The 56,322-nt window shown below is 63.4% G+C and carries 56 protein-coding genes, 1 tRNA gene and 1 riboswitch (1 of these 58 cut by a window edge); of the genes, 31 read left to right on the plus strand and 26 right to left on the minus strand.

All coding sequences use genetic code 11. The features are described 5' to 3' along the window. From ACOX7T_RS07540 to ACOX7T_RS07575, 8 genes are all read right to left on the minus strand, one after another. A protein-coding gene (locus ACOX7T_RS07540; protein ID WP_433441420.1) for a S1C family serine protease crosses the window boundary here: on the minus strand, positions 1 to 162 show its 5' end (the start). The gene continues 1,113 nt to the left of window position 1, outside the view; the window shows 162 of its 1,275 coding nt (coding positions 1-162); the start codon lies at positions 160 to 162; its stop codon lies off the left edge, out of view. A gap of 32 nt (positions 163 to 194) precedes the next feature. Next, entirely contained in the window at positions 195 to 1,706 is a 1,512-nt protein-coding gene (locus ACOX7T_RS07545) for an ATP-binding protein (protein ID WP_433441422.1), read from the minus strand. Positions 1,707 to 1,958: 252 nt separating this feature from the next. Next, a complete protein-coding gene (locus ACOX7T_RS07550) occupies positions 1,959 to 2,651 on the minus strand; it encodes a response regulator transcription factor (RefSeq protein ID WP_433441423.1) in 693 nt (230 codons plus the stop codon). Positions 2,652 to 2,733: 82 nt separating this feature from the next. Beyond that, entirely contained in the window at positions 2,734 to 3,945 is a 1,212-nt protein-coding gene (locus tag ACOX7T_RS07555; protein WP_433441425.1) for a cation diffusion facilitator family transporter, read from the minus strand. An 84-nt stretch (positions 3,946 to 4,029) separates the two neighbouring features. Continuing rightward, on the minus strand, positions 4,030 to 4,329 hold the full coding sequence (locus ACOX7T_RS07560; RefSeq protein ID WP_433441427.1) for a DUF1294 domain-containing protein: 300 nt from the start codon (positions 4,327 to 4,329) through the stop codon (positions 4,030 to 4,032). Next, positions 4,326 to 4,964, minus strand: a complete 639-nt coding sequence (locus ACOX7T_RS07565; protein ID WP_433441429.1) for a hypothetical protein — start codon at positions 4,962 to 4,964, stop codon at positions 4,326 to 4,328. The genes ACOX7T_RS07560 and ACOX7T_RS07565 overlap by 4 nt, the downstream gene beginning before the upstream one ends. A gap of 230 nt (positions 4,965 to 5,194) precedes the next feature. Next, the gene (locus ACOX7T_RS07570) at positions 5,195 to 5,383 is read right to left on the minus strand and encodes a hypothetical protein (protein ID WP_433441431.1); all 189 of its coding nucleotides are present in this window, start codon (positions 5,381 to 5,383) and stop codon (positions 5,195 to 5,197) included. Positions 5,384 to 5,751: 368 nt separating this feature from the next. Next, positions 5,752 to 7,917 carry an InlB B-repeat-containing protein gene (locus ACOX7T_RS07575; protein ID WP_433441433.1) on the minus strand — a complete coding sequence of 722 codons (2,166 nt, stop codon included), beginning with the start codon at positions 7,915 to 7,917 and terminating at the stop codon, positions 5,752 to 5,754. A 42-nt stretch (positions 7,918 to 7,959) separates the two neighbouring features. Beyond that, a riboswitch (cyclic di-GMP riboswitch) is annotated at positions 7,960 to 8,051 on the minus strand. 305 nt (positions 8,052 to 8,356) lie between these two features. Here ACOX7T_RS07575 and ACOX7T_RS07580 point away from each other — a divergent pair. From ACOX7T_RS07580 to ACOX7T_RS07665, 18 genes are all read left to right on the plus strand, one after another. Then, positions 8,357 to 9,538, plus strand: coding sequence for a BTAD domain-containing putative transcriptional regulator (locus tag ACOX7T_RS07580; protein WP_433441435.1), 1,182 nt, complete (start codon positions 8,357 to 8,359; stop codon positions 9,536 to 9,538). A gap of 46 nt (positions 9,539 to 9,584) precedes the next feature. After that, on the plus strand, positions 9,585 to 10,370 hold the full coding sequence (locus tag ACOX7T_RS07585; protein WP_433441437.1) for a sortase: 786 nt from the start codon (positions 9,585 to 9,587) through the stop codon (positions 10,368 to 10,370). Then, positions 10,345 to 11,262, plus strand: coding sequence for a transglutaminase-like domain-containing protein (locus ACOX7T_RS07590; protein WP_433441439.1), 918 nt, complete (start codon positions 10,345 to 10,347; stop codon positions 11,260 to 11,262). Before ACOX7T_RS07585 ends, ACOX7T_RS07590 begins: the two co-directional genes overlap by 26 nt. A gap of 133 nt (positions 11,263 to 11,395) precedes the next feature. Then, positions 11,396 to 12,445: a type II secretion system F family protein gene (locus ACOX7T_RS07595; RefSeq protein WP_433441441.1), complete on the plus strand. Its 1,050-nt coding sequence runs from the start codon at positions 11,396 to 11,398 to the stop codon at positions 12,443 to 12,445. Positions 12,446 to 12,474: 29 nt separating this feature from the next. Further along, positions 12,475 to 12,792, plus strand: a complete 318-nt coding sequence (locus ACOX7T_RS07600) for a hypothetical protein (RefSeq protein ID WP_433441443.1) — start codon at positions 12,475 to 12,477, stop codon at positions 12,790 to 12,792. Between the two features lie 37 nt (positions 12,793 to 12,829). Further along, on the plus strand, positions 12,830 to 13,327 hold the full coding sequence (locus tag ACOX7T_RS07605) for a DUF4860 domain-containing protein (RefSeq protein WP_433441445.1): 498 nt from the start codon (positions 12,830 to 12,832) through the stop codon (positions 13,325 to 13,327). After that, a complete protein-coding gene (locus ACOX7T_RS07610) occupies positions 13,324 to 13,680 on the plus strand; it encodes a type IV pilus modification PilV family protein (RefSeq protein ID WP_433441447.1) in 357 nt (118 codons plus the stop codon). The genes ACOX7T_RS07605 and ACOX7T_RS07610 overlap by 4 nt, the downstream gene beginning before the upstream one ends. Continuing rightward, the gene (locus tag ACOX7T_RS07615) at positions 13,677 to 14,057 is read left to right on the plus strand and encodes a hypothetical protein (RefSeq protein ID WP_433441449.1); all 381 of its coding nucleotides are present in this window, start codon (positions 13,677 to 13,679) and stop codon (positions 14,055 to 14,057) included. Before ACOX7T_RS07610 ends, ACOX7T_RS07615 begins: the two co-directional genes overlap by 4 nt. 13 nt (positions 14,058 to 14,070) lie before the next feature. Further along, positions 14,071 to 15,135 (plus strand): type IV pilus twitching motility protein PilT, encoded by a 1,065-nt coding sequence (locus ACOX7T_RS07620; protein WP_433441451.1) that lies wholly within the window; start codon positions 14,071 to 14,073, stop codon positions 15,133 to 15,135. A 21-nt stretch (positions 15,136 to 15,156) separates the two neighbouring features. Further along, the gene (locus ACOX7T_RS07625) at positions 15,157 to 15,588 is read left to right on the plus strand and encodes a hypothetical protein (protein WP_433441453.1); all 432 of its coding nucleotides are present in this window, start codon (positions 15,157 to 15,159) and stop codon (positions 15,586 to 15,588) included. 181 nt (positions 15,589 to 15,769) lie between these two features. Further along, a complete protein-coding gene (recJ, locus tag ACOX7T_RS07630; protein WP_433441455.1) occupies positions 15,770 to 17,839 on the plus strand; it encodes a single-stranded-DNA-specific exonuclease RecJ in 2,070 nt (689 codons plus the stop codon). Positions 17,840 to 17,881: 42 nt separating this feature from the next. Continuing rightward, positions 17,882 to 20,107 carry a RelA/SpoT family protein gene (locus tag ACOX7T_RS07635; RefSeq protein ID WP_433441457.1) on the plus strand — a complete coding sequence of 742 codons (2,226 nt, stop codon included), beginning with the start codon at positions 17,882 to 17,884 and terminating at the stop codon, positions 20,105 to 20,107. Positions 20,108 to 20,136: 29 nt separating this feature from the next. Then, entirely contained in the window at positions 20,137 to 20,340 is a 204-nt protein-coding gene (locus tag ACOX7T_RS07640) for a hypothetical protein (protein ID WP_433441459.1), read from the plus strand. 43 nt (positions 20,341 to 20,383) lie between these two features. Beyond that, positions 20,384 to 21,595: an ATP-grasp domain-containing protein gene (locus tag ACOX7T_RS07645; RefSeq protein ID WP_433441461.1), complete on the plus strand. Its 1,212-nt coding sequence runs from the start codon at positions 20,384 to 20,386 to the stop codon at positions 21,593 to 21,595. Between the two features lie 13 nt (positions 21,596 to 21,608). Next, positions 21,609 to 22,316 carry an aspartate/glutamate racemase family protein gene (locus tag ACOX7T_RS07650; protein ID WP_433441463.1) on the plus strand — a complete coding sequence of 236 codons (708 nt, stop codon included), beginning with the start codon at positions 21,609 to 21,611 and terminating at the stop codon, positions 22,314 to 22,316. Positions 22,317 to 22,382: 66 nt separating this feature from the next. Continuing rightward, entirely contained in the window at positions 22,383 to 23,906 is a 1,524-nt protein-coding gene (locus ACOX7T_RS07655; protein WP_433441465.1) for a Mur ligase family protein, read from the plus strand. Further along, positions 23,896 to 24,732, plus strand: coding sequence for an epoxyqueuosine reductase (locus ACOX7T_RS07660; RefSeq protein WP_433441467.1), 837 nt, complete (start codon positions 23,896 to 23,898; stop codon positions 24,730 to 24,732). The genes ACOX7T_RS07655 and ACOX7T_RS07660 overlap by 11 nt, the downstream gene beginning before the upstream one ends. A 144-nt stretch (positions 24,733 to 24,876) precedes the next feature. Continuing rightward, entirely contained in the window at positions 24,877 to 25,305 is a 429-nt protein-coding gene (locus ACOX7T_RS07665; protein WP_433441469.1) for a CBS domain-containing protein, read from the plus strand. A 40-nt stretch (positions 25,306 to 25,345) separates the two neighbouring features. Here ACOX7T_RS07665 and ACOX7T_RS07670 read toward each other — a convergent pair whose 3' ends face one another. From ACOX7T_RS07670 to ACOX7T_RS07700, 7 genes are all read right to left on the minus strand, one after another. Further along, positions 25,346 to 26,233, minus strand: coding sequence for a helix-turn-helix domain-containing protein (locus tag ACOX7T_RS07670; protein WP_433441471.1), 888 nt, complete (start codon positions 26,231 to 26,233; stop codon positions 25,346 to 25,348). Positions 26,234 to 26,298: 65 nt separating this feature from the next. Continuing rightward, the gene (locus ACOX7T_RS07675) at positions 26,299 to 27,492 is read right to left on the minus strand and encodes an MFS transporter (RefSeq protein WP_433441473.1); all 1,194 of its coding nucleotides are present in this window, start codon (positions 27,490 to 27,492) and stop codon (positions 26,299 to 26,301) included. Between the two features lie 181 nt (positions 27,493 to 27,673). Next, positions 27,674 to 29,530 carry a glycoside hydrolase family 13 protein gene (locus ACOX7T_RS07680; RefSeq protein ID WP_433441475.1) on the minus strand — a complete coding sequence of 619 codons (1,857 nt, stop codon included), beginning with the start codon at positions 29,528 to 29,530 and terminating at the stop codon, positions 27,674 to 27,676. 37 nt (positions 29,531 to 29,567) lie between these two features. Beyond that, positions 29,568 to 30,158, minus strand: a complete 591-nt coding sequence (locus ACOX7T_RS07685) for a lactate utilization protein (protein ID WP_433441477.1) — start codon at positions 30,156 to 30,158, stop codon at positions 29,568 to 29,570. A 60-nt stretch (positions 30,159 to 30,218) separates the two neighbouring features. Beyond that, positions 30,219 to 31,094: a YitT family protein gene (locus ACOX7T_RS07690; protein ID WP_433441479.1), complete on the minus strand. Its 876-nt coding sequence runs from the start codon at positions 31,092 to 31,094 to the stop codon at positions 30,219 to 30,221. A gap of 67 nt (positions 31,095 to 31,161) precedes the next feature. Then, entirely contained in the window at positions 31,162 to 33,405 is a 2,244-nt protein-coding gene (locus ACOX7T_RS07695) for a DNA gyrase subunit A (protein ID WP_433441481.1), read from the minus strand. A gap of 252 nt (positions 33,406 to 33,657) precedes the next feature. Then, positions 33,658 to 35,640 (minus strand): DNA gyrase/topoisomerase IV subunit B, encoded by a 1,983-nt coding sequence (locus tag ACOX7T_RS07700; RefSeq protein WP_433441483.1) that lies wholly within the window; start codon positions 35,638 to 35,640, stop codon positions 33,658 to 33,660. 468 nt (positions 35,641 to 36,108) lie between these two features. On the opposite strand from ACOX7T_RS07700, the gene ACOX7T_RS07705 reads away from it, so the two are divergent. The 3 genes from ACOX7T_RS07705 to ACOX7T_RS07715 all read left to right on the plus strand — a co-directional run bounded on the left by ACOX7T_RS07705 (position 36,109) and on the right by ACOX7T_RS07715 (position 37,411). Then, a complete protein-coding gene (locus ACOX7T_RS07705) occupies positions 36,109 to 36,360 on the plus strand; it encodes a YaaL family protein (RefSeq protein WP_433441485.1) in 252 nt (83 codons plus the stop codon). A 57-nt stretch (positions 36,361 to 36,417) separates the two neighbouring features. Beyond that, complete coding sequence (locus tag ACOX7T_RS07710; protein ID WP_242823623.1) at positions 36,418 to 36,684, plus strand: pro-sigmaK processing inhibitor BofA family protein; 267 nt, start codon at positions 36,418 to 36,420, stop codon at positions 36,682 to 36,684. Positions 36,685 to 36,790: 106 nt separating this feature from the next. Beyond that, on the plus strand, positions 36,791 to 37,411 hold the full coding sequence (locus ACOX7T_RS07715; protein ID WP_433441488.1) for an S-layer homology domain-containing protein: 621 nt from the start codon (positions 36,791 to 36,793) through the stop codon (positions 37,409 to 37,411). 122 nt (positions 37,412 to 37,533) lie between these two features. Here ACOX7T_RS07715 and ACOX7T_RS07720 read toward each other — a convergent pair. The 10 genes from ACOX7T_RS07720 to ACOX7T_RS07765 form a co-directional block, all read right to left on the minus strand. Then, positions 37,534 to 37,609, minus strand: a tRNA-Gly gene (locus tag ACOX7T_RS07720). A gap of 52 nt (positions 37,610 to 37,661) precedes the next feature. Further along, on the minus strand, positions 37,662 to 38,906 hold the full coding sequence (locus ACOX7T_RS07725) for a hypothetical protein (protein ID WP_433441490.1): 1,245 nt from the start codon (positions 38,904 to 38,906) through the stop codon (positions 37,662 to 37,664). 33 nt (positions 38,907 to 38,939) lie between these two features. Next, a complete protein-coding gene (locus ACOX7T_RS07730) occupies positions 38,940 to 41,033 on the minus strand; it encodes a penicillin-binding transpeptidase domain-containing protein (RefSeq protein WP_433441492.1) in 2,094 nt (697 codons plus the stop codon). A gap of 45 nt (positions 41,034 to 41,078) precedes the next feature. Beyond that, positions 41,079 to 41,588: a rod shape-determining protein MreD gene (locus ACOX7T_RS07735; RefSeq protein ID WP_433441494.1), complete on the minus strand. Its 510-nt coding sequence runs from the start codon at positions 41,586 to 41,588 to the stop codon at positions 41,079 to 41,081. Positions 41,589 to 41,600: 12 nt separating this feature from the next. Further along, on the minus strand, positions 41,601 to 42,443 hold the full coding sequence (gene mreC, locus ACOX7T_RS07740; RefSeq protein WP_433441496.1) for a rod shape-determining protein MreC: 843 nt from the start codon (positions 42,441 to 42,443) through the stop codon (positions 41,601 to 41,603). Positions 42,444 to 42,503: 60 nt separating this feature from the next. After that, positions 42,504 to 43,094 (minus strand): Maf family protein, encoded by a 591-nt coding sequence (locus ACOX7T_RS07745; RefSeq protein WP_433441498.1) that lies wholly within the window; start codon positions 43,092 to 43,094, stop codon positions 42,504 to 42,506. Positions 43,095 to 43,110: 16 nt separating this feature from the next. After that, a complete protein-coding gene (gene dut, locus ACOX7T_RS07750; protein ID WP_006571230.1) occupies positions 43,111 to 43,560 on the minus strand; it encodes a dUTP diphosphatase in 450 nt (149 codons plus the stop codon). A gap of 67 nt (positions 43,561 to 43,627) precedes the next feature. Then, positions 43,628 to 45,700 (minus strand): DUF3656 domain-containing U32 family peptidase, encoded by a 2,073-nt coding sequence (locus tag ACOX7T_RS07755; protein ID WP_433441500.1) that lies wholly within the window; start codon positions 45,698 to 45,700, stop codon positions 43,628 to 43,630. A 92-nt stretch (positions 45,701 to 45,792) separates the two neighbouring features. After that, positions 45,793 to 46,110: a cell division protein ZapA gene (locus tag ACOX7T_RS07760; protein WP_433441502.1), complete on the minus strand. Its 318-nt coding sequence runs from the start codon at positions 46,108 to 46,110 to the stop codon at positions 45,793 to 45,795. A 190-nt stretch (positions 46,111 to 46,300) separates the two neighbouring features. Further along, a complete protein-coding gene (locus ACOX7T_RS07765; protein ID WP_433441504.1) occupies positions 46,301 to 46,888 on the minus strand; it encodes a rubrerythrin in 588 nt (195 codons plus the stop codon). A gap of 315 nt (positions 46,889 to 47,203) precedes the next feature. Between ACOX7T_RS07765 and ACOX7T_RS07770 the strand changes: the two genes are divergently transcribed. Then, complete coding sequence (locus tag ACOX7T_RS07770) at positions 47,204 to 47,941, plus strand: ABC transporter ATP-binding protein (RefSeq protein WP_006571236.1); 738 nt, start codon at positions 47,204 to 47,206, stop codon at positions 47,939 to 47,941. Continuing rightward, complete coding sequence (locus ACOX7T_RS07775) at positions 47,938 to 48,855, plus strand: SufB/SufD family protein (RefSeq protein ID WP_006571237.1); 918 nt, start codon at positions 47,938 to 47,940, stop codon at positions 48,853 to 48,855. The genes ACOX7T_RS07770 and ACOX7T_RS07775 overlap by 4 nt, the downstream gene beginning before the upstream one ends. Before the next feature lie 55 nt (positions 48,856 to 48,910). Here the strand turns inward: ACOX7T_RS07775 and ACOX7T_RS07780 are convergent, their stop codons facing one another. Further along, positions 48,911 to 49,408 (minus strand): SprT-like domain-containing protein, encoded by a 498-nt coding sequence (locus ACOX7T_RS07780; protein WP_433441507.1) that lies wholly within the window; start codon positions 49,406 to 49,408, stop codon positions 48,911 to 48,913. A 216-nt stretch (positions 49,409 to 49,624) separates the two neighbouring features. On the opposite strand from ACOX7T_RS07780, the gene ACOX7T_RS07785 reads away from it, so the two are divergent. From ACOX7T_RS07785 to ACOX7T_RS07820, 8 genes are all read left to right on the plus strand, one after another. Further along, positions 49,625 to 50,194, plus strand: coding sequence for a glycerol-3-phosphate responsive antiterminator (locus ACOX7T_RS07785; RefSeq protein ID WP_433441509.1), 570 nt, complete (start codon positions 49,625 to 49,627; stop codon positions 50,192 to 50,194). Between the two features lie 119 nt (positions 50,195 to 50,313). Further along, complete coding sequence (locus tag ACOX7T_RS07790) at positions 50,314 to 51,750, plus strand: NAD(P)/FAD-dependent oxidoreductase (protein WP_433441511.1); 1,437 nt, start codon at positions 50,314 to 50,316, stop codon at positions 51,748 to 51,750. After that, on the plus strand, positions 51,743 to 52,999 hold the full coding sequence (locus tag ACOX7T_RS07795) for an NAD(P)/FAD-dependent oxidoreductase (protein ID WP_433441513.1): 1,257 nt from the start codon (positions 51,743 to 51,745) through the stop codon (positions 52,997 to 52,999). Before ACOX7T_RS07790 ends, ACOX7T_RS07795 begins: the two co-directional genes overlap by 8 nt. Next, positions 52,996 to 53,340 carry a DUF1667 domain-containing protein gene (locus ACOX7T_RS07800; RefSeq protein WP_433441515.1) on the plus strand — a complete coding sequence of 115 codons (345 nt, stop codon included), beginning with the start codon at positions 52,996 to 52,998 and terminating at the stop codon, positions 53,338 to 53,340. Before ACOX7T_RS07795 ends, ACOX7T_RS07800 begins: the two co-directional genes overlap by 4 nt. A 30-nt stretch (positions 53,341 to 53,370) precedes the next feature. Then, positions 53,371 to 54,861, plus strand: coding sequence for a glycerol kinase GlpK (glpK, locus tag ACOX7T_RS07805; protein ID WP_433441517.1), 1,491 nt, complete (start codon positions 53,371 to 53,373; stop codon positions 54,859 to 54,861). A 114-nt stretch (positions 54,862 to 54,975) separates the two neighbouring features. Then, on the plus strand, positions 54,976 to 55,413 hold the full coding sequence (locus ACOX7T_RS07810; protein WP_433441519.1) for a hypothetical protein: 438 nt from the start codon (positions 54,976 to 54,978) through the stop codon (positions 55,411 to 55,413). A gap of 195 nt (positions 55,414 to 55,608) precedes the next feature. Further along, entirely contained in the window at positions 55,609 to 55,821 is a 213-nt protein-coding gene (locus tag ACOX7T_RS07815) for a cold-shock protein (RefSeq protein ID WP_006571247.1), read from the plus strand. Positions 55,822 to 55,969: 148 nt separating this feature from the next. Further along, entirely contained in the window at positions 55,970 to 56,221 is a 252-nt protein-coding gene (locus ACOX7T_RS07820) for a hypothetical protein (RefSeq protein ID WP_433441521.1), read from the plus strand. The last annotated feature ends 101 nt before the right edge of the window (positions 56,222 to 56,322 follow it).

Here is a 56,322-nt window from a genome sequence, read left to right on the forward strand (position 1 = left end):
CACCAGAAATGTTGCAAAGATCCAGGGCGCCCTGGATCTGCCCCGGCGCTTTTTCTCCTCCGGCTGCGGGGGCTGCTCAAAGGGAATGACCGTATAGCGTGGTGTTCCGGTCCGTCCCGGTCCGCCGCCGGCGGGCACGTTGGTGTAGTAATCGGTGCGCATAGGTGACCTCCCTGAATGGTTCCAATCTCTCCTCACGCCAGCGTCAGCGTGAAGGTAAACTCCGTCACGCCGTGGTCGCTGGTGACGGTAATGTTCTCCTTGTGGTTGTTGAGGATGGTCTTGACGATGTACAGGCCCAGGCCCACCCCGTCCCGATCCTCACTGCGGGACTTGTCGCTCTTGTGGAAGCGGTCAAAGAGCAGGGGCAGCTCTTCGGCGGGAATGGTGTCTCCCACATTGCGCACCGACACATAGGCCTTGCCGCCCTTGGTGGTGATGGAGATGGTGATGACCCCCTTCTCCTGGGAGAACTTGATGGCGTTGTCCAGCAGGTTGTAGCACACCTGGGTGATGCCGTCCGGGTCGCCCCACACCATGACCGGCTCCTCGGGCAGGTTGGTATCCACGTCCAGGCCGGACTGGTTGATCTTGGTCTCCAGGCTCAGCAGCACCCGGACCATCAGCTCAGACACGTCAAACTGCTCCTGGGCGGTGACATTCTCCGCCGACTGAAGGCGGCTCAGGTCCAGCATACGCCGCACCAGACGGGAGAGACGCCGGGTCTCGGAGGAGATGGTGCGCAGGGCGTCCTGCTCCTTGGCAGGGGGAATGGTGCCGTCCAGAATACCGTCGGCAAAGCCGGCAATGGTGGTCATGGGCGTCTTCAGCTCATGGGAGATGTTGGCCACAAATTCACTGCGCTTGGCCTCCGACTGAGCCAGAGACTCTGCCATGGCATTGAAGGCCTCGGCCAGCTCTCCCACCTCATCCTGCCGGTTGCCCACCTCGACCCGGGTTTCAAACTCCCCATGGCCGAACTTTCGGGCGGCCTCCGCCATCTCCTTGAGGGGCTTGGTCTGCCGCAGGGAGGTGACCGAAGTGGTGATAAAGGCCAGGCACAGCACCACAATGGCGGTAAAGAAGAAAATCTGGGCGAAGGCCCGCCACATCTCGGTGATATTCTCCACCTCAGCCGCCACAAAGACCATGCCGGTCTGGACTCTCTGGCCCAGCAGGCCGGTTTTGTAGATGGGGCACCCGGCCACAAACCGTTTTTCCGAAAACAGCCCATTCAGTGTGGTCATGGAGCCATAGGACCCGTCCCGCATCGCCTGGGTAACCATATCGGCGGACAGGCTCTTGCCGATAAACGCCCCCTCGGTCTGGCCGTCGGAGGAGTAGACAATCTCGCCAATCCGGTCCGGCGTGGTCTCACAGAGAATCACATAGGCGTCAGCCAGCTGGGCCAGGTTGGAGGTGTACTGCCGGTAGGCAGAGTCGTAAATAGTGGTGGAGTAACGGGATTCCGAGAGATAGGAACCGGTGAATTCCGCGATGTAGGCCGCGTTTTTCTCTATGGTGCTCTGCTTTTCCCGGACCGTGTACTGGTAGGACAGAGTGATAAATGCCGCGCCCAGCAGCGCGAAGGAGATGAGGATCATCCCCGCCATCATGGCAAACTGGCGCTTATACAGGCTCTTCGTACCGTTCTCCTCCTTTCTGAGGGTATGCCGCCTCCGGACCGTCAATCGCTCCGGTCCCATGCGGGGTATTCTGCTTTTTCAGGGGCAGGGCTCAGCCGTTGACGACCTCGAACTTGTAACCCACACCCCACACCGTCTTCAGGCTCCACTGATCACTGACGCCCCACGGAACTCCGTTCCGCGGGGACCCCGTATTTTTTTATCTGCTCGGGCGGAGTGAATCCGCCCGGCATCAAGGCTTTGGCCTGCCAAAGCCTTGGCGCGCCAAAGGCGCGGGGCACTTGCGCGCCTGGAGGGCGTCAGCCGGGATACTCAGCCGTTGACGACCTCGAACTTGTAGCCCACGCCCCACACCGTCTTCAGGCTCCATTGATCACTGACGCCCTCCAGCTTCTCGCGCAGGCGCTTGATGTGGACATCCACGGTGCGGGAGTCGCCGAAGTAGTCAAAGCCCCACACCTCATCCAGCAGCTGGTTGCGGGTAAACACCCGGTTGGGGGATGCGGCCAGATGGTAGAGAAGCTCCAGCTCCTTGGGAGGTGTGTCCACCCGCTTGCCGTCCACCAGCAGCTCGTAGGAGTCCAGGTTGATGACCAGCTTGTCAAAGGCCAGCTTCTTCTCCCCGCTGCCCTCCTCCTCGGCGCCGAAGCGGCGGAGCACGGCGTGGATACGGGCCAGCACTTCCTTCATCTCAAAGGGCTTGACGATATAGTCGTCCGCGCCCCCTTCCAGGCCATGGACCTTGTCCTCGGTCTCACCCTTGGCAGTGAGCATGATGACAGGGGTCTTGTCGCTCTCCCGGATCTTCTTGAGCACGGACCAGCCGTCCATCACGGGCAGCATAATGTCCAGCAGCACCAGGTCGGGCCGGAAGGAGCGGAACAGCTCCACGCCCTTTCCCCCGTCCGGCGCCACGGCGGTCTCGTAGCCCTCTTTCTCCAGGTACAGGTGGAGCAGCTCGGCAATGTTGGCCTCGTCCTCCACGATGAGTACCTTCTGCGCCATTTCCGTACACCATCCTTCCGCGGCCGGGCGTGCTCCCCGGCCATATCATAGTACTACAATAATATTATAGACATTTTTCACCCTATGGGGTGAATTTTTTGTAAAGACTGGCCGCTTCAGCCCGGCTCCTGGGTGTAGCACGGTCAACCTGGATGACGGCAAAGCTGTTTGGGTCGGCTGCCCGGATTTTCCGCTCAATCTCCCGGCGGACCTCATCGTCGGTGCTCTTGACGCTGTACGGTACCACCACGTCAAAAATCAGGTTCCGGTGCCGGGGTCCGCTGGTCATGCGGAAGTCGTGGATGGTCATAGCCGGGTCCACCTCCCGCACCAGCTCGGACACCATCTTCCGGGCCTTGCTGATGGTCTCGTCACCGGTGACAATGGGGTCCATATGGATGCTGGCGTCAATGCGGTACTTGGCCTTCAGCTCCCGCTCGATGGCGTCAATTTCGTCATGTACCTCCATGATGTCCGAACCGGCGGGCACTTCTGCGTGGAGGGACATCATGGACCGGCCGGGTCCGTAGTCGTGGATAATCATATCGTGGATACCCACCACCTGGGGGTGGGCCAGTACAGTCCGCTCAATATCCCGCACCAGCTCCGGGTCGGGGTTCTGGCCCAGAAGGGGATTCAGGGTGTCCTTGGCCGCACCCCAGCCCGCCCGGAGGATGAAGAGGGCCACCAGAATACCGGCCCAGGCGTCGATATTCACGCCGGTGAACTTGCCGATGATGGCGCTGATAAGCACGGCGGAGGTGGCCACCGCGTCGGACAGGGAGTCCGTGGCGGTGGCGGCCATGGCGGCGGAGCCGATGCGTCTGGACAGCGTACGGTTGAAATAGCTCATCCACAGCTTGACGCAGATGGCGGCGGCTAGGATGGCCGCGGACAGCCAGGAGAACTCCACCGGCTCCGGATGGATGATCTTCTCCACCGAGCTCTTGGCCAGCTCCAGGCCCACCAGCAGAATGACCACCGACACCGCCAGGCCGGACAGGTACTCAATGCGCCCGTGGCCGAAGGGGTGGTCGTCGTCAGCCTGCTTGCCCGCCATACGGAAGCCCACCAGGGTCACCACCGACGAACCCGCGTCGGTCAGGTTGTTGAAGGCGTCCGCCGTGATGGCGATGGAGCCGGTGAGCACGCCGGCAATCATCTTGCCCACAGACAGCAGCAGATTGAGGAAAATGCCCACGCCGCCGGACAGAGTGCCGTACCGCTGCCGCACCTGGGGGTCCTGCACATTGCCGCTGTCCTTTACAAAGGTCTTTACCAACAGATTGATCATACTCCCGCACCTCGGAACTGCAATCAGAAATCGCCCGTGTCTCCGGGCAAACCTGGCATATTATCCCACGCCCTGCCCCGCCCGTCAAGAGGCCGCGCCGGACAGCAGCACCCATACCGTCAGCCCCAGCTGGAGGAGCAGAATGGCGGGCAGGCCATACCGGAAGTACCAGTGTCTGGTCTTGTGGTGGAAGAAGTGCATGCCCAGCACTCCGCCCAGGGCGCCGCCCAGCAGGGCTACAATGAAGAAGGTACGCTCCCGTACCCGCCAGCCGTCCCGGCGGGCCCGGCGCTTGTCGAAGCCCATCAGGCAGAAGTTCACCAAACTCATCACACCGGCCCAGCCCACAATCCAGGGCCAGAACCGCAGCAGAAATTCTCTCACTTTATTTCCTCCAGCCATACAAAGCCGCCCAGGTCCCGGGCGGTGTCATACCACAGCTTCAAATCGATGGGGAAGATCTTTCCGCTGTCCACCACGGTGACCAGAGTCCCCCTGTCCCCCTCCTCCAGAGCGGAGAGGAGCACCCAGTGCCACTTGTCCAGAGCCTCCACGGCCCCGTTGTCCAGGTTGAGGAAGGCCACCGGACAGTCGGACGCCAATCCCGCCCGGATAAAGGATACGCAGCGCTCAAAGCCGGGCCGTTCCCCGCCCACAGGCACCTCCAGGGCACGGGGAACCAGCCCCACGCCGCAGGCGCTGCAGAACCGGGCCACGCCGCCGGTGTACATCTCCACCCGATTAAGCCCGTGATTACCCGGGGTGACATACTCCCATACTTTATCCATATATGTCACAAACGTCTCCTGCTCCCGCTCCTTCAGCGGACACAGCGCCGCCAGTGAGGGGCGCAGGGCGGCCAGATAGGCCATCTGGACCGACGCGGCAGTGGGGCCGCAGCCCGCCCGCTGCCGCCAGGGCAGGCTGTACCAGTCCTGGTCCGCGCCGTGGGCGCGGGTACCGTCCTGACAGAGAATATCCATGGCCTGGGGGCGGGAGAGGGAGAGAATATGCTTCAAGCTCAGTCAACCTCGGTTCCCGGCGCGGCGTACGCGCCGTATTGGTCGGGGCACCGCCGGAGGGCGGGCCCTGCCGCTGCTTATTCAGCAGCGGAAATGTTCAGGAGCTATTATATCGTATTCGCCGAAAAATGGGAACCTCCGCCCTGTACTCCGGCAAAATTTCAAGGCGCGGTCCCCGCCCATGCGGAGGCCGCGCCTCAGTTCAATATAATAGGTGTCCTGTGCCGTTACCCGTCCTGCTGGTCATCGCCGCTCTCGCCTGTGCTCAATACGCTGTCAATCAGCTTAATCAGCTCCAGCGCGCTGCGGAAGGTCTCCTGCTTACGGCCGTCGGTCCAGGCAACGGTACCCTGCCATGTAGCGTTCTGTGTATTGCGGATCTGCACCAGAAAGGTCTCTCCGCCATGTGGTTTCATCGCATACACGCTCCTTCTCATTGCCCTTTTCCGGTTGTTGTTTTCATTATACACACTTGCGGTTACATTTCGGTCACATTTTAAAAAAACAGTTTTTCTCGGCCCATATTTTTTATGCCCGTTTGCCGCTTTCTCTTTTGGAAGGACAATGTGGACATTTATTGTCCTTTTATTTACAGTGGGCCTGTCCCGCTTCTCTTTTATGTCAACGGCTCTGCCCCTTATGAGACTTACGGCATAGTGAGAAAACACGGCCGCTGTATGTGCCGGTGTAATGTGACAGACTTGAGAAAAAATACAGCAGGCGGCAGCCTTCTCAGACTGCCGCCTGCGCTGTGTGTGACGGGGCTATTTTATTCTCTTGCCGCTCAGGCCTTCCGGCTCTTGCGGAAGAGGAGCAGGGCCAGGCCGGCCGCCGCCACGGAGGCGGTCAGAGCCAGGGCTCCCAGAGCCAGACGGGCAGCGGAGGTCTGCGCCAGAGTACCGGTCTGGGGCAGGCTGCCAGTGGGCGTACCGGAGTCGGGGATATCGGTCTCGCCGCCGTTGTCGCCAGTATCGGGCAGGTCGGTGGTGGGAGTCTGGCCGTCACCGATGTCGGTCTCGCCGCCGTCGCCCTCACCGGGGACGTCGGGCAGGTCGGTAGTGGGGGTGTCGCCGTCATCGATGTCGGTCTCGTCGGCCATATAGTACACGTTGACGGTCTTGTTGCCGTTCAGGATGCCGCTGACGGCGTCGCCCTCGGTGGCGTCGTAGGTGTAGCCCTCAATGGCAATGGCGTCGTACTCACTCACGTCATAGCGGCTGCCCTGAATGTGGCTGGGGCTGACATAGCTCTCGGCAATCTTGCTGCCGTCGGCCCGGTCCAGATAGTTCACGGTGACGCGATAGTAGTCATAGCTGGGGCCGGGGTTGCTGCCGGGGTCGGTATAGGTCCAAGTGCCCGTCAGGGTCACGCCGCCCTCGGGCATGGCGAACTTGCCGTCATCGGTGATGGTAATACCAGAGGGCTCTGTTACAGTCCAGCCGGAGAAAGTGTAGTTGGCGGGGATGGTGGGCTCAGCGGAGACGGTTACCGTGTCGCCCTTGGCATACTTGTTGTTGTCCACAGGAGCGGTATAGCCGCTGGGCACGCTGCCCTCGTACTTATAGGTCACGGTGTAGGTGCCGGGCTCAGGCTCGGTACCGGTGTAGGTCCAGGTGCCGGTCAGGGTCACGTTACCCTCGGGCATGGTGAACTTGCCATCGGTGATGCTAATACCAGAAGGCTCTGTTACAGTCCAGCCGGAGAAGCTGTAATCCAAAGGCTCATGGCTGGGCTCGGTGGAGACCGTTACCTCGGCATCCTTGGCATACTCGTTGCCGTCCACAGGGGCGGTGTAGCTGTCGGGCACGTCGCCCTCGTACTTATAGGTCACGGTGTAGGTGCTGGGCTCAGGGTCGGTGTCCTCCGGCTCCCACTGGGCGTACAGGTTCACGTCTTCGGTCATGTTGATGGTAGCATTGGCCGCATAAGGGGTTCCCTTGCCGTCAGCCTGGGTATTCCAGCCGGTAAAATCATAACCCTCACGGGTGGGACCGGCCTTGACGGTAGCCACTGTGCCGTAAGCAAACAGGTGGGACTCAGGCGCAGTTTCTGTCCCGTCGTTCATGTAATAGGTCAGAGTACGGAACTGCTCATCAGTGCCCTTGGTATAGACAACGCCGTCCACATGCCAGCCGGGGCAGCCGCTGGATACATCATCCGCCTTTTCCTTAACTACATACCAGACAATGCCCTGGGTATTCGGGTCAAAACTATCCAGTGCTGCGGCAATGGCGTCAGCGGAGGGCGCTTTCTTGATGTGAGCTGCCACCGAAGCAAAGGCCTCACTGAGCTTCTCGCCATTAATCGTGCCGTCATCAGCAATCACGCCGCTGTACTCCGTCCAGGCGGCGGTGCCGTCCACTTTACCTTTCAGTGCAACAGTGCTGTCGTGAGCGGGCGTATAATTGCCGGAGTCATAATCAGTGCTGCCAGTCTCAACAGGGATCACACCGTCGGTACGGATAAAGAACCAGGCGTCGTCATAGGTCTCAGCGGCAGAACTGCTCAGTCCCAACTCATAGAAAGCTGTTTTCAGTATCTCGTTGTAATAAACAGCCTTGAGATCCTCGTTCCCAAAGGTAAGCACCTGGCTCGTCTCTCCATTATTTAGTGTTAGAGACAGCATCGTAATATTTCGCGCAGCTTTTTCTTCCAGCTCCCATGCCAAAATACTGCACATATAGGTGTCCTGACCGGGTAATTTCTCTATTTCTTTCTCAGCTCCTCCATTAAAAAAGAGCTTAATTTCAGAAAGATCATCGCGGGTATAGCCAGTGCCCTCAATCATTTCATCTAATGCAGCCCCTGTGATGTGGTATTCAAAAGCAAAATTCCCATCGTACTCACCATTGGGCAGCTCGATAGCCAGCGCGCTGATAGACAGGGCGCTCACCACCATGCAGAACACCATGAGAAGGGCCAGTGCCTTCTTGCTCATTCTTGCCAACATGCTCATTCTCCTTCCTCGCGTTCACGCGGGCAGCTATAAGTATGCGGCAACCGGACGGGCATGGCGGCGGTTCCCTCCGCTTTAGCCTCCTGGCTTTGCGTCCCGGTCTTTCGGCCGGTTTGCCTTTTTCTGTCCGGATGCAGCCGTTTTCCTCCCTCTCAGCTGTTAAAAGAAGAACGTTCCGTCCGGCGTTGTCTACACTCTATCACGGTACGGTTACATTTTAGGTTATATTTTGAAAAAATATTTTTTTCCCATTTCCCTTTCTTTTGGACAAGCGGCTCTTTTTTTACGAAAAATCCCTGATAAAATGGAAAAAAGACTCTTCCAGCCTTTTCAATCCTGTGCTATAATAGGAATAACCATGAGTTTGGCTGTTTTTCTTTTTCGCGGAGAATACCGATGAAAGCAGGTGCCTGTCATGAGTGATTCCGCCGGTATGAAAAACGTTAAAATTACCATGCTGGGCCGGTTTTCCATTACTGTGGACGGACATATACTGACTGATGAGGCCAACCGTTCCCAAAAGCTCTGGAACGTACTCTCTTATCTGTTAATCCACAGGGACCGGAACGTCCCCCAGAGCGAGTTCATTGAACAGTTCTGGCCCGGAGAGAACAGCGCCAACCCGGTTAACGCCCTCAAAACCCTGCTCTACCGGGTGCGGGCCATGCTGGAGCCCCTGTTCGGCTCGGAGGTGGAGCCCATCCTCTCCCGCCGCGGCTCCTATTCCTGGAACCCCGACATCCCCTGCACACTGGATGTCGACGAGTTCGAGGCCCTGTGCCACAAGGCCACCGACGGCCGCCTGTCCGATGAGAGCCGCCTGGCCCTCTACCGCCAGGCTGAGCAGCTCTATCTGGGCGACTTCCTGCCCAAGCTGGACGGCTCCCTGTGGACCATCCCCTACACGGTGGAATACCACAACCTCTACCTCCAGATGATCAAGGACTATGCCGCCCTGCTGGAAAAGAAGGAGCTCTTTGAGGAGATGAACCTGGTGTGTACCCGCGCCAGTCAGCTGGACTCCCTGGATGAGACGCTGCATATCCTCATCGTTCGCTCCCTGCTCCGCCAGGGCAACGACTCGGCCGCCCTGGCCCACTATGAGTCGGCCACCGACCTGCTCTACCGCAACCTGGGCGTGCGCCCCTCCCAGGAGCTGCGTGAGCTGTACAACGAGATCATGAGCGTGGAGAAGTCCCTGGAGACCGACCTGGAGACCATTCAGGACGACCTGCGTGAGGCTGCCGCCCGTCCCGGGGCCTTTGTGTGCGAGTACGGCTTCTTCCGCGAGGCCTACCGGCTGGAGGCCCGCCGGGCCGCCCACAGCGGCACCTCGGTTCACATCGCCCTCATCACCGTCTCCCTGCCCGACGGCGGCGTGCCGCCCCTGAGCGTGCTGGCCACCACCATGGACCAGCTCCAGGAGGTGCTCACCGCCAGTCTGCGCCGCGGCGACGTGGTCTCCAAATACTCTGGCGCTCAGTTCGTGGTGATGCTGCCCGCCGCCAACTTCGAAAACAGCACCATGGTCATGGAGCGCGTGGTCTCCGCCTTCTACCGGCAGCACCGGCGGAATTTCCTCAAGCTCTCCTATAAAATCCGGGCGCTGGACTGATTCCCGCCCCACATAAAAATCTCTATTTCTGCAAGGTACATCATCTATGAAAAGACACACCAAAGGCGCCGTCATTGCCGCCACAGCCGCCCTTGTGCTGCTGATTGCGGCGGTGGCGCTGCTCATCCAGGGCAGACGGCCCCAGTACGAGATCGTTGTGCCCTCACCTTCGCCTACAGTCTCTGCCACGCCTACGCCGGAGCCCACTCCTACCGAAACCGAAACCCCGTCCCCCACGCCCACACCCCTCACCTATAAGGAGGTGCTGGAGGAGCCGGAGGACGGCCTGCCCACCGACAAGGTCTTTGTCACCGACACCCGCAAAAGCTACCAGAGCGGCGACCTGCGGCTCATCATCCCCAAGCTGGAGGTGGATGAGTACATTTTGAACGGCGTGGACGAGCAGACTCTCCTCCAGGGCGAGGGTCTGTACGATTACGCCCAGCTGCCCGGCGAGGGCCGGTCCAACACCTCCATCGCCGGACACCGCAACTGGATCCGGGGCGGCAAAATCACCCTGGACCAGCCCTTCTCCTTCCTGGACACCCTGACAGAGGGAGATTACCTCTATCTGGTGTACGGGGAGAACATCTACCAGTACCTCTTTGAATACCAGGAGGTGGTGGAGCCCGACGACTGGGGCCCCATCTACAAGACTGACCACTCCTGTGTCACCCTGACCACCTGCACTCCCGTGGGCGTATCCGACCACCGTCTCATCGTCCGTGGTGCCCTGGTGGACATCTTCCCCCTGACTGATGACTATGCTTATCCCGCGAACGCGGAAGAGGAGGCTATACAGACCAATGAAATTGTTCAAGTCCATGAATAAGGCGACCCGGATTATCTGTGCGGTGCTGGCCATTGTGCTGGTGGTGGGCGTGTCCCTCCCCCTGCTGGCTCAGGCCGGGGTGATTCCCCATAAGGAAACCGTCCAGAGCGGCGTGACCGTGTACAAGAACAGCAAGGCCACGGTGGATGCGTCCAACCTGGCCCTGGGCTTTGTATCCGTGTCCTACACCGGCGGCAAGAATGTCCGCATCAAGGTCCAGGTCACCAAGACCGGCGGCACCACCTACACCTATGATCTGAACAACAAGGGCACCGCCGAGACCTTCCCCCTCACCGAGGGCGACGGCAAGTACACCGTGAAGGTGTTTGAGAACACCACCGGCACCAAGTACGCCCAGGCCTACTCGTGCCCCCTGGAGCTGAAGCTGACCAGCGAGTTCTCCCCCTTCCTCTACCCCAACCAGTATGTCAACTTCAATGACAACTCCAAGGTTGTGGCCAAGGCTGCCGAGCTGACCAAAGGCATGACCACCGACCTGGACAAGGTCACCGCCATTTACCACTACGTCATCAACAACATCACCTATGACTACGAGCTGGCCGCCACCGTGGCCTCCGGCTATCTGCCCGATGTGGACAAGATTCTGGAGAGCGGCAAGGGCATCTGCTTTGACTATGCCGCTGTCATGGCCTCCATGCTCCGCAGCCAGAACATCCCCTGCAAGCTGATTGTGGGCTATGCAGGTACGGTGTACCACGCCTGGATCAACGTCTATATCGACGGCGTGGGCTGGGTGGACCACCTGATCTACTTCAACGGCGAGGACTGGTCCATGATGGACCCCACCTTTGTCTCCAACGGCAAGGATAATCCCGCTGTCCTCAAGTACGTGGGTGACGGCACCAACTACACCGAAAAATACGCCTATTGATTGCTCTGCCCTGAGTCCGCGGCTGACCGCGGGCTCAGGGCATGTGCCATTTCCATCCGTCTCAGGTGCCCTGTGCCCCGGCGGAGCGATATGTATCACAACATACAGACATTATGTCCGGAGGTGTTGCCCCATGGCAAAGGAACGGAGTACCGCACCCCTCAGCGCCGACGCGCTGTCGGTGTTCTGCTACCAGCTCTCCCTGATGATGCACGCCGGCATCGGCTCTGAGGAGGGCGTGGAGGTGCTGGCCGAGGATGCGGCCGACCCCAGAAGCAAGGCTCTGCTGGAGTCTCTCCACGCCGAGCTGCTGGACGGTGCCCCCCTGTCCGAGGCCCTCAGCGCCAGCGGCGCCTTCCCGGGGTATATGGTGCGCATGGTGGAGATCGGTCAGGCCGCCGGCCGGCTGGACCAGGTCCTCTCCGCCCTGGCCGCCTACTACCGCCGGGAGTCTGAGACTGCGTCGGCCATCCGCCGCGCCGTGCTCTACCCCGCCGTCATGGCTGTTCTGGTGGCGGCGGTGTTCCTGGTGCTCATGACCCGGGTGCTCCCCGTATTCCAGCAGGTGTTCCAGCAGCTGGGCCTCGCCCTCTCCCCCGCCGCCCAGGCCCTGATGGCCGCGGGCTCGGCGGGTCAGTATGTGGGCGGCGTGCTGGTGGCGCTGCTGGCTGTGGGCGCTGTTATCCTGCTGGTGCTCTCCCGCCGCCAGGGCGCCGGAGCGCAGTCGGTGGAGGCCCGCCTGCTGGGCAAGGGCAAGGCCGCCCAGGCCGTGGACCGGAGCCGTTTCTCCTCCGCCATGGCCCTGATGCTCTCCAGCGGCCTGCCTCTGGATGAGGCCATGGAGCGCACCGTCCACCTGCTGGAGGGCTCCGCCCTCGCCCCTGCGCTGAAGGACTGCCAGACCCGCATGGAGCAGGGAGAGGACTTCTATAAGGCCGTCACCGCCTGCGGCCTGCTGGACGGCCTCCAGGCCGGACTGCTGGGCGCAGGGTTCCGCTCCGGCGTACCCGAGCAGGCCATGGAGGAGCTGGCCTCCCGCTGCAGTGAGGAAGCCGACGAGCGGCTGTCCTCCCTGCTGTCCCGGCTGGAGTTCGCCCTGGTGCTGCTGCTGTGCATCGCCGTGGGCCTGGTGCTGCTGTCGGTCATGCTGCCCCTGCTGGGTGTGCTGACCGCCATCGGCTGATCCAATCTGTCTGAAAGGAGGTCTCCGCCATGGGCGGCAGACGCGCCTCTTTTGTGCGGCTGGTGCTACCCGCCGCCGTGTTCCTCATCGCCCTGGCCGGGGCCGCGCTGCTCTTTACCAGGGTTATCAGCGTCCGCACTGATGCGGAGGTCCTCGCCCTGGCCGAAGAGGGCGTCCGCCGCGCGGCGGTGGAGTGCTACGCCCTGGAGGGCTTCTACCCCAGAACCCTGGACTATCTTGTGGAGCACTACGGCGTCACCGCCGGTGACGACCGTTATATCATCTCCTACCAGTATGTGGCCTCCAACCTGATGCCCGACATCACGGTGCTGGCCCTGGAGGAGTAATCGTTTTTCCAGAATCCTTTTGTAAGGGGGTGTCCCCATGAAAACCCATTCCGGCGGCGCCGGGCTGCGGCGGGTGGTCATCGTGTGCCTGGCGGCGCTGTTTGCCCTGCTGGCCATGGGCGTGACCCTGATGGGCACCGGCGTGTACCGCGCCGTGGCCGATGACGCCGACGCCAATTCCACCCAGCGCACCGCCCTGTCCTATGTGGTCAACCAGATCCGCCGGTCGGATGCCGGCGGCGTGGCCATCGGGACCTTCGGCGGCGGGGACGCCCTGCGCCTCACTGAAACCGGTGAGGACGGCAGCGTATACGTCACGCTGATCTACTGCTGGGAGGGCTCCCTCATGGAGCTGTACATGGAGGAGGGTACTGGCCTGGCCCCCGAGGACGGCATGGAACTGCTGGAGCTGTCCTCCCTGGACCTGTCCGTCACAGAGAAGGGCGGACTGGACGTCACCGTCTCTGACGGGGAGCACCAGTGGTCGGTCACCCTGTATCCCCGCACCGGCGTGGAGGAGGTGGGCGAGCTGTGAAGGAATCAGGCAGCCGTTTTTCCCTCTTCCTCATGGAGCTGGTCATTGACCTGTTCCTCTTTGTGCTGTGCGCGGCGGTGTGTGTGGGCCTGCTGATCCACGCACGGAGCATGAGCCTGGAGAGCACCCGGCTCACTCAGGCCGTGTACCTGGCCCAGAGCACCGCGGAGGCCCTCCGGGCAGGCGATACCCTGCCGGAAGCCCCCGAGGGATACCGGTGTGAAGTCAACCAGACCGAGGACAGCGGCCTCTCCACCGCTGAAATTGAGATTTTCTGGGGCGATACGTCCCTCTATACCCTGGAGACCAGCTGGATTTCCGCCCTGAGCGGTGAGGAGGTGGCTCAGCCGTGAAAAAATCTCCGCCTCCCATCGGCATCGGCGTGGTGTCCATCATGACCGTGCTGCTGGTGCTCACATTGTCGGTGTTCTCCGCCCTCACCCTCACTTCGGCACGGGCCGACCTGTCCCTGTCCCAGACCAACGCCGACACGGTGTCCGCCTACTACGCCGCCGACGCCCAGGCCGCCGCGCTGTACGCTCAGTTTGCCGCCGGGACCGACGACGAGCTGGAGACCGATATTCCCATGACCGACACCCAGTCCCTCCACCTCCACCTGGTGCGCGGGGAGGACGGGGTGGAAATTCTCGCCTGGCAGACCGTCCCCGTGGAGGACGGCGGCGGGGACGGGGACCATCTCCCCGTCTTTGACGGCACGCTGCCGGAATAGGAAGGGATTTGCCATGACATTAGTTGATATTCTTACCCATGCGGTGGAGCGGGGTGCCTCCGACATTCTGCTCATCCCCGGCCTGCCCGCCGCCTACAAGATCAGCGGCGTCATCACCCGGGACGGGGACCGTCTTCTCCCCGACGCCCTGGAAAATCTGGTGCGGGAGGCCTACGCCCTGTCCGGCAACCGCTCCATGGACCGACTGGAGCGCACCGGCGATGACGACTTCTCCTTTGCCGTGCCCCAGCTCTCCCGCTTCCGGGTCAACGCCCTGCGGCAGAGAGGCTCTCTGGGTCTGGTCATCCGGGTGGTGTCCTTCGCCCTGCCCGACCGGACAGTCCTGGGCATCCCCGACAGCGTCATGAGCTTTGCCTCCTGCTCCCGTGGCCTGGTGCTCTTCACCGGCCCGGCAGGCAGCGGCAAGACCACCACCCTGGCCTGCATCGTGGACGCCATCAATTCCACCCGCAACCTCCACGTCATCACCATCGAGGACCCCATCGAGTACCTCCACCACCACAAGATGAGCGTGGTCACCCAGCGTGAGCTGGCCACCGACACCACCAGCTATGACGCCGCCCTCCGGGCGGCACTCCGGGAGGCCCCCGACGTGATTCTGGTGGGCGAGATGCGGGACGCGGAGACCATCAAGGCCGCTGTCACCGCCGCCGAGACCGGCCACCTGGTTATCTCCACCCTCCACACCCTGGGTGCGTCCAACACCATCGACCGGATTGTGGACTCCTTCCCTCCGGAGCAGCAGCAGCAGATCCGCACCCAGCTGGCCCTGGTCATTGAGGGCGTGGTGTCCCAGCAGCTGGTGCCCGCTGTGGACGGCTCCCTCATCCCCGCCTTTGAGGTGATGACCGTCACCCCCGCCGTGCGCAACATGATCCGGGAGTCCAAGGCCCATCAGCTGGACAACGTAATCTCCTCCTCCGCCGCTGACGGCATGATCTCCATGGATCAGAGCCTGCTCCAGCTGGTGAAGGCGGGGCGCATCGGGGCGGATTCCGCTCTGGGCCACTGCGTCAACAGCGAGTGGCTGCGCAAGCGTCTGGCTCTGAACACTTAAAAATACAGGGAGGTCTGATATATGTCCTTTTCCAATCTGAACAGCCCCAGCGCGGTTCTCCGCGTGTGCGTGGACCACTCGGACAACGGCCGGATCTCCGGCAAGGTATACAGTCAGCGCCTCACCCGCCCCATGGCCTTCTCCGACATGGCCAGCCTGATCCTCCGGCTGGACGAGGTGCTGGAGAAGCAGAATTTCCCCCAGGCCTTCCAGCACTCCCGCACCTTCCGGGAGCACGAGAGCCACGTGCCCGCCTCCGCCGACCCCAGCGAAGGCATCCCCCTGGAGGAGGTGGAGAGCGCCGCCGGCGCCCTGACCACCTTTACGCTGTGTGTCATCTCCCGGCGCAACGCCTCCTGGCAGGGCTGGGTGGACTGGATGGACGGCTCCCCCAAGCAGCAGTTTGCCAGCGCCCTGGAGCTCATCCGTATGTCTGAGGAGCGCTTTCTCTGAGCCCTTGCCCCTGTATCTCCACGCCCTGCCGCGCCTGTCCGCGGCAGGGCGTTTTTCGTCCGGAAACAAAACGGCAGGGAACTATTTCCCACTGCCGGATATTTCCCGTTTCAACTTGTATCTTTCCCCTATCTTTGTTATAATGAAAAGTAATTTTCTATCCAATTTCGGGGGCACACCCATGAAGTACAGACAATGGAATTTACGCGCACCGTCTCCCGCGGCCCAGGCGGCCATGGAGGCGGATGGGGTTCCCCCGCTGGCGGCCGCGGTGCTCTGCGCCCGGGGCCTGGACACCGCGGAGAAGGCCAGAGACTTTCTCCGCTCCGACGAGGACCTGCTGTGGGACCCCTTTCTCATGAAGGACATGGACCGGGCGGTGGGCCGCATTGCGGCCGCCCTGGACCAGGGAGAGCACATCGCCGTGTACGGCGACTACGACGTGGACGGCATCACCTCCACCTGCCTGCTCACCGACTACCTGCGCAGCCGGGGCGCAAAGGTCACCCCCTACATCCCCGACCGGATGGAGGAGGGGTACGGCCTGAGCTGCTCCGCCGTCTCCGCCCTCCACACCAAGGGCGTGAGCCTGATTATCACCGTGGACTGCGGCATCACCGCCGTGGCCGAGGCGGAGTTTGCCGCCTCGCTGGGCATTGATGTGGTCATCACCGACCACCACGAGTGCAAGGACCGCATCCCCACCGCCGCCGCTGTGGTGGACCCCCACCGCAGGGACTGCGGCTACCCCTTCAAGCATCTGGCGGGCGTGGGCGTGGCCCTCAAGCTGGTGCTGGCTCTGGGAGACAGTGCGGAGGAGCCCCTCCTGCTCCGCCGGTACGCCGACCTGGCCGCCGTTGGCACGGTGGCCGACGTGATGCAGGTGGTGGGGGAAAACCGCACCATCATCCGCATGGGCCTCGCCGCATTGAAGAACACTGTGCGGCCCGGCCTGCGTGCCCTGCTGCGGGAGGCCGGCCTCACGGAGCGCCCTCTCACCTCCGTTTCCATCGGCTACACCCTGGCGCCCCGGATCAACGCCTCCGGGCGGATGGGCTGCGCCGGACTGGCCGCCGAGCTGCTTTTGACCTCCGACCCGGCCCGGGGCGAGGCCCTGGCCCGGGAGCTGTGCGCCCTCAACCGGGAGCGGCAGGCCGTGGAGCTGGAGATCTATGAGGAGTGCGTGGCCATGGCCGACGCCATGGAGCCTGAGGACCGGCCCGCTCTGGTCCTGGCCCGGGAGGGCTGGCATCAGGGCGTGGTGGGCATTGTGGCCTCCCGACTGAGCGAGAAGTACTCCTGCCCCACCTTTATGATCTGCCTTCAGGACGGCAAGGGCAAGGGCTCCTGCCGGTCCTTCGGCGGCTTCAACCTGTTCGCCGCCCTGGAGCAGTGCCGTGACCTGCTGGAGGGCTTCGGCGGCCACGAGCTGGCCGCCGGATTCACCATCCTGGAGGAAAATATCTCTGCCTTCCGGGCGCGGATGCTGGAGCTGGTCCGTTCTTCCACCGGCGGCGCGGCCATGGAGGCCACCCTGGACGTGGACGCCGAGGCCGACCCCGCCCTGCTGACTCAGGACGGCGTGCTGTCCCTGGACCTGCTGGAGCCCTACGGCACTGGCAACCCCAAGCCGGTCTTTTCCATGTCGGGCTGCACCGTCACCACCGCCTCTGAGGTTGGGGGCGGACGGCACCTGAAGCTGAAGGTGACCAAGGGCGGCCGCAGCTTTGACGCCATCTTTTTCTCCGTCTCCCTGGCGGAGGCGGGACTGGCCCCCGGCGACCGGGTGGACCTGGCCTTCTCCCCCCAGATCAACGAATTCCGGGGCTGGCGGTCGGTGCAGCTCCAGGTCATTGACCTGCGCCCCGCCCTCACCCGGGCCCAGGCCGAGCGGGCCCTCTACGAGAAGCTCCGCTCCGGCGCCGCTCTCACCCCCCAGGAGGCCGCCGCCCTCACCCCCACCCGGGAGGAGTTCGCGGCGGTGTGGCGGTATCTGAAAAGCCGGAGCTCCGCCGGACGCCTGGAGGAGACGGCGTGCCGCCTCTCCCGCAACATCGCCCGCTCCTTCGGCCTGCGGGAGACCTTCATGCGCACCATGGTGTGCCTGGAGGTGCTGGATGAGCGGGGTCTCATCCGGGTGGAGCACTCCACCGACCACCTCTGTATCGACCTGAAGCCCACAGAGGGCAAGGTTGACCTGGAGGAGTCATACATCATGCGCCGTCTGCGCAAACTGACTGAAGGGGCCTGATATCCCCTTCCCAACCCCCGCGACATTTTCGGAGGTGATTTTATGGACCCTATCCTGGAGCGCTACCAGGCGCTGGAGGACAAGATCAAAGCCTATAACCCTTCCCTTGACACCAAGCGGCTCTTTGACGCCTTTACCTATGCGGACAACGCCCACTCCAGCCAGCTGCGCAAGGACGGCTCCCCCTATATCACCCACCCTCTAGCGGTGGCGGAGATTGTGGCCGACCTGGAGCTGGACACCGACTCCATCATCGCCGCCCTGCTCCACGACACCATCGAGGACACCGGCGCCACCCATGAGGAGATCGCCAAGCGGTTCGGCCCCACGGTGGCCGACCTGGTGGAGGGCGTCACCAAGCTGACCCGGGTGCAGTACACCTCAAAAGAAGAAGAGCAGATGGAGAACCTGCGGAAGATGCTCATGGCCATGGCCAAGGACATCCGGGTGATCCTCATCAAAATCTGCGACCGGCTCCACAACATGCGCACCATGGAGTACCAGTCTCCCAGGAAGCAGAAGGAAAAGGCCCTGGAGACCATGGAGATCTACGCTCCCATCGCCCACCGGCTGGGCATGCAGCGCATCAAGTGGGAGCTGGAGGATACCTCCCTGAAGTACCTGGACCCCATCGGCTACCAGGAGATTGCCGACGAGCTGGCCGCCCGCTCCTCCGCCCACGAGGAGTTTATGGCCTCCATCCAGAAGAAGATTGAGGACCGGCTGGCCGAAGAGGGCATCAAGTGCACGGTGTACGGCCGTGTGAAGCACATCTACTCCATCTACCGGAAGATGTACGCCCAGAACAAGACCTTGGACGAAATTTTTGATCTTTATGCCTTCCGGGTGATTGTGGATGACATCCCGGAGTGCTACAATGTGCTGGGCTGCATCCACGACCTGTTCCGCCCGGTGCTGGGCCGGTTCAAGGACTATATCGGCACCCCCAAGCCCAACGGCTACCAGTCCCTCCACACCACCGTCATCGGCCGGGAGGGCATCCCCTTCGAGGTGCAGATCCGTACCCAGGAGATGCACAACACCGCCGAGTACGGCATCGCCGCCCACTGGAAGTACAAGCAGGGCATGGCCAACGAGAAGCTGGGCACCGAGGAGGCCTTCGAGTGGGTGCGCAAGCTGCTGGAGAACCAGCAGGACACCGACGCCGAGGAGTTTGTCCGCACCCTGAAGGTGGATATGTTTGCCGACGAGGTGTTCGTGTTCACCCCCCGGGGCGACGTCATCAACCTGCCCGCCGGCGCCACCCCCATCGACTTCGCCTATTCCATCCACTCCGCCGTTGGCAACAAGATGACCGGCGCCAAGGTCAACGGCCGCATGGTTCCCTTTGACACCCCCCTGAAAAACGGCGACATTGTGGAGGTCATCACCTCCAAGTCCGCCCACGGCCCCAGCCGCGACTGGATGAACATCTGCAAGTCCAACGAGGCCCGCAACAAAATCCGCCAGTGGTTCAAGAAGGAGAAGCGGGAGGAGAACATCGCCACCGGCCGCGCCTCCTTTGAGGCCGAGCTGAAGCGCTCCGGCATCACCCTGGCCCAGATCACCGCCGAGGACGCCCTCCCCTCCATCCTGAAGAAGGTCCGTTTCAACTCCCTGGATGAGCTGTACGCCGCCATCGGCTACGGCGGCATGACCGCCGCCAAGTCGGTGGTGCGCATCAAGGACGAGCTGACCCGCCTGGGCCGGGTCAAGGAGGAGAAGGCCGCCGCCGAACGGGCTGCCGCCGAGGTGGTCTACCCCGCCTCCCCCGCCCCCGTCCCCGGCCAGGTCAAGACCCCCCGCAAGTCCGAGTCCGGCATTGTGGTGGAGGGCCTGGACAACTGCCTGGTCAAGTTCGCCAAGTGCTGTACCCCCGTTCCCGGCGACCCGGTCGTCGGCTTTATCACCCGCGGCTTCGGTGTGTCCGTCCACCGGGCCGACTGCCCCAACGCCGCACCTGAAAAGCGCCGCCCCGAAGAGGCGGGCCGCTGGGTCAATGTGGCCTGGGTGGGCGGCGAACAGACCGCCTACCAGACCTCTCTGGAGATCTCTGCCAAGGACCGTGACTGCCTGGCCATGGACGTGACCATGGCCCTGTCCGCCGCCAAGGTGAAGGTGGACTCCTTCTCCGCCCGGGGCATGCCCGACGGGTACGCCACCGTTTCCATCGTCCTGGAGGTCAAGGACCGGGACGATCTCAACAACGTTATCAACAAGCTGGGGCAGATCTCCGGCGTATATCAGGTCAAGCGCGCATCCGGTTGATCCCTTTTTCCGTCTCAGGAGGCTGGAATATGACTACAATAGAGATTGCCGCCCTTGAGGCGGCTCTGTCCGCCGCCTTTCAGGGCGGTGAGCTGCGCCGGCGGGAGCTGCGCCTCACCGTCCAGGAGGCGGAATACCTCTCCCTCCGGTGGGAGGGGGTCCGCCTCACCGCTCTGGCCCCCTCGGGGGACAAGATGTGGTACGCCGTAGAGCTGCGCACTCTGCCGGCATGAGCCCCGCTGTGATCCATTTTTCATAAAAAGGAAGTAATTCGACATGAGCCAACAGCCCTTTGTCCCCCTGCTGCTGGGGGCAGACATCAACGTGTACAGCATGGCCCGGGCCTTCCATGAGGCCTACGGCGTCAAGACCGTGGCCTACGGTATGTACCCCTCCGGCCCCTGCTACGGCAGCGACATTATCGACTACCGGGTGTGCCAGAACAACGACGCGCCCGAGGTGGTGCTGAAGAACGTCACCGAGGTGGCCAAAGAGTTCCCCGACAAGAAGGTCATCGTGCTGGGCTGCGGTGACAACTACCTGACCTCCATCGCCGTCAACCTGCCCAAGTTCCCCGAGAACGTGGTGGCGCCCTACATCGACCTGGCCCTGATGGAGACCCTGATCCACAAGGAGCGGTTCTACCAGCTCTGCGACCAGTACGGCATTGATCACCCCGCCACCTACGTCTACCACAAGGGAGAGGGCCATGACTTTACCCTGCCCTTCTCCGGCCCCTTCGTGGTCAAGCCCGCTGAGAGCGCCACCTACTGGGACCACCCCTTCGACACCCAGAAGAAGGCCTACGTGCTCCAGACCCGGGAAGAGGTGGACCAGGTCATCGACGACATCTACAACCACGGCTATGAGGACTCCCTCATCATCCAGGACTTCATCCCCGGCGACGACTCCTTCATGCGGGTGGTCACCAACTACTCCGGTGAGGACGGCAAGGTGCAGCTCATGTGCGTGGGCCACGTGCTGCTGGAGGAGCACACCCGCCACGGCATCGGCAACCACGCGGTCATCATCACCGAGGAGGCCCCCGAGCTGTGCGAGAAGCTGCGTGCCTTTCTGGAGGACATCAAATTCACCGGCTTCTCCAATTTCGACGTGAAGTATGACCAGCGTGACGGCAAGTTCAAGGTCTTTGAGATCAACTGCCGCCAGGGCCGCAGCAACTACTATGTCACCGGTGCAGGCCACAACCTGGCCAAGTACCTGGTGGAGGACCGGATTTTCCACCGTCCCGCTCCCCTGACCGTCACCAAGAACCGCCACCTGTGGCGGGTCATCCCGGCCAAGGTGGCCTATGACTACATCCCCAGCAAGTACCACCAGGAGATGAAGGCCCTCACCGCCGCCGGCGCCTGGGTCAACCCCCTCTTCTACAAGGCGGACCGGAACCTGATCCACAAGCTGCGCATCATCCGGGACCAGTGGCGGTACAAGGAGCGGTACGCCAGCTCCATGGAGAAGGCCAACTGAGAGGATTTACCATATGAACGAAGCAAAACTCGGCATCCTCGGCGGCATGGGCCCCCAGGCCACCCAGGATTTCTACCAGCGCATCCTGGACCGGACCGACGCGGCCTGCGACCAGGAGCACCTGCCCACCGTCATCCTCAGCGACACCCGCATGCCCGACCGCACCTCCGCCATCCTGGGCGGGGACGCGGAGGGCTGCTACCGCCGCCTCCTCCAGGACGCCAAGACCCTGGAGCAGGTGGGCTGCACCGCCATCGCCATCCCCTGCAACACCTCCCACTTTTTCGCCGACCGGCTCCAGGGTGAGCTGTCCATCCCCATCATCCACATGGTGCGGGAGACGGTGAAGGTGCTCTCCGCCGACCCGGGCGTCCACAAGGTGGGCATCCTGGCCACCGACGGCACCGTCCGCACCGGCGTGTACCAGCGGGAGTGCGAGGCCCAGGGGCTCGCCGCCTTCTCCCCCCCTCCCGAGGTCCAGAAGGTGGTCATGAGCATCATCTACGACGAGATTAAAAAGGGCGAGAAGGGCAGCCGGGAGAAGTTCGCCGTCATGGACAAGTGCCTCCGTGAGGCCGGGTGTGACGCGGCCATCCTGGGCTGCACCGAGCTGTCGGTCTACCGCACCTACCACCCCCTGCCCGAGTTCTACGTGGACGCCATGGACATTCTGGCTGAGCGGTGCATTACCTACTGCGGCTACAAGCTGCGCATGGTGTGACAGACCGTCCCTGATACATCTTTTACCGCCCCGCTGGCACCCAGCGGGGCTATTTCCTCTCTGGAGGTGTTTTCCTTGTCCCGTCCCCACTTTCCTCTGGGCGACTACTACCAGCTGCTGCTGAAAAACGGCCTGCTCTCTGACGCCGCCCCCCTCCACGCCGACCTGACCCGGGAGGTGCGGCTGGTGTCCTGTGACTCCCAGACCGTGGTGCCCGGCACACTGTTCATCTGCAAGGGCGCAGCCTTCAAGCCCCAGTACCTGCTGGACGCGGCGGGAAAGGGCGCTTTTGTGTACGTCAGCGAGCGCCGCTGGCCGGAGTGTGCCCTGCCCTGCATCCTGGTGTCCGACATCCGCCGCTCCATGGCCCTGCTGGCCGACCGGGCCTGGGACCATCCCTCCGGGCGGCTCCACATCACCGGCATCACCGGCACCAAGGGCAAGACCACCACGGCCTATTTCCTAAAATCCATCCTGGACGAGTGGCGGCGGAGCCAGGGTAAACTTGAGAGCGCCATCCTCTCCACCATCATCACCGACGACGGCGTGGAGCGCCGTCCGGCCAAGCTGACCACTCCGGAGCCTCTGGATTTGCAGCGGCACCTGTGGAATGCGGCGGAGTGCGGCGCGGAGTACCTGACCATGGAGGTGTCCAGCCAGGCCCTCAAGTACCACCGCACCGGGGGTGTGGAATTTTCCGTGGGCGTTTTTTTGAACATCGGGGAAGATCACATCAGCCCGGTGGAACACCCGAATTTTGAGGATTATTTCGCCTCCAAGCTGATGATTTTCCGCCAAAGCGCCGCCGCCTGCGTGAATCTGGACAGCGATTTTGCCGAACGAATCCTGACCGCCGCAGAGAGTTGCAGCAAAATATACACATTTTCCACCAAGTTTTCCACAGCCGATATCTACGCCAGTGAGATCCGCCGGGACGGGGACGCCACCCGCTTCCTGGTGCGCTCGCCCCGGTACACCCGGGAGCTGTCCATGGGCCTGCCCGGCTCCTTCAACGTGGAGAACGCCCTTGCCGCCGTGGCGGCGGCTGAGGCCCTGGGTGTGCCCGAGTCCGCCGTAGCCGCCGGTCTGGCGGAGGCCGCCGTGCCCGGCCGTATGGAGACTTTCAACACCCCGGACGGCAAGCTGACCGTCATTGTGGACTACGCCCACAACGGCATGAGCCTGGAGGCGCTGCTGTCCTCCGTCCGGCGGGAGTTCCCCGGACGGCAGCTGACCGTCCTCTTCGGCTGCACCGGCGGCAAGGGACTGGACCGCCGGGAGGGCATGGGTCAGGCGGCAGGCCGCTGGGCCGACCGGATCATCCTCACCGAGGACGACCCCGGTCCCGAGGAGGTGCCCGACATCTGCGCTGACATCGGCGGGTACATTGCCCCCTTCGGCAAGACCTGGACCGTCATCCCCGACCGGGAGGAGGCGGTGGAGCGGGCCATTCTGGAGGCCGACACCCCCGCCGTGGTGGTACTGGCCGGCAAGGGTGCCGAGCAGCAGCAGAAGCGGAAGAACGGCCCCGAGCCCTGTGTGCCCGACTCCCTGCTGGCCCGCCGGGCCCTCAAGCACTATGACCCCTGAGCTGGACAGGGCCTTTGCCGCCTGCGGTGCGGCGACCTGGGGCGGGCTCGCCTGGGCGGACGCTCTTCCACACTTTTCCCCTCAGGATGTGGAAAAAACGCTGGTCCTCTGTCCCACACCCAGAGCGGTGCTGGTGGCCGCCTTCCCCTACTACGCCGGGGACGCCCCCGGCAACCTGTCTCTCTACGCCCGGGGACGGGATTACCACCTGGTTTTGACCGAAAAATTGAATACGGTATGCGATGTTCTGCGCGAGAAATACCCTTCGTATTCATTTCTGCCCGGTGCGGACAACTCTCCCCTGCCGGAGCGGCAGCTGGCCTGGGCCTGCGGCATGGGATTGCGGGGGCAAAACGGTCTGCTCATCCTGCCCCCCTGGGGGTCCTATGTGTTCCTGGGCACCATCCTCACCGACTGCCCGCTGGAGTTTTCCACATCCGAGCCTTCCAATGTGTGTATCTCCTGCGGAAAATGTGCCGCCGCCTGTCCGGGCGGCGCGCTGGACGGAGAGGCTTTCCACCTCTCCCGCTGCCTGTCGGACATCTCCCAGAGGAAGGGGGCGCTGTCCCCGGAGGAAACTTCCCTGCTGTCCGCCCAGGAGTGTCTGTGGGGCTGCGACCTGTGCCAGCGGGTGTGCCCCTACAACGCCCATCCGGCCATCACTCCCATCTCCGATTTCCGGGAGGATTTGATTCCCTCCCTCACACCTGACGACCTGGAGGGTCTGACCAACCGTACCTTTCGGGAGAAGTACGGCGACCGGGCCTTTGCCTGGCGTGGTCCCGCCGTACTGCGGCGGAACCTGGCCCTGAAAGAGCCGAAATAACAGCAGCGGAACGCCTGAAGATTGGGCGCTCCGCTGTTTTTTACGCTGTTGTTGTATCAGCATCCCCTTTTCCGGCTATACTGAACTGTAACAAGGCGGCGGGCCGTGCCTGCCGCCCAGCCTGAAGAAAGCGGTGGAATTGATATGCAGGTACGTGACCTGATGAGCAGCAGCGTGGTGTCCATTGCCCCGGGAGAGTCGGCGGCCCTGGCGGCCCGGCTTCTGGCCCGGCACAACATCGGCTCCCTGCCGGTGTGCGGCGCCGACGGACGGCTCCGGGGTATTGTCACCGACCGGGACATTGTGCTCCGGTGCGTGGCGGCGGAGGAAAATCCGGCCGACACCCCGGTGCGGGAGATTATGTCCCGCAACTGCGCGGTGGTCTCCCCGGAGGACGACGCCCGGGAGGCCTCCCGGATGATGGCGGCCGCCCAGGTGCGGCGGCTGCCCGTCACCGACGGGGACAAGGTGGTGGGCATGGTCTCTCTGGGAGATTTGGCCCTGAGCCAGGCCTACGACATGGAGGCCAGCAAAGCCCTGGCCGACATCTCGGACAACATCAAGCGGCTGTAAAAAAGCGCGTGGACGGGTACTGTCCACGCACTTTTTCTATTTACTCTTTCCAAAGCTCCTCTGCGTTCCAGCTGTACGCTGTAATGTCGGAGAACCTGACCAGAGCCTGGGTGTACTGCTTTCCGTTGAGGGGAAGCACCGCCGAGAGGGTAAAACCGTTGGCTGCCTCTGCCTCACTGCAAATAATGGACAGGGTATAGGCCGATCCATTCTCAACCTGGGTAGCCGGGAGCGTTCTTGCCGTCCCATCCGCGCCGGTTAATTGGAAGTTGATTTTTCCTCCGCTGGTGCTCTGGGTGGGAAGCAGCGTCACCTTCAGATTCATTGAGCCGTACTTGGTGGCCTCCATTGTATAGTGGAAATCTGCCACCAGCCCGTCAGCTGTGCTCACACCCAGCTCCTGCTCATTCTCAGCACGTTCCAGCTGGTCAATGCGCTCCACCTGGCTGCTCATCTGACTGTCAAGAGAGTTCACCTGCGACTCCAAACTCCAGCTTGTGGACTGAAGCCCGCCCAGAAGGCCCTCCTGCTCTTCCAGCCTCTCATTCATCCGGAACAGCGCCACGCCCTGGATACATACCGCCGCTGCCAGCACCACACACAGTGCCTTCCACCACCGGCCATTCCGCCGGGGCGGCTCATCTTTTTCCTCAGGAGATTTCGGCTCTTCCTCCGGTGGCTGAGCCGGTGGGTCCTGTTCCTCTGAATCCTCCGGCTCCTCCCGGGATGTCCCCTCCACCTGAAGCAGGTCGTGGAGATTCACCTCAAAGAGACGGGAGAGGGCGATGAGCTTGTCCACCTCGGGCACCGCGCCGTCGGCCTCCCACTTGCTGATGGCCTGACGGGATACTCCTAACTTCTCTCCCAGGCCCTCCTGAGAGAGCCCTGCATCGTGACGCAGTGCCTGAATTTTTTGTCCCAGCGTCATGGCAGTCACTTCCTTTCATGGCCACATTCTAGCATCCAGGCCTGTTTTCCGCAATCAAGCCGCCCTTACCCTCTGTCAACCGCTGGTTGCGATCCCCTCAGTCCCAGCAGAAACAGGGCCAGACCGGCCCCACAGCAGCCCGCCGCCAGCAGCAGAGCCAGGGAGACGCTGCGGTCAGCGCAGGCGCCGAAGGCGGGATAGAGCAGCGCCGCCCCCAGATCTATGACCATGGCGTTGCAGGAGAGCTGAAGGGCCCGGCCGCTCCCCTCCACCCGCTCGTTCTGGAGGGAGAGAGACAGGGGCGCCGCCATGGCCCGGCAGGCCGCCGTGGTCACCACCCCGGCCAGTGCCGCCACGGGACCGCTCCACAGCGCCATCAGCAAACAGGCCGCCCCCGGCAGGAGGAACAGCGCTGTCCCCGCCCGCCCCACACCCAGGCGGCCGGTGAGCCGGTGGGACACTCCGCCCAGCAGCCCGACGGCAGTGACCAGGGCGAAGGCCGGGCCAAAGAGGGCCTGCGGAATCCCCGCCCGGAGATACTGGAGCTGGCTGAGGAAGATGGTCACCTCATTCCCCGCCTCCTCCAGCAGGCAGAAGGCCAGCAGCAGGGGCAGAATCTGAACGGTACGGCGGAAAGCGGCGGAAAGACTGCCCCGCTCCCTTTTCTCTCTCTCCGCTTCCTCAGGCGGCTCGGCCAGGAACAGGGCGCAGAGCGCTGCTCCGGCGTAGGTAAACACGGTGAGCAGGGCCGCCAAGCGGTACCGCCCGCCCAGCAGGGGCCACAGCAGTCCGGCGGCCAGGAGCCCCGCCGTCTGGCAGGCGCTCCAGTGGGAGAACACTTTCCGGTGGTCCCCATCCCGGCCGCAGCTGGCATAGAGCAGGGCACTGTCACAGCCAGACAGGCCGGACACCGACACCGCCAGCAGCAGACGCTCCGCCAAAAAGCCTCCAAAGGTCTCCGCCCGCCAGAACACCACCTTGCTGACGGCGTATACAGCGGTGCAGAGCACCACCGTCCGCCGGTGACCCAGCCGGTCAGCCGCAGCCCCCCATGGGACCTCCAGCCCCAGAGCCAGCGCCAGGGACAGGCTTTCAATCACCCCCATCTGGAGGAGGGTGATACCCGCCGCCTGACGGTAGAGGGTGGCCACCGGGGAGTAAAACACCATACCCTGGAGGAGGGCCATGGTGTAGAGCAGCGGGATATTCCTGCCCGCTGCGCCCTGAGGCCAGCCCTCTCTCCGTCTGAAAATGCGCATAAAAAGACACCCCTTCATTTTGTGTACAGCAAAGCTCCCCCCATTCCCATCTGCGGAACAGGAGGTCAAAATGAAGAGGTGTTTAGTTGGGCGTCAGACAGGCTGTCATTTCATTCTCCTTCAGGCCAGGAGCCCCGCGCCCAGCGGGCGCGGGGGTACGTTCTCTCTCCTCCGTCCGGCCTTACCGCTCCGGCGTGGCCAGAAGCCGTCCGGTAAGGGGGGGCAGCTCCAGCGTGAGGAGGCCTTCCTCCGCCTCCAGGTTCTGGCTACCCAGCAGATCCACGGCAGTCCCCTCCCAGGGGATGGTGACGGTCTCGGCCTCATGTCCGGCGTTGACGGCGCAGAGCACCGTCTCCCCGTCCAGACTGCGGGTAAAGGCCAGCACGCGGCCCTCCGCCTTCTCGTACCGGATATCCCCCCGGCGCAGGGTCTGCCTGCTCTTCCGGGCGGCGCCCAGGGCGGTGAACAGGCTCACCAGCTCCCGGTCCTCGTGGCCCCAGGGGAAGGTGCGGCGGTTAAAGGGGTCCTCAAAGCCCTCCATACCCGCCTCATCTCCGTAGTACACGGTGGGGGCTCCGGGGAAGGCGAAGAGCACCATGGCCCCCAGAGTCAGCCGGGCCTTGCCGTGGGCACGGTCGTGGTCGTTGAGGCGGGCGTGTGCCCGCCAGTCCCGGCTCTGGCCCCGCTGCTCGCTCTTCTCCCCCAGCAGGGTGAGGATGCGCATGGTGTCGTGGGTGCCCAGGGTGTTCATGGCCAGGTGCCAGGCAAAGGGCGGGTAGTTCTCCCGCAGGGTCTCCATGGAATTCTTGAAGTGCTCCGCGCTGCCGCCCAGCAGGTAGTCCACCAGAGCGGTGCGGAAGGGGTAATTCATCAGTCCGTCGCAGTGGCCGCCCAGGATGTGCTTGCGGCGGACGCTGTAGGCAATCTTGTTGGACCCGTCCTCCCACACCTCGCCGATGATCACCGCGTCGGGCTTCTCCGCCCGGGCGGCGTCGTGGATGGCGGCCACCACCCGGTCGGGCAGCTCATCGGCCACGTCCAGCCGCCAGCCGTCCGCCCCGGCCCGCAGCCAGGAGCGGATGACACCGTTCTTGCCGGTGATGTACTCCAGCCAGGTGGGGCTGTTCTTGTTGGTGGTGGGCAGGGAGTAGATACCCCACCAGGAGGTGTACTGGTTGGGCCAGTGCTGGAAGCAGAACCAGTCGTAGTAGGGGGACTGGGGGCCCTGACAGGCGCCGGGGTTGGGATAGGACCCGTCGCCGTTAAAGTACTTGCTGACAAAGGCGGTGTGGTTGAACACGCCGTCCAGCATGACCCGCATGCCCATGGCGTGGGCCTCGTCGCACAGGGCGGAGAACTCCTCCCTGGTGCCCAGCATGGGGTCCACCTTCTCGTAGTCGCCCACGCCGTAGCGGTGGTTCTCCGGCCCCTCGAAGATGGGACAGAGGTAGATGGTCTCCACCCCCAGGTCCCGCAGGTAGGACAGCTTGGTGCGGATACCCGCCAGGCTCCCGCCGAAGAAGTCCCGGTTGCGGATTTCTCCCTTGTGGTCGGGGCGGTACTCCGGCTCCTCCTCCCAACCCTGGTGGACCCAGCGGCCGCCCACCATGCCGTCGGGATTGGGCACGGTCAGGCGGCAGAACCGGTCTGGGAAGATCTGATAGGTCATGCCGTCGCCGAACCAGAGGGGCACCTTGTCGTTTTCGTCGTACACAGTGAGCTGATATTCCTGAGATTCTCTGCCCGACTTGCCGTCCAGCCGCTCCAGGCGGAAGGAGTACCAGATGAGGCCCATGTAGCCGTCGGTGTTGATGGAGCCGGTGAACATGTCCCGCTCACCGTCCAGGCCGGTCCACACCATGGGCACTTCAATGCGCTTGTTGTCCCAGGACTCCAGCCGGGCGGTGAGTATGCCCCGGGAATAGCCCTCAGAGCGGAGGGGGCGGAGGGTGAAGGTGACCTCCGTGCCGCCGGGGACGGCGCCGTAGGGGGTTTTGAATCTCAGGTCCTTTGAGTCATAAGTCTGTGCGTCTATCAATGGAAATCATCCTAACTGGATACAGAATTGTCGCGTCTTACAGCCCCAGCTCCTGGTTGATGAGGACCACCTCGGCGTAGGGGATGCCGTTGGGCTTTTTCCACAGCACGGTGAGGGCCCGGCAGATGCGCTCGGGGCTGGAGCAGTTGTAGCAGCGGTCGCCCTTCTCGGCGCAGGGGGTCTTGCGCTTCAGGCGCTGGGCGTTCTTGGGGGCGGCGATGTTCCGGGCACGCCAGAGGGCCTGGTCATAGTCGGGGGCGATCTTGTTCACGCCCACCAGCAGATAGAGCTCCTCATGGCCGTAAATGGTGCCCACCACCCGGTTGCCGGTGCCGTCGATGTTGATGATCTCGCCGGTCTCTGCCAGACCGTTGACCGAGCTGATATACACCTGGGCTTTGGCCGCGTCCTCCCGGGTGCCGCCCAGCCAGTGCCAGTGGACCGCATTGTGGGAGGGCAGGAGCTTGTCGAGGCCCATCTGCTGGGCGGTCAGCGTGCCGCCCACGCCAATGCTCTTCCCATCCAGCTTGCCGTCCAGATAGCGGGCAGCCTCTTCCGCCGTCTCAAAATAACTGGTGGCAAAGCCGTTCTCTTCCAGATTCCTGCGCAGTTTTTGGATGTCTGCCATATGTACCGCTCCTCTCTATTTTATGCGTCCGGGCAGTGGCCCGGAACGCGCTTTCCCCTCTCACAGGTCGTTCTGCCGGTACTCCCGGAAGCCGTCTCCCAGCACCTCGTGGGCGTCGCACACGATGATAAAGGCGGTGGGGTCCAGCTCCTTGACCATCCGCTTGATGGACACAATCTGCCGCTGCTTGAAGGCGCACATGAGCACCTTCTTCTCCGCGCCGGAATAGGCGCCCTGGCCCTGGAGAATGGTGACGCCCCGGTCCAGGTCATTGACAATGGCGGCGGCAATCTCCTGAAAACGGTCGCTGATGATATAGGCCACCTTGGCGCTGTCCATGCCGTAGAGCACCCGGTCCATGACAATGCCGGCGATATACAGGGCCACCACGCCGTACAGAGCGCTGTACACGCTGCCGAAGGCGATTGCGGTGGCCACAATGACCACCAGGTCGGTGGCCATGAGCAGCTTGCCCATGGGCAGCCAGCTGATTTTCAGCTTGAGGAGCCGGGCGATAAGGTCGGTGCCGCCGGTGGTGGCGCCCTGCTGGAACACCATGCCCAGGGAGGCCCCCATGAGTACGCCGCCGAACACGCAGGCCAGCATGGGGTCCATGGCCTCAAAGGTCCAGATGCTGTTGACGATGTCGATGAACACGGAGGACACCGCCATGGCGTACAGGGAGGACAGCAGCAGGTGTCCGCCCAGCAGCCGCCAGCCCAGGATGAACAGGGGAATATTGAGGATGATGACCACTGTGCCGATGGGGGCCCAGGGCAGGACGGCGTTGATAATCTGGCCCACGCCGGTGATGCCGCCGAAGGCGATTTCGTTGGGCACGTAGAACCAGTTGAAGCCCACGGCGTAGATGGCTGAGGCCAGGGTGATCATAAAGTAGGACCATGCCAGGGTGAGCGCTTTGGATTTGGGTTTCATAGATACCTCTCACGGGGCGCCGGGGCGCTTTCCGCGCTCCGGCTGGGTTAATGGGGTTATTTCCGGCTCAGAGCAGGCTCATCTGCTCCTCGCCCCGGTCCTCTCCCTTCAGGAGGGCGCCGGCCACGGGCAGGCTGCGGGCCCGGTACCGGGCGGTGTTGACAATGGGGCTGCCCTCCACCGGCTCCACACGCTCCACCGAGTGCTTGGGCTTGAGGGTCATCACGTTGACGCCCTGGGTGGTGCGGGTGGCCTTGGGAGCCAGAAGGGCGGTGTGGAAGATGAGGCAGCGGCCCTCGGTGGAGATCACCGCCAGCTCCAGGTCCTCCCGCAGCAGCAGAGCGGCGGCCAGGGGGGACTTGTCGGAGTAGGCGCCGGTCAGCTTCCGGCGGCGGGTCTGGGTCTGGTAGGCGGAGAGCTCCACACGGGCGGCCTTGCCGTTGCGGAAGAAGAAGAGCAGGTTGCCCGAGTAGTCCCCGGGGACGCAGGCCCACACCACGCTCTCCCCCGCCTCCATCTCCAGCCTGGTGGGCAGATAGTCGCCCAGCACGGAGGCCTTGGCGTCGTCGAAGTCGCTCATGCGGGTCTTGTAGCACTGCTGCTTGTCGGTGAAGACCAGCAGCTCGTCCCGGTTGGTGCACTCCCACTGGAGCCACGCCCCGTCTCCCTCCTTGTACTTCTGCTCGCTGTTCATGCGCAGAGAGGCGGGGGTGATCTTCTTAAAATACCCCTCACGGGAGAGGAATGCGGTGACCGGGTAGTCGGGGATCTCCTCCTCCGGCTCGGGCTCGGACAGGCGCTGGTGCTCGTAGATGATCTCGGTACGGCGGGGCTGGGCGTACTTCTTCTTCACAGCGCCCAGCTCGGCGATAATAATCTTCTTGATGCGGCCCGGGTTGCTGACGATATCCTGGAGGTCGGCGATCTCCTCCTCCAGTGTAGAGGTTTCCTCAATCCGCTTGAGGATATACTCCTTGTTGATATTGCGCAGCTTGATGTCGGCCACGTACTCGGCCTGGATGTTGTCGATGCCGAAGCCAATCATCAGGTTGGGCACCACCTCGGCGTCCTCCTCGGTCTCCCGGATGATCTTTATGGCCCGGTCGATGTCCAGCAGGATTTTCTTCAGGCCCTTGAGGAGGTGCAGCTTCTCCTGCTTCTTCTTCATGACGAAGTAGGTCCGCCGGCGCACGCCCTCCATCCGCCAGGCCGTCCACTCCTCCAGAATCTCCCGCACGCCCATGACCCGGGGCATGCCGGCGATGAGGATGTTGAAGTTGCAGGCAAAGGAGTCCATCAGGGGAGTGGCGCGGAACAGCTTCTGCATCAGCTTGTCCGGGTCGGTGCTCCGCTTCAGGTCGATGGTCAGCTTCAGGCCGGTCAGGTCGGTCTCGTCCCGCATGTCGGCGATCTCCTTCACCTTGCCCGCCTTGATGAGCTCGGCCACCTTATCCATGATGGCCTCCACGGTGGTGGAGTAGGGGATCTCGTAGATCTCGATGAGGTTCTCACTCTTCAGGTAGCGCCACCGGGCCCGAACCTTGAAGGAGCCCCGGCCGGTGTTGTAGATCTGGGAAATCTCGGCGGCATCATAGAGCAGCTCGCCGCCGGTGGGGAAATCGGGGGCCTTGAGCACCGCCGTCAGGTCGCAGTCGGGGTGCTTCAGGTACTCCACCGTGGCGTCGCACACCTCGGCCAGGTTGAAGCCGCACAGGTTGGAGGCCATGCCCACGGCGATGCCCTGGTTGGCACTCACCAGCACGTTGGGGAAGGTGGTGGGCAGCAGGGTAGGCTCCTGCATGGTGCCGTCGTAGTTGTCCACAAAGTCCACGGTGTCCTGGTCGATGTCCCGGAACAGCTCGGCACAGATGCCGTCCAGCCGCACCTCGGTGTAACGGCTGGCGGCCCAGGCCATGTCACGGGAGTAGACCTTACCGAAGTTGCCCTTGGAGTCCACCAGGGGGTGGAGCAGGGCCCCGTAGCCCCGGGAGAGACGGACCATGGTGTCGTAGATGGCGGCGTCGCCGTGGGGGTTGAGCTTCATGGTCTGGCCCACCACGTTGGCGCTCTTGGTGCGGGCGCCGCCCAGCAGCTTCATCTGGTACATGGTGTACAGCAGCTTCCGGTGGCTGGGCTTGAAGCCGTCAATCTCCGGGATGGCCCGGGAGACGATGACGCTCATGGCGTAGGGCATGTAGTTGATCTCCAGCGTCTCGGTGATGGGCTGCTCCAGCACCTCGGGCCGCAGGCCCATGACGTTGGGGTTATTTTTGTGCTTCGCCCCCTCCTCGGGGGCCTTTTTCTTTGCCATTGAGTTCCGTCCTTTTCAGAGGATTGTTTATGATATATCCGCCAGTTCCAGATATTTATACCCGTTTTCGGCGATATGCCTCCCCAGCCGGCCCTGGCCGGCCGGGGGCCCCGGATTTCATTCCCTCGGGGCAAGTGAATTGCCCCTGCGGCAAGGTTTTGGCCTCAGGCCAAAACGCTTGACGCCGCTTGGCGGCGGCTCGCTCCCGCTCGCAAGGACCATATCGCCGGGTCCCGAGCAAAACCTTATCCCCTACGAAATATCCGCCAGCTCCAGGTATTTATACCCGTTTTCCGCGATATGGTCCTTTCTGCCCTGGAGATTGTCCCCCAGCAGCAGGTCGAAGACCTGGGCGGTGCGCTCCACGTCCTCGGGCATGACCTTGATAAGGCGGCGGGTCTCCGGATTCATGGTGGTGAGCCACATCATGTCCGGCTCGTTCTCGCCCAGACCCTTGGACCGCTGGACGGTGAACTTTTTCCCCTCCAGGGAGGCCACAATGTCGTTCTTCTCCTTGTCGGAGTAGGCGAACCAGGTCTTTTCCTTGCAGTTAATCTCGTAGAGGGGGGACTCGGCGATATACACATACCCCCGCTGGATGAGGGTGGGGGTGAGGCGGTAGAGCATGGTCAGAATCAGGGTGCGGATCTGGAAGCCGTCCACGTCGGCATCGGTACAGATGACCACCTTGTTCCACCGCAGGTTCATCAGGTCAAAGGTGGCCATGTCCTTGGCGTGCTTGTCGTTGACCTCCACGCCGCAGCCCAGCACCTTCAAGAGGTCGGTGATGATCTCGCTCTTGAAAATCTTGGCGTAGTCGGCCTTGAGGCAGTTCAAAATCTTGCCCCGGACGGGCATGATGCCCTGGAACTCCGCATCCCGGCTCAGCTTGACCGCGCCCATAGCGGAGTCGCCCTCCACGATGTAGAGCTCCCGGCGCTCGGTGTCCTTGGTGCGGCAGTCCACAAACTTCTGCACCCGGTTGGAGATGTCCATGCTGCCTGTCAGCTTCTTCTTGATGTTGAGCCGGGCCTTCTCCGCGTTCTCTCTGGCCCGCTTGTTGATGAGCACCTGCTCGCCAATCTTCTGGGCGTCAAAGGGGTTCTCGATGAAGTAGACCTCCATCTGGCTCTTGAGAAACTCGGTCATGGCCTCCTGGACGAACTTGTTGTTGATGGCCTTTTTGGTCTGGTTCTCGTAGGAGGTCTGGGTGGAGAAGTTGTTGCTCACCAGGATGAGGCAGTCCTGAATGTCGTTCCAGGTGATCTTGCTCTCGCTCTTCTGGTACTTGCCCTGGGCCTTCAGGTAGCCGTCGATGGCGGAGACAAAGGCGGAGCGCATGGCCTTCTCCGGGCTGCCGCCGTGCTCCAGCCAGGAGGAGTTGTGGTAGTGCTCGATGATCTGCACCGCGTTGGAGAAGCAGAAGGACACGCTCAGCTTCACCTTGTACTCCGGCTTGTCCTCCCGGTCCCGGCCCTTGCGCTCGGTCTGCCAGAACACGGGCTGGGTCAGGGGGTTCTCCCCGGAGAGTTCCTTCACATAGTCCTCAATGCCGTTGTCATACTTGAACTCGGTGGTCTCAAACTTGCCCCCCACCTGGTTGCGGAACCGGAAGGTGACGCCCGCGTTGACCACGGCCTGCCGCTTCATCACGTCCAGGTAGTACTCTACCGGGATGTTGATATCGGTAAAGACCTCCAGGTCGGGCTTCCAGCGGAATTTGGAGCCGGTCTTTTTGCCGGTGTAGGGCTCCTTTTTCAGGCCGCCCACGTTCTCGCCCTTCTCAAAGTGGAGGGTGTACTCAAAGCCGTCCCGGTGGATGACGGCGTCAAAGTACTCGCTGGCGTACTGGGTGGCGCAGGAGCCCAGGCCGTTGAGGCCCAGGGAGTACTCGTAGTTGTCGCCGTCGTTGTTGTTGTACTTGCCGCCGGCGTACAGCTCGCAGAACACCAGCTCCCAGTTGTACTTCTGCTCCTTCTCGTTCCAGTCCACGGGGCAGCCCCGGCCGAAGTCCTCCACCTCGATGGACTTGTCCTCGTACCGGGTGACAGTGATGACGCTGCCGTGGCCCTCACGGGCCTCGTCGATGGCGTTGGACAAAATTTCAAATACGGCGTGTTCGCAGCCCTCCAGCCCGTCGGATCCAAAGATGACAGCCGGGCGCTTGCGCACCCGGTCGGCGCCCTTGAGGGCGGAAATGGACTCGTTGCCGTAGGTTTTACTGGCTTTGGCCATTGCTTTCTCCTCGCATTACACAGTTTTACATTGTATTATTTTATCTCCAATTTACCCCTCCTGTCAAGGAAAGGGCGGCGGACCGTCCGGCTGCAAAAAGACCGGGACCGTCCCTCTGGAGAGACGGTCCCGGCTGCTTTTGCTCGCCCGGCGGGAGGAGCCCTTGTCTCCCCCTGCGCCGGACGGGACAGGGCTGTTTTTTCTGCAGGAGGGGCGGCTTTCGCCGCCGCCCCCGGCACGTCCTTCCCTTTTCGCCTTTCGCCGTGGGGCAGGGGTCCGCCCGGTTGGGCGGGCCCTGCCGGGCACCGGCTTAAAAAGAGAGGAGGTGCGCTATGCCTTGTCCGAGGGTAGTATGTGCGCCCTGCCGCCCGGTATGTATGGTTATTTTTGGTATAGAGCCTGTCATATTTGTCCAAAATGAACATACAATGTACCAGTACTTCACCTTAAGGAAAGGAGGCCGGTCCCATGGCTGAATCCGCCAGGACCCTGCCGTTCTGCAAAAGACGCCCCACACCCCGAGAGGAGGAACGGGACGCTCTGCTGGAGGGGCTCTCCCGCACCCGCACCCTCATCGCCCAGGCCTACTCCGGCTTCAACTCGGCCCGGGACCCGGACCTCATCGAGTCCTACGTGTTTGAAATCAACGCCCTCCAGGCCCGCTACTCCTATCTGCTCCGGCGGGTCAAGGAGATGGACGGCGCACCGCTGAGAAGATAGGGGACTTCCCGCCCCGCCGCCCGGGTTTCCGGCAGACTTTGCACAGAGGTGACCGCTGTGGAATCCCTGGTGAATATGCTCCCCTGGCTTCTGGGCGGTCTGGTTCTGGTGGTAGCCATGGCCGCCCTGGGAAAGCCCATCAAGAGCCTGCTGCGGCTTCTGGGCCGCACCGGCGTGGGCCTGGCCGTCCTGTGGCTGTTCGGAAAGATAGGCGGGCTCATCGGCGTGACCCTGGGGGTCAACCTGTTCAACGCCCTGGTGCTGGGGGTGCTGGGCGCGCCCGGCTTCGGACTGCTGCTCATGCTCTCCTGGGCCCTGCGGTAGGGGCGCATTTTACGGCGTTTTGACAAAATGAGCCGCTGTTCACAGATTTGTAAAATTATTATGGTATACTTGCTTCGATTTTAACGGAAGCAGGTGTACCATCCCCATGAAACGCAAAATTCTCGCCTCACTGTGTGCCCTGAGCCTGGCGCTCTGCCTGACCCCCATGGCCTGGGCCTCTGACTATACCGATGTAAAGGACGGCGCCTGGTATGCCGAAGCGGTGCAGACCGTGACGGACAAGGGCCTGATGAACGGCACCAATTCCACCTCCTTTGCCCCCAACGCCTATGTAACCCGGGCTACCGTTATCACGGTGCTGTGGCGGATGGAGGGCTGTCCCGAGCCCACCAGCCAGACCGGCTTCCCCGATGTGGAATCTGGCAGCTGGTGCGACAAGGCCGCCCGCTGGGCCAGAGAGACCCAGATTGCCGACGGATACAGCGACGGCCGCCTGGGTGCAAACGACCCGGTGACCCGGGAGCAGCTGGCACTGTTCCTCAGCCGCTACACCTATTATAAGGGATATACTCTGGCCGAGGGCGTCCTCAGCCTCTACCCCGACGGGGACAAGGTTTCCAAGTGGGCGGTGGACGGCATGAAGCACGCCGTGGGCGCCGGACTTATCACCGGCACCAGCGCCGGTACCCTCAGCCCCCTGGGCTACACCACCCGGGCCGAGCTGGCCGTCATCCTGGTCCGCATGCTGACCCCCGCCGCCGGATAAGCTCATTCCTCTTCAAAATCAAAAGCCTGCCTGTTGAAGGGACTCCTTCAGCAGCCAGGCTTTTTCGCGGCTGGCAGCAAAAACAAAACGGACAACTGCTTTCACAGTTGTCCGTTTTATTCTGGAGCGGGTGACGAGGCTCGAACTCGCTACCTCCACCTTGGCAAGGTGGCGCTCTACCAGATGAGCTACACCCGCAAGCGACAGATGTTATTATACTCAAAGCGATGCCATCTGTCAACTCTTTTTTTCATTTTTCCTGAATTTCTTTTTCCCCGGTCAGCCCTACGCCCGCCACAGCGGCCAGTCCCTCACCGGCAGGCCCGGTGATATCGGATGGGAGAGGGATGTCGGACGGCAGAACGGTCTCCGTGGGCGGCTGAAGGCCGCAGCTGGGGAACTCCTCCCGGTTCCACTGGTAGCACTGCTCCGCCAGCTCTGCGTCCTGGAGGGCAAAGCCGTCGGCCCGAGTGGCATCCACATGGCGGCTCTCGCCGTCGGACAGGGTGACGATATTCCAGTACCAGGGTGCGCCGTCCAGGGTGCCGGGCACGACGGTGCACTCAATTCCCGCATACTGGCACAGCAGCTGATAGGCCAGCGCCATGCCCTTGCTGTCCGCCCGGCCCTCCACCAGAGCGGCATAGGCGGTGTTGGCTTTGCGGCCCTCGCTGTCCAGCAGGCTGTACTGGGCAGTGCTCCTCAGCAGCTCAAAGAGGGTTTGGATCCCCGCCTGGTCGGCCTTTACATCCAGGTGGGCTGCGGCGCTGCTGAGCTGTGCCACCAGCTTCTCCTTTTTCTTCTGGAGCAGCTCCGGGTCCTCCGGGTAGCTGAGCTGGATCTCCACAATCCGCACCCCGCCGGGGGCGGTCTCCTCCCCCTCAGGCAAGCTGGGGTAGAGGGACACTGTCACCTCCGGCATGCCTAGGGCGGCCTCAGGGGTGTCGTAGTAGGCCTGGCGGACCAGCTCCCGGATAAACTCCTCGTCCTCGTTGAAGTAGGTCACCCGCAGCACCGCCTCCGCACCGAAGGTGCGCAGTGTGTCCTGCAGCTCTTCCCGAATGGCGCTGGTACCGGTGACCGAGACAATGCTGTTCACCTGGTCCTGGGTGCGGCGGTAGCTGAGGTACACGCTCACCTCATAATAGGAGACGATATAGGAGGTCTGGGGCTTGATATAGCTGACGGCATAGGAGCCCAGGGGATACTCCTGAACCGCATAGAGGCAGGCGGCATCCACATCGGCCTCCACATCGCCACGGTCGGGGGTGTAGTTGGACAGGTGAACCACGCCGTAGGACATGCCCTGGTCCACAAAGTAGATGACCGCGTCCTCCAGCTGCTGGTAGTTCTCGGCGGTGATTACGTCGCCGTCGGAGGCCGGGCCGTCCTCATGGGGCTGGACCACGGTGTAGTTGTGGTCCAGCATGGAGGCGCAGCCGCCCAGCCCCAATGTCAGCACCAGGGCCAGTATGGCAGTCAGGACACGCTTCACGGCTCAGGCCTCCCTTCTCTTCTCAGATGCCGCTCAGTGGAGCAGCTGGTTTTCCCCGTCCACCGACTCCATGGTGGTGCCGGTGCTGAAGTAATAGGACAGAATCTCGGCGGCAATGCCGGCCAGGTCGGTACCGCTGCCGCCGTGCTCCACCACCACGGAAATGGCGATCTCCGGGTCGTTGTAGGGCGCGAAGCAGACCAGCACGGCGTTGGACTCGCTGTCCACCTGGCCTACCTGGGCGGTACCCGTCTTGGCGCCCACCTCCACGGGCAGGTCGGCAAAGGCGTTCTTGACGCTGCCCTCGTTGGCCATCAGGTACATGCCGTACTTGACCGCCTCCAGGTTCTCCTCGTCGATGTCCACACTGTCCAGCAGCTGGGGCTCATACTCATAGATCACCTCGGAGAAGTCGCTGGACTTGACGCTCTGAAGGATGTGGGTGGAGTACCGGTCACCGCCGTTGACCAGGGTGGCCACGTAGTTGGCCAGCTGGAGGGGGGTAACCTGGGTGTTGCCCTGGCCGATGGAGGCGGACAGCAGGTCGCCGCCGTACCAGGTCATGCCCAGGGCCTCGCTGGTCTCGGGACCGGCCACCCGGCCGGATTTTCCGCCCAGCTCAAAGCCGGTGCTCTCCCCCAGGCCGAACATGGAGGCGTACTGGTCGATGAGGTCGATGCCCAGCCGGTCGCCCAGGGTGTAGAAGTAGATGTTGCAGGAGTCCTTGATGGCGTTGGCCATGTCCTCCATGCCGTGGCTGCCGCCGTACTGGAGGTAGTACCAGCAGGCGGGGTGGTAGTCGCCGTAGGGGTACTTCTCCCCCTCCGGGTACTGGAACCGGCCGGTGTCCCGGATCTTCTCGGTGGGGGTCACCAGCCCCTCCTGGAGGGCAGCGGTGCCCACAATCATCTTGAAGGTGGAGCCGGGGGAGTACAGGCCGTTGATGGCCCGGTTGTTGAAGGGATTAAGGGGGTTGCTGGCGACCTCGTTGTAGAGGGTGGTATTGCTGTAAATGGTGGTCAGGTCGTAGGTGGGGTAGGAGGCCATGGCCAGTACGCCGCCGGTCATGTCGGTCACCACCACGGCGCCGCCCTCGGTGTACTCCGACTCCAGGCCCTCAATGCCGTTGGCCAGGGCCCGCTCCGCCACCTCCTGGAGGCGGATGTCAATGGTCAGGCTCACGTTGCCCCCCGGCTCGGGCTCCAGGGTCTCGCCGGTCTCGTTGTCGGTGCGCCAGTGCTGGGAGACAATCTTGCCGCTGGTGTTGGTGTTGATGTCCCGCTGTCCCGCGGTGCCCTTCAGGTAGGACTCAAAGGCCAGCTCCACGCCGTCCTTGCCCACGGTGTCGTCCATCTGGTATCCGTCGATGTTCTTGTAGTATTCCCAGTCGTCGGAATACATGCTGCCCACGTGGCCCAGCAGATGGGCGGCGTAGGTAGTGTTGTACTGCCGGACGGTGGTGGGCTCGATGGTGACGCCCACCAGCCCCTCTTCCTTCACCCGGGAGATGAAATCGATGTCCACATCCTGGGCGAACACATAGGAGGTGCGCAGAATGTCCAGAGAGCGCATGCGCAGCTCGCACAGCACCCCCACCAGGGCCCGGCCATCCTCAGGGGAGACACTCTCGTCCACCTCATAGAATTCCCGCATCCTGGCCAGCAGGATGTCCGGCCCCTGCTGAGCCGCTTCGGTCCACTTCATCTGCTCCAGAAAAGCCTCATACCGGGCCTGGCCGGCCTCGGTGAGGGTGTCGGTATAGGTGAAAGGCTCAGTCATGGAGATGGGCAGCACCTCGTCGGTCCACGTCACCCCCTCCTCCCGGCAGATCTCCAGCAGGGCGAGCAGGTTGGGGTTGCGCTCGGCCTCCTCCCCCATGATGGAGGTGTCCAGCGTGACCTGATAGACCGTCCTGTTGGACACCAGCACCCGGCCGTACCGGTCCAGAATCTGGCCCCGGGCGGCCTCCACGGTCTCGGTTTTCGTAATGTTGCGCACGGATCTCTCCCGATAGTCGGCGCCGTGGACAATCTGAAGATTGTGGAGCACGGCGGTAAAGACGCCGATGATGAGCACCAGGATCAGGGTGATGACCCGGAGGCGGGCGCGGAACTGTCTGGCTTCCAAGGGGTACCTCCTTACAGGCGGCCCGGGGCATGGGTGCGCCGGGGATTAGAACAGGGTTGCGAACTGGGTCCGGCTCCAGACCCAGTGGAAGATGGCGTAAATGAGTGGGACAAAGATAATGGAGAAGAGGAACTCAGGGACAGCCACCTTCAGCAGGGCGGGCAGATCAGCCACCTGGAACAGCAGCCGCCATCCCACCCGGAAGAGTTCAATGAGAAAGAGTCCGGCGGCGGAGCAGAGGGCGCAGCCCACCAGATTCTGCCGCACCAGGTACTGGGCGGTGATGCCCGCCCCGGCGCCCAGCAGGGCCAGCGAACATGTCATGGCGCCGTTTGTGCCGTACACCGCATCGCAGATCACGCCCACCGCCAGGCCAAAGCCCGCGCCCGGGGCTCCCCCCTCCAGTACGGCCACCGTAATGGCCGCCAGGGGCAGCAGGGTGGGTGACACGCCGAAGAGAGAGATGCGGCTGAGGACATACACCTCCAGAAACCACACGGGCAGGAGGGCCAGGCCGTAGATCAGCCATTTTGTGAGAAAATCCCGCTGTGTCATCTGCCCGCCCCCTTACTCCACAATGTCAAAATCGGTGATGACAAACACCTGCTGCAGGTTGTTCAGGTCGGCGGAGGGGGTGATGATGGCGTACCGGGTCATGCCTGAGTCGTCGGTGTGGACGGTATCCACGGTCCCTACCAGCAGCCCAGCCGGGTACACGCCGCCCCGGCCGGAGGTGAGCACCTCATCCCCGGACACCAGGTCGGTGTTCTCGGGCAGGTAGCTCAGCTTCAGCTTGCCCTCCCCCATGAGGGCAAAGTCGCCCTCCAGGATGGCGGCGGTGTCGGTGCGGGCCAGGATGCCGCCCATCTCAGTGTCGGTGTCGATGATGGTGGTGACGGTGGCCCAGTTGAGCCCCACCGTGGTGACCACCCCCACCAGATTGCCGTACTGATCAATGACGCAGTCCTCGGCGGAAATGCCCATGTTCTCCCCCTTGCTGATGGTGAAGGTGGAGTACCAGTTGGTGGACTCCACGGCGGTGACCGTGGCCGACTCCAGCGTCAGGTCCTTCCGCTGCTCCCGCAGGCCCAGCAGGCTGCGCAGCCGCTCGTTCTCCCGGCTGTCGGCCTCGGCCTGGCGGACCTTCTCCTCCATCTCGGAAATCTGAATTTTCAGCTGCTCGTTCTCCTCCACCAGCTGGTCGTACTGGAAGGCGTAGTCGTACACGCCCTCCACCCAGCCCACAAAGCCGTTGATGCCGTTGCGCACGGGCGTGGTGACAAAGCCCACGGCGCTGGCGATGGGGTTGGCCGTGCCGCCCAGAAGGACGGAGGTCACCAGCGTAATGAGGGCCAGCAGCACCGCGATAATGAGAATGAGCACGCCGTTATGGCGGAAAAAGTCTTTCAAAGCAACCTCCACCCGCGTTCAAGCGGGTCTTTCCAGCAGTTATGTCCTCAGATGGGTTTCTTACCTCTGGGCGGCCAGTTTGAGGCAGTCCACCCCGAAGCGGGAGAGCATGCCGCTCAGGCGGCATACCGGCAGGCCCATCACGTTGTAGTAGTCGCCGCTGATGCCCTGGATGAGCAGAGCGCCGTATCCCTGGATGCCGTAGGCGCCGGCCTTGTCCATGGGCTCGCCGGTGGCGATATAGTCCTCAATCTCCCGCTCGCTCAGCTCGCGGAAGGTGACGTCGGTGACCTCGTGGGCGGTCTGCTTTTCCCCGCCACGGCACACGGTGACGCCGGTGTACACCTGATGGCGCACGCCGGATAGGGCGGAGAGCATCTTGAAGGCGTCCAGCTCGTCGGCAGGCTTGCCCAGTACGGCCCCCTCCAGGGCCACCACCGTGTCGGCGGCGATGACGATGGCGTCCTCTCCCACCTTGCCGGCCACAGCGGCCGCCTTCTCGGCGGACAGGCGGCGGACCAGCTCCTCGGGGGGCAGGCCGTGGAAGGCGCTCTCGTCCACATTGGGAGAGATGGTCTCAAAGTCCCGGATGCCCATCCGCTCCAGCAGTTCCTTCCGCCGGGGGGACTGGGACGCGAGAATAATCTTCATGTTCTGATACTCCTTTTTACTTTCCGGTGGAGCCGAAGCCGCCCTGGCCCCGCTCGGTCTCGTCCAGGCTGTCGCACACCTCCAGCTGGGCCTGGACCACCGGCATCACCGCCAGCTGGGCGATGCGGTCGCCGGGGGCGACGGTGTAGGCCGTGTCGGACAGGTTGGTGAGGCCCACCCGGATCTCTCCCCGGTAGTCGCTGTCAATGACGCCCACACCGTTGGAGAGGGTGATGCCGTGCTTGATGCCCAGGCCGGAGCGGGCGAACACCAGGGCCACATACTCCGCGGAGGGCAGGGCGATGGCGATGCCGGTGGGGATGGACACCAGGGCCCTGGGCTCCACCGTCACCGGCTCGTCCACGCAGGCGCACAGGTCCATGGCGGCCGCGCCGGCGCTGGCGTAAAAGGGCGCGGGGATCTCCTTCCCGATTTTCGGGGATACATACTTGATTTTCAGATTCATATTGCCTCCGGAGGGCTGCCGCCCTCATGTTTTGATGTGTTTATTATACCCGGACAGTGGTTTCCCTTTACTCCACGTCCCGGTAGTACAGGCCTCTGGTGTACTCGCCGGGGGTCCAGTCACCCGTCCCCCGGTACCGGGCAGCCACCCGGGCGCACTCGTCGGGGGTCTCGGTGGTGAACATGAGCCGCTGGGCCCACAGGCCGATGCGCTGATAGTCCCCCTGCCGGTCGGCCAGGAACAGTTTTTGGCAGTTGAGAAGCTCGTTGCGGCAGCCCGGCGCCTTCACCACCGGGAACTGCTTGCCCTTCCGGTCGGTGAGCAGGTTCTCGTTGTGGCAGTTGCAGCGGCCGGTCCGGTTCTTGATGACGCAGCTCTCCATGATCATGAGGGGCAGGCGGCCGTAGGTGATGAGCTCGGTGTCCATGGGCTTGGAGATGTCCCGCACCTGGGCCAGCTTCAGCTCAAAGGACAGGGCACAGGACACCAGACCCATCTTCTTGAGCTCCTTGAGGGCCTGGGCATTGTACACCTCCAGGCCGTAGTCGCCCCGAAGGGTGAAGCCCAGCTCTTTGGCGATGGGCAGCATGCCCAGGTTGCCCACCAGGGCGTCGGTGACTCCCAGCTCCCTGGCCTTCTCCAGCTGCTTGACCAGCTCGTCCCGCTCCCGGTCCCAGGCCACACGGGGCAGGGTGACGGCCACCCGGCCCTTGGCCAGCTCCACGGTCTCCGGGTGGGTGTACAGCTCACCGGCGGGCACATAGACCAGCGTGGGGTCCTGCTCCATCAGCGCGGCGGTGACCTGCTCGGCCTTGAGGACGGACACGGTCAGCTCGGGGGCCTCCTTCCGGTTGTTGTACCGGGCCCCGGGGTGGAACTCCCCGCTGCGCCGCTCTGGCAGGGCCGTGCGCTGGCGGGACAGGTCCTCCAGCACCTCACGCCGCATGGCGTTGAGGGCGGACAGGGGCAGGGACAGCCCGTCCTCCACCAGGGCGCGCACCTTGTCGCAGCGGTAGGGGGTGCCGCCGGTCTTGGCCAGCTGCTCCTCCACCTGCTCGGTGGTGATGGCGCGGGTGCGGGCGGCCTCGGGTACGGGGCCCTTGACGGTGGCCACCCGGCCGGCGCTGTCCTCCACGCCCACCTGGGCGCTCTCGCCGGGACGGACCATGGCGTAGAAGGTGACGGGCACACGGGGATTCTCCCGCTGGTACATGGCCCGTGCCTGGGCAAAGAGCTCCTTGGGCTCCCTGGTCTCCTCACGGACGCCGAACATGTTGGGCCCCTGCTTGTCCAGATAGAACCCGTCGGTAAAGCCCTGGCGGGAGAAGGCGGCGGTGAGCTGCTCAATCTCCTCCGGGGTGGGCTCCCGGTTCTCCCTGATGGCCTTGGCGTAGATGGAGATGACCACCGCCACGTACTCAGGCCGCTTCATGCGGCCCTCAATCTTCAGGCAGGCCACGCCCATCCGCTTGAGCTCCTGGATGTGACCGGCCATGGACATGTCCTTGAGGGACAGGGGGTTGCCGTCGGCCTTGCCGTTCCAGCCGTACTTGAGGCGGCAGGGCTGGGCGCACAGGCCACGGTTGCCCGACCGGCCGCCGATCATGGAGGACATGAAGCACTGGCCGGAGTAGCACATGCACAGGGCGCCGTGGCCGAAGACCTCAATCTCAATGGGGGAATTCTGGCAGATGTAGGCGATCTGGTCCCGGGACAGCTCACGGGAGAGCACCACACGGGTCATGCCCAGGTCGGCGCACAGCTTGACGCCGTCCAGGTTGTGGACGGTCATCTGGGTGGAGGCGTGGACGGGCAGGTCGGGTGAGGCCTGACGCAGCACCCGCAGCATGCCCAGGTCCTGGACCAGCACCGCATCCACGCCGATCTCTCCGGCCTCGGCGGCCAGCCGGGCGCCCTCGGGCATCTCCCGGTCGGTGAGCAGGGTGTTGAGGGTGAGGTACACCTTCACCCCCCGCAGATGGCAGTAAGAAACCGCCGCCGCAAATTCCTCCCGGGAGAAATTCTTCGCGTTGCGGCGGGCGTTAAAGTCACCGTATCCCATGTAGACCGCGTCTGCGCCGGCCTGTACGGCGGCGGTCACCGCCTCCATAGAGCCGGCGGGGGCCAGCAGTTCCAGCATAGCGTCCTCCTTGTCTGTTCTTTTGTGTACAAATGAAAAGGGCCGCCGGTCCGCCGGAATCACTCCGCCGGAGGGCGGCCCCTCTGCGTTCATTACTTCTTCTGGTTCTGGAGCTTGAAGATCTCCCGCTTGGCCTCGGACAGCTCCATCTTCAGCTTGGTGGCCTCCTCCAGGTACTCCTTGAGCTGGCGGCGCAGGTTCTCGCTGGCCTCCACCTCTTTGAAGTACTCGTCGGCGATGTTGACGGCGGTGAGCACCGCGCCGTCCACCAGAGAGACCCGGGCGCCCTCCAGCACCTGCTTCATCTGGGTGTCCACATGCTGCGCCACCTTCTCCACATAGCCCTGCTCCTCGGTGGCCACAAGGGTATACTCCTGTCCGGCAATGGTGACTGTGACGCGGTTTTTCATGGCGACCCCTCCAACTGGTTGTTATCTCCATCCGCCCCAGGGGCGGACGTTCGGACCGACGAAATTCCCTCCGCAGGCAGTTTTCCCCTTGTCCGATTCTGTAAACTTCATTATAGCATATGCACAGGTTTTTTTGAATGAATTATTTATAAATTTTCCTGCTTCTCCTCGACCCATCCTGGGGCGGTTTTTACAGCCGCTCCAGGATGCCCCGGATCACCCCGGCGTGGGCCTCCTCATCTCCGGCCAGCTCCAGGTAGAGCTCCCGGAGGGCGCTGTCCCCGGTGCGCCCGGCGGCGGTACGGTAGGCCTCCGCACCCTTCCGTTCGGCCCAGTACCGCCGGCGCAGAATGGCCATCCAGCCCTCTTTGGGCAGCTCCGGCTCCGCCGGGGGCCAGAACTTCACCCCGGACAGCAGGAAATAGGCCGCCGACAGCCGTCCGGCGTGGCGGCGCTCATCGGCCGCCACCCCCATCAGCGCCCGGCCGTTCCCGCCGGGTATCCGCCGGGCCAGGGTCTGGTAGGTCCGCCAGTCGGACAGCTCGTCGGCGATAAAGGCCTGGAGCACCGCTCCGTCCCCACCGGACTGCTCCGCCGGAACAGGGACCAGCTCCGCTTTCCGCTCTTCTGCGGGCTGGACTGCTGCCTGCTCCTCCTCCGAATAAAGCGTAAAGGGGCAGTCGGGCCGGTCCTCCGGCATCACCCGCCGCCAAACCCGCTCAAATACCTCCCGGTCCGCCCCGCACTGGCCGGGCCCCAGGCTGCTGTTCTCGCTCATAGACCGCTCCTCCTGTTATTTCAGCGTTTTCAGACCATACTATGCACCGGAAAGTAAAATTGCGACCCATTGAACTCTTGTTTTCCTAGCTAAATAGTGGTATAACTATATCCAGACTTGTCCAAACACTCTAGGCAGCACCGTGCAATTTGGCAAGAGAACTGGCTGAGTCATTTTGTCTCAAATGAAAGTTTGAAAATCGCCGGAATACTGGATGTATTTCAAGATTTACAAACTGCACAGTTGGGGCAAAAGGGCCAGCCAGGGCCGCAGGCATAATTGTGCGGGATTGCCTCTACAAAGGAGTCAACATATATGTTGGAAATTCGCGATCTCCGCTATGAGGTGGATGACGGCGACCGTACCCTGGGCATTCTCCAGGGCATCAGCCTCACCATCCCCGAGCACAAATTTATCGTGGTCACCGGCCCCAACGGCGGCGGCAAGACCACCCTGGCCAAGGCCATCATGGGCATTGTGGAGCCCACCGGCGGCCAGATCCTGTGGAACGGCCAGGACGTGACCCATATGAGCATCACCGACCGGGCCCGGCTGGGCATCAGCTACGGCTTCCAGCAGCCCCCCCGGTTCAAGGGCCTGCGGGTGCGGGACCTGCTGTCCATGGCCGCCGGCAACGACAAGCTGACCCGGGACGAGGCCTGCCAGTATCTCACCCGCGTGGGCCTGTGCGCCAAGGACTACATCGACCGCGAGGTGGACACCTCCCTCTCCGGCGGTGAGGTCAAGCGCATTGAGATCGCCACCATTCTGGCCCGCAAGTCCGGCCTGATGATCTTCGACGAGCCCGAGGCCGGCATTGACCTGTGGTCCTTTGCCCGGCTGACCGAGACCTTCCGGGACATCCACGACCGCCGGGACGCCACCCTCATCGTCATCTCCCACCAGGAGCGGATCATCGACCTGGCCGACGAGATCATCATGGTCTCCGGCGGCAAGATCGTCAAGCAGGGCCCCAAGGACCAGATTTTCCCCGAAATTCTGGCCAACACCATCTCCGGATGCAGCTATCTCACTGAGGGGGTGAAGGCATGAACCAGGTAGATATTCAGCTCCTGCGTGAAATCGCAGACCTGGAGCGCACCCCCCAGGGTGCCTACAACATCCGCAAGAACGGCCAGCTGGAGAGCCGCTCCAACTCGGCCAACATCACCATTGAGTCCAAGAGCGACAAGCCGGGCATTGATATCCACATCGCCCCCGGCACCAAGCACGAGTCGGTCCACATCCCGGTTATCGTCACCCAGACCGGCCTGAAGGACCTGGTGTACAACGACTTCTATATCGGCGAGGACTGCGACGTGGACATTGTGGCCGGCTGCGGCATCCACAATTCCGGCTGCGAGACCGCCGAGCACGACGGCATCCACACCTTCTACGTGGGCAAGAACGCCCGGGTGCGGTACGTGGAGAAGCACTACGGCGAGGGCGAGGGCACCGGTCAGCGCATCCTCAACCCCCAGACCGTGGTCTATCTGGAGGAGGGCGCCTTCATCCAGCTGGACACCACCCAGATCAAGGGCGTGGACTCCACCAAGCGTGAGACCAAGATTGTGGTGGGTCCCCATGCCGAGGCGGTGGTCAACGAGAAGCTGCTCACCCACGGCAGCCAGACCGCCGAGAGCGACATGGAGATCATCCTGGACGGCGAGGATGCCAGCGGCCGGGTTATCTCCCGCTCGGTGGCCCAGGACAGCTCCCAGCAGGTGTTCTACCCCCGCATGACGGGCAACGCCAAGTGCTTCGGCCATGTCCAGTGCGATTCCATCATCATGGGCGACGCCAAGATCTCCTCTATCCCCGCCATCTCCGCCAACCATGTGGACGCCCAGCTGGTCCACGAGGCGGCCATCGGCCGTATCGCCGGTGACCAGATCACTAAGCTGATGACTCTGGGCCTCACCGAGGAGGAGGCGGAGGAGCGCATCCTCAACGGCTTCCTCCACTAATCTCTCATATATGCAAAGCGGGTCCCGGCGTATCGCCGGGACCCGCTTTTTTTCTCTATTTGTCTCCCTGCTTCAGTGCCAGCTGACCGCCGCAGCGGCAGCGGTACCGCTCCGGGTGGAGCACCACGCTGGACGCCCTGGCCCGGACAAACTCCGCCCCGCAGCGGGTACACACCAGCACGTACCGGGCCGGCTTCTGCTCGGGCAGGCCCATGGCCTCCCAGGTGCCGGTGCGGGAGATATGGTAGCCCCACCGGGCGTTCATTCTGGCGGCATAGCCCTTCCACCGCTCCCCGTGGTTGCGGCAGCCCCGGCAGGTGTGGAGCACCTCGTGGGCCAAGACCTCCGTCACTGCCTCCTCCCCCGCCGGCAGCAGCCGGGCGGAGATTTCGATGATATACCCGCCCGATACCGGGCGGCAGCAGCCCAGCCGGGCCACCGCACGGGCGTTGAGCCGGACGTGGGGGTCGATGCCCTCGGGCACCGGGATGCCCGCCGCCCTGGCCTGGGCAATCACCCGGACCAGCAGGGCGTCCATCTGATGTTTCTCCATGTCCGTTCCCTCCTCCGCTGAGCTTTGGCCCCCATTATACCACTCCCCATGCCCCGGGAAAAGGCCCTTGCTTTTTTCCAGCCGTGCTGGTATAATCAATCTTGCCAAAGGGCGGCATCTTGATTCCGTCTTACTTGTGCACAGTGTTGTGGAGAAGCGCAGGGTGGCTGAAGGCCGCTTTGCGCCCTTTTTATTTGGTTGAGAGGAGGGAGCGGAATGGACGCACCGGCGCTGTTTGACCTGCTGGCCGACGGGCCGGTGATTGCCGCCGTGAAGAACGGGGAGGGTCTGTCCGCCGCCCTGGAGAGCAGTGTGCCGGTGGTCTTCCTCCTCTGTGGGGACATCCTCACCGTAGGAGAGGCCGCCGCCCGGTGTCACGCCGCAGGAAAAGCAGTGTTTGTCCACCTGGACCTGGTGGAGGGGCTTGCCCAAAAGGAGATTGCCGTGGACTTCATTGCCCGGAGCACAGAGGCCGACGGCGTCATCTCCACCCGCCCCGCCCTGACCCGCCGGGCCAGGGAGCTGGGCCTGCTGGCGGTGCAGCGGATTTTCCTGCTGGACTCCATGGCACTGCGCAACGTGGAGCGCCACTTTTCCCCCGACGCCGCCGACCTCATCGAGGTGCTGCCGGGGCTGATGCCCAAAATCATCCGCAAAATCTGCACCTCCACCGGCAAGCCGGTCATCGCCGGCGGGCTCATCTCCGACAAGGAGGATGTGACCGGTGCTCTGGGCGCGGGAGCTATGGCGGTCTCCAGCACCAACCCGGCGGTGTGGAACATGTAGTTCTGCCCATTTGAACTGAATATCTCCCGTTGTTTCATGAGATTGAGAGCGAAACAGGGCCTGTCCCCGGCTGGGGACGGCTTTGTCTCGCTCTTTTTGTTTTGTCAGGAGGGATTTCTTTGTACGACGTCATTATCATCGGCTGCGGCATCACCGGCGCAGCGGCGGCCTTCCATCTGTCCCGGTACAAGCTGAGCATCTGCGTGCTGGAGGGGTCCAACGATGTGTCCTGCGGCACCACCAAGGCCAACTCCGCCATTCTCCACGCCGGGTACGACCCGGAGCCGGGCACCCTGATGGCCAGGCTCAATGTACGGGGCGCGGAGCTGGCGGCTCAGCTGTGCGCGGCGCTGGATGTGCCCTACCGCCGGTGCGGTTCCTTTGTGGCCGCCTTTACCGAGGAGGACGAACGGACCCTGCAAACCCTGCTCCGCCGGGGTCAGGCCAACGGCGTGGCCGGGCTGGAGATTCTCACCGGCGAAGCGGCCCGCGCCCTGGAGCCCAACCTGTCCCCCGAGGTGCGGGCCGTGCTCCACGCCCCCACCGCCGCCATCTGCTCCCCCTGGGAGTACTGTCTGGCACTGGCGGAAACGGCAGTGGTCAACGGCGCCCACCTGAAGCTGGAGCACGCCGTCACCGGCCTGGAGCGGATGGAGCAGGGCTGGCGGGTCCGCACCACTCAGGGGGACGTGGAGGGCCGGTTCGTCCTCAACGCCGCCGGGCTGGGGGCTCAGGCCGTCCATGAGATGGCCGCGCCCCGTGACTTTCTGCTCCGTCCCTCCCGGGGCCAGTACTACCTGCTGGACAAGAGCGAGGGGGACCGGGTTGGCAGGGTCATCTTCCAGTGCCCCGGCCCTCTGGGCAAGGGCGTGCTGGTGACCCCCACGGTCCACGGCAACCTGATGGCCGGTCCCAACGCCGAGCCGGTGGAGGGGGACGACACCGCCACCACCGCCGCTGGGCTGGACTTTGTCCGCCGTACCGCCGCCCGCTCGGTGCCGTCGGTGGCCTTCGGGGCGGTGATCCGCACCTTCGCGGGGGTGCGCTCCGCCACCGACCGGGGCGACTTCATCATCCAACAGGCGGCTCCCGGGTTCTTTGACCTGGCGGGCATCTGCTCCCCCGGTCTCACCGCCGCCCCCGCCATCGCCGAGTATGCCGCCGGGCTGCTGGCCGATGCCGGTCTGGAGCTAGAGGAAAAGCCGGACTTTGTCTGTTCCCGGAAGCGCATCCGCTTCAAGGAGCTGCCTCCGGCGGAGAAAGCGGCCCTGGTGGCCGCCCGGCCGGAGTACGGCCGCATCGTCTGCCGGTGCGAGACCATCACCGAGGGCGAGATTCTGGACTGCTTCCGCCGCCCCATCCCGCCCCGCTCCCTGGACGGGGTAAAGCGCCGGGTGGGGGCCGGTCTGGGCCGGTGTCAGGGCGGCTTCTGCGGCCCACGAGTGGCCGAGCTGCTGGACCGGGAGCTGGGCCTGGGCGGCAGAAAGCTGCTGCAGGAGAACACCGGCAGCTGGCTGCTGGCCGAAGAGACGAAGGGAGGTCACAGCCATGTATGATCTGATTGTCATCGGCGGCGGACCCGCCGGTCTGGCGGCCGCCTGCGCCGCCTGGGAGAAGGGCTTGCAGTCCATCCTTCTGGTGGAGCGTGACAGGGAACTGGGCGGCATCCTGAACCAGTGCATCCACAGCGGCTTTGGCCTCCAGTATTTCAAAGAGGAGCTGACTGGCCCGGAGTACGCCGGGCGGTTTATCGAAATGCTCTCGGACACCGGCGTGGAGGTGCGCCTGGAGACAATGGCCCTGGAGATCGCTCCCGGCCCGGTGGTCCACATGGTGGGCCCCGGTGGCTACGCCGTGGAGGAGGCCAAGTCGGTGGTGCTGGCCATGGGCTGCCGGGAGCGGACCCGTGGGGCCATCGCCATCCCGGGCACCCGTCCCGCCGGTGTGCTCACCGCCGGGGCCGCCCAGCGGTACGTGAACATGGAGGGCTGGCTGCCCGGCAAGCGGGTGGTCATTCTGGGCAGCGGAGACATCGGCCTCATCATGGCCAGGCGTATGACCCTGGAGGGGGCGGAGGTGCTGGCCTGCGTGGAGGTCATGCCCTACTCGGGCGGCCTGAACCGGAACATCGTCCAGTGTCTGGAGGACTTCAACATCCCCCTCTACCTGTCCCATACGGTGACCGACATCAAGGGCAGGGACCGGGTAGAGCAGGTGGTGGTGTCCAAGGTGGATGAGCACCGCCGCCCCATCCCGGGCACCGAGATGGTCTTTGACTGCGACACCCTGCTGCTGTCGGTGGGGCTCATCCCGGAGAACGAGCTGACCCGGCAGGCGGGCATTGAGATGGACCGCCGCACCGGCGGCGCAGTGGTGGAGGAAAACATGGAGACCTCCATGCCGGGGGTATTTGCCTGCGGCAACGCCGCCCACGTCCACGACCTGGTGGACTTTGTCACTGCCGAGAGCGCCCGTGCCGGTGAGGCCGCTGCGGAGTATGTGCTGTCCGGCGGCACGCCAGCCGGGGAAATTCTGACCATTACCCCCGGCGACGGTGTCAACTACACGGTCCCCCAGCGGCTGCGGCCCCACCGGGCGAAAAACGGCTGCGGGGTGTTCTTCCGGGTGGGCCGGATTTTTAAGGACAGCCGGATTGTGGTGTCCTCGGATGGGCAGGAGCTGGCCGCCTTCCCCCGGCGGCACATGGCCCCCGGCGAGATGGAGCGCATCACCCTCTCCCCTGCCCTGCTGTCCCAGGCCGGGGATCATCTGACCATATCCGTCCAGGAGGTGACCGGAAGATGAAGAATTTAATCTGTATCGTGTGCCCCAGAGGCTGCCGCCTGAAGGTGGATGAGGAGCATGATTACGCCGTCACAGGAAACGGCTGTCCAAGAGGGGCGGAGTATGGTAGAATAGAGCTGACCAACCCCACCCGGGTGGTCACCTCCACGGTGCGCTGCGCGGGCGGCGTCCACCCCCGCTGTCCCGTCAAGACCGACCGGCCCATCCCCAAGGCGCTGGTGCGGGCGGCCGCGGCGGCGCTGGACGGCGTGACCCTGACCGCACCGGCGGAGCTGGGCCAGGTGGTGCTCTCCGACGTGTGCGGCACCGGAGCCAGCTTTATCACCACCCGGGCCATCTGACAGACCACCAACTTGACAGGAGGCATCGCCATGGGCAAGTATATTCTGGCGCTGGACCAGGGTACCACCAGCTCCCGCGCCATCCTCTTTGACAGCGAGCAGAACATTGTGGGCATCTCTCAGAAGGAATTCACCCAGATCTACCCCCGGGAGGGCTGGGTGGAGCATGACGCCATGGAGATCTGGTCCTCCCAGTATGCGGTGATGATGGAGGTCATCGCCCAGACCGGAGTGTCCCCAGCGGACGTGGCGGCCATCGGCATCACCAACCAGCGGGAGACCACCATTCTGTGGGACAAGACCACCGGACGGCCCATCCACAATGCCATCGTGTGGCAGTGCCGCCGGACGGCAGAGATTGTGGACCAGCTCATCGCTGACGGTCTGGGGGACCACATCCGGTCCGTCACCGGCCTCATCCCCGACGCCTACTTCTCGGGCACCAAAATCAAGTGGATTCTGGACCATGTGGAGGGGGCCAGAGAGAAGGCCAAGCGGGGCGAGATTCTCTTCGGCACGGTGGACAGCTGGCTGCTGTGGAAGCTGACCGGCGGGGCGGTCCACGCCACCGACGTGACCAACGCCTCCCGCACCATGCTCTTTGACATCCGCCGTCTGGACTGGGACGACACCCTGCTCCAGGCCCTGGACATTCCCCGGGCCATGCTGCCCCAGGTCCGCTCCTCCAGCGAGGTCTACGGCTACGCCGACATTCAGGGCATCCGGGTGCCCATCGCGGGCATGGCGGGCGACCAGCAGGCCGCCCTCTTCGGCCAGACCTGCTTCAACCCCGGCGACGCCAAGAACACCTACGGCACCGGCTGCTTCCTGCTGATGAACACCGGCTCCACCCCCTGCGAGAGCAAGAACGGCCTGCTCACCACCATTGCCATCGGTCTGGACGGGGGCGTGCAGTACGCCCTGGAGGGCTCGGTATTTGTGGGCGGCGCGGTGATCCAGTGGCTGCGGGACGAGATGCGCTTCTTCACCGAGAGCCGGGACGCGGAGTATTACGCCCAGAAGGTGCCCGACAACGGCGGCGTGTATCTGGTGCCCGCCTTCACCGGCCTGGGCGCCCCCTACTGGGACATGTACGCCCGTGGCGCCATCGTGGGCCTGACCCGGGGCACCCGGCGGGAGCACATCATCCGGGCGGCCCAGGAGTCCATCGCCTACCAGGTGGCCGACCTGGTGAGGGCCATGGAGGCAGACACCGGCGTGCCCCTGACCCAGCTGAAGGCGGACGGCGGCGCCAGCCGGGACCGGTTCCTCATGCAGTTCCAGGCGGACATTCTGGACCGGCAGGTCCGCAGGCCCATGATCCGGGAGACCACCGCTCTGGGCGCGGCCTATCTGGCCGGTCTGGCCACCGGGGTGTGGAAGGACCGGGAGGAGATCACCCACCTCTGGGCCTGCGACACCACCTACACCCCCGACATGGACCCTGGCCGCCGCGCCGCCCTCATGGACGGCTGGCACCGGGCCGTGGGCCGCAGCCGTGGCTGGGCCAATGGCGGATAAGGATTTCTCAGCGTAGGACAGGGGCGCTCCCCCTGTCCTACGCCATTTTTCCCTTGTTCTCCCCTGCCTTTTGGTGTAATATGGAAAAGACAAGCAACAGGAGGCGGATGGCCGATGCGCGAAATTGATACATATTCCTACCGCTGCGGCGTGATGGACTGCTTTTGCGAGATGGTGCGGGCCGGGGTGAAGAATCTGGCCCTGAGCCACCCGGTGGACAGCCGGGCAGAGTGGGAGGAGCTGGGTCCCTTTGCCGCCAAAATCGCGGGGCAGTACGGGGTGAAGTGCTACCCGGAGGAGGCGCCCCTGGTCACCGACCTCTTTCCCGTTTCGTCCGCCCGTGGGAAGTACCTCTACCTCTTCTACCGGGCGGACCATGTGCTGGGGGAGTACCTGCGGCTCAAGGAGCGGAAGGCGTCCATGGTGGCCGAGCGGGCCTACTTCGGCGGCAACCGGACCCAGATCGCCCGGGAGTACGGCCGTCTGCTCTCCTACTCCCCTGAGACCGTCCGGGCCCTGCTGGCGGCCAATCAGGACCGGGAACGGGTGTGACGTCCCACCCGCCGGGCAGGGGTATTTATTTCTGTTGACAACCGTTCCTGCGGATGTTATCATAGGTAATGATCTTCTCTATGCACGACCTGAACTCACATTTTTGTAAGTCATCGTCTGCTCACTGGATGATGATAAGCGAAAATGTGGGTTTTCTTTTGCGCAGAGATCAAATTTTTTGCAGGAGGTACCAGCATGTATCAGGGTACTGTAAAGTGGTTCAATGAGACCAAGGGCTTCGGCTTCATCTCCAACGACGACGGCAGCGGCGACGTGTTCGTCCACTTCTCCGCCATCCTGGTGGACGGCTTCAAGACCCTCGCCGAGGGCCAGAAGGTGTCCTACGACACCGAGCCCGATCCCAAGGACGCCGGCAAGCTCCGCGCTGTCAACGTCCGTCCTCTCTAAGGATATAAAGGATGTAACCCGCCGCGCACTGCGCGGCGGGTTCTCTTTTGCCCGTCACCCCCGGGGCCGGGCGGACATATGCTGTACCGTGGGGCGGAGGCGGCGCCGCCGTCCCCGCTCCGCCAAAACTGCTTTGGGGGATACTCATATGTGCAATTGTTCCAACCGCCGCCGCTGCTGTTGCTGCGGCTGTTCCTGTGGCTGCGGCTGCTCCTGCGGGAGCGGCGGAGCCGTCACTCTTCCCTCCTTCCCCGACCGTCCCGCGTGGGACTCCGCCCCCTCCGGGGACAGCTTCCCCGTCTACGTGGCCATGCCGGCCTATATGGCCCGGGGCTCCGCCAATATGCAGGTCTCCGTGGAGATGGACTCCGGTTCCTCCTGCTCCTGCAGCCGGGGCTGAACGCCCCCGCCGCCTTCCGGCGGCGTACTTATCCCCGCTCATATGAACTTCCCCTGTAAGCAGACACCGGGCGGGCACCCAAAAGGGTGCCCGCCCGGTGC

Source organism: Pseudoflavonifractor sp. (assembly GCF_050943825.1).
Taxonomy (GTDB): Bacteria; Bacillota; Clostridia; order Oscillospirales; family Oscillospiraceae; genus Pseudoflavonifractor.

Coding starts and splice junctions, on each gene's coding strand:
- ACOX7T_RS07545 (WP_433441422.1), bottom strand. CDS start 1,706: ATGGGACCGGAGCGATTGACGGTCCGGAGGCGGCATACCCTCAGAAAG.
- ACOX7T_RS07550 (WP_433441423.1), bottom strand. CDS start 2,651: ATGGCGCAGAAGGTACTCATCGTGGAGGACGAGGCCAACATTGCCGAG.
- ACOX7T_RS07555 (WP_433441425.1), bottom strand. CDS start 3,945: ATGATCAATCTGTTGGTAAAGACCTTTGTAAAGGACAGCGGCAATGTG.
- ACOX7T_RS07570 (WP_433441431.1), bottom strand. CDS start 5,383: ATGAAACCACATGGCGGAGAGACCTTTCTGGTGCAGATCCGCAATACA.
- ACOX7T_RS07575 (WP_433441433.1), bottom strand. CDS start 7,917: ATGTTGGCAAGAATGAGCAAGAAGGCACTGGCCCTTCTCATGGTGTTC.
- ACOX7T_RS07580 (WP_433441435.1), top strand. CDS start 8,357: ATGAAAAACGTTAAAATTACCATGCTGGGCCGGTTTTCCATTACTGTG.
- ACOX7T_RS07585 (WP_433441437.1), top strand. CDS start 9,585: ATGAAAAGACACACCAAAGGCGCCGTCATTGCCGCCACAGCCGCCCTT.
- ACOX7T_RS07590 (WP_433441439.1), top strand. CDS start 10,345: ATGAAATTGTTCAAGTCCATGAATAAGGCGACCCGGATTATCTGTGCG.
- ACOX7T_RS07595 (WP_433441441.1), top strand. CDS start 11,396: ATGGCAAAGGAACGGAGTACCGCACCCCTCAGCGCCGACGCGCTGTCG.
- ACOX7T_RS07600 (WP_433441443.1), top strand. CDS start 12,475: ATGGGCGGCAGACGCGCCTCTTTTGTGCGGCTGGTGCTACCCGCCGCC.
- ACOX7T_RS07605 (WP_433441445.1), top strand. CDS start 12,830: ATGAAAACCCATTCCGGCGGCGCCGGGCTGCGGCGGGTGGTCATCGTG.
- ACOX7T_RS07620 (WP_433441451.1), top strand. CDS start 14,071: ATGACATTAGTTGATATTCTTACCCATGCGGTGGAGCGGGGTGCCTCC.
- ACOX7T_RS07625 (WP_433441453.1), top strand. CDS start 15,157: ATGTCCTTTTCCAATCTGAACAGCCCCAGCGCGGTTCTCCGCGTGTGC.
- recJ (WP_433441455.1), top strand. CDS start 15,770: ATGAAGTACAGACAATGGAATTTACGCGCACCGTCTCCCGCGGCCCAG.
- ACOX7T_RS07635 (WP_433441457.1), top strand. CDS start 17,882: ATGGACCCTATCCTGGAGCGCTACCAGGCGCTGGAGGACAAGATCAAA.
- ACOX7T_RS07640 (WP_433441459.1), top strand. CDS start 20,137: ATGACTACAATAGAGATTGCCGCCCTTGAGGCGGCTCTGTCCGCCGCC.
- ACOX7T_RS07645 (WP_433441461.1), top strand. CDS start 20,384: ATGAGCCAACAGCCCTTTGTCCCCCTGCTGCTGGGGGCAGACATCAAC.
- ACOX7T_RS07650 (WP_433441463.1), top strand. CDS start 21,609: ATGAACGAAGCAAAACTCGGCATCCTCGGCGGCATGGGCCCCCAGGCC.
- ACOX7T_RS07660 (WP_433441467.1), top strand. CDS start 23,896: ATGACCCCTGAGCTGGACAGGGCCTTTGCCGCCTGCGGTGCGGCGACC.
- ACOX7T_RS07665 (WP_433441469.1), top strand. CDS start 24,877: ATGCAGGTACGTGACCTGATGAGCAGCAGCGTGGTGTCCATTGCCCCG.
- ACOX7T_RS07670 (WP_433441471.1), bottom strand. CDS start 26,233: ATGACGCTGGGACAAAAAATTCAGGCACTGCGTCACGATGCAGGGCTC.
- ACOX7T_RS07675 (WP_433441473.1), bottom strand. CDS start 27,492: ATGCGCATTTTCAGACGGAGAGAGGGCTGGCCTCAGGGCGCAGCGGGC.
- ACOX7T_RS07685 (WP_433441477.1), bottom strand. CDS start 30,158: ATGGCAGACATCCAAAAACTGCGCAGGAATCTGGAAGAGAACGGCTTT.
- ACOX7T_RS07690 (WP_433441479.1), bottom strand. CDS start 31,094: ATGAAACCCAAATCCAAAGCGCTCACCCTGGCATGGTCCTACTTTATG.
- ACOX7T_RS07695 (WP_433441481.1), bottom strand. CDS start 33,405: ATGGCAAAGAAAAAGGCCCCCGAGGAGGGGGCGAAGCACAAAAATAAC.
- ACOX7T_RS07700 (WP_433441483.1), bottom strand. CDS start 35,640: ATGGCCAAAGCCAGTAAAACCTACGGCAACGAGTCCATTTCCGCCCTC.
- ACOX7T_RS07705 (WP_433441485.1), top strand. CDS start 36,109: ATGGCTGAATCCGCCAGGACCCTGCCGTTCTGCAAAAGACGCCCCACA.
- ACOX7T_RS07715 (WP_433441488.1), top strand. CDS start 36,791: ATGAAACGCAAAATTCTCGCCTCACTGTGTGCCCTGAGCCTGGCGCTC.
- ACOX7T_RS07735 (WP_433441494.1), bottom strand. CDS start 41,588: ATGACACAGCGGGATTTTCTCACAAAATGGCTGATCTACGGCCTGGCC.
- ACOX7T_RS07745 (WP_433441498.1), bottom strand. CDS start 43,094: ATGAAGATTATTCTCGCGTCCCAGTCCCCCCGGCGGAAGGAACTGCTG.
- dut (WP_006571230.1), bottom strand. CDS start 43,560: ATGAATCTGAAAATCAAGTATGTATCCCCGAAAATCGGGAAGGAGATC.
- ACOX7T_RS07755 (WP_433441500.1), bottom strand. CDS start 45,700: ATGCTGGAACTGCTGGCCCCCGCCGGCTCTATGGAGGCGGTGACCGCC.
- ACOX7T_RS07760 (WP_433441502.1), bottom strand. CDS start 46,110: ATGAAAAACCGCGTCACAGTCACCATTGCCGGACAGGAGTATACCCTT.
- ACOX7T_RS07765 (WP_433441504.1), bottom strand. CDS start 46,888: ATGAGCGAGAACAGCAGCCTGGGGCCCGGCCAGTGCGGGGCGGACCGG.
- ACOX7T_RS07770 (WP_006571236.1), top strand. CDS start 47,204: ATGTTGGAAATTCGCGATCTCCGCTATGAGGTGGATGACGGCGACCGT.
- ACOX7T_RS07775 (WP_006571237.1), top strand. CDS start 47,938: ATGAACCAGGTAGATATTCAGCTCCTGCGTGAAATCGCAGACCTGGAG.
- ACOX7T_RS07780 (WP_433441507.1), bottom strand. CDS start 49,408: ATGGAGAAACATCAGATGGACGCCCTGCTGGTCCGGGTGATTGCCCAG.
- ACOX7T_RS07785 (WP_433441509.1), top strand. CDS start 49,625: ATGGACGCACCGGCGCTGTTTGACCTGCTGGCCGACGGGCCGGTGATT.
- ACOX7T_RS07795 (WP_433441513.1), top strand. CDS start 51,743: ATGTATGATCTGATTGTCATCGGCGGCGGACCCGCCGGTCTGGCGGCC.
- ACOX7T_RS07800 (WP_433441515.1), top strand. CDS start 52,996: ATGAAGAATTTAATCTGTATCGTGTGCCCCAGAGGCTGCCGCCTGAAG.
- glpK (WP_433441517.1), top strand. CDS start 53,371: ATGGGCAAGTATATTCTGGCGCTGGACCAGGGTACCACCAGCTCCCGC.
- ACOX7T_RS07810 (WP_433441519.1), top strand. CDS start 54,976: ATGCGCGAAATTGATACATATTCCTACCGCTGCGGCGTGATGGACTGC.
- ACOX7T_RS07815 (WP_006571247.1), top strand. CDS start 55,609: ATGTATCAGGGTACTGTAAAGTGGTTCAATGAGACCAAGGGCTTCGGC.
- ACOX7T_RS07820 (WP_433441521.1), top strand. CDS start 55,970: ATGTGCAATTGTTCCAACCGCCGCCGCTGCTGTTGCTGCGGCTGTTCC.